Annotated in this window: 57 protein-coding genes and 2 tRNA genes (2 of these 59 cut by a window edge); 39 read left to right on the top strand and 20 right to left on the bottom strand. The window is 65.9% G+C overall.

The window, feature by feature from the left end; genetic code table 11:
* Window positions 1-229 carry the final stretch of a UxaA family hydrolase gene (locus AXW83_RS07950; RefSeq protein WP_066612128.1) on the top strand. The gene continues 1301 nt to the left of window position 1, outside the view, so the window shows 229 of its 1530 coding nt (coding positions 1302-1530); the start codon falls outside the window, past its left edge; it ends in the stop codon at window positions 227-229.
* 91 nt (window positions 230-320) lie between these two features.
* Window positions 321-713, top strand: a complete 393-nt coding sequence (locus AXW83_RS07945) for a hypothetical protein (protein WP_066612127.1) — start codon at window positions 321-323, stop codon at window positions 711-713.
* A gap of 165 nt (window positions 714-878) precedes the next feature.
* On the opposite strand, the gene AXW83_RS07940 is transcribed toward AXW83_RS07945, so the two are convergent.
* Entirely contained in the window at window positions 879-2063 is a 1185-nt protein-coding gene (locus AXW83_RS07940) for an aminotransferase (RefSeq protein WP_066612125.1), read from the bottom strand.
* A gap of 106 nt (window positions 2064-2169) precedes the next feature.
* Between AXW83_RS07940 and AXW83_RS07935 the strand changes: the two genes are divergently transcribed.
* Window positions 2170-2925, top strand: a complete 756-nt coding sequence (locus AXW83_RS07935; protein ID WP_066612123.1) for an SIR2 family NAD-dependent protein deacylase — start codon at window positions 2170-2172, stop codon at window positions 2923-2925.
* A 335-nt stretch (window positions 2926-3260) separates the two neighbouring features.
* On the opposite strand, the gene AXW83_RS07930 is transcribed toward AXW83_RS07935, so the two are convergent.
* On the bottom strand, window positions 3261-3893 hold the full coding sequence (locus AXW83_RS07930; protein ID WP_066612122.1) for a LysE family translocator: 633 nt from the start codon (window positions 3891-3893) through the stop codon (window positions 3261-3263).
* Window positions 3894-4088: 195 nt separating this feature from the next.
* On the opposite strand from AXW83_RS07930, the gene AXW83_RS07925 reads away from it, so the two are divergent.
* Entirely contained in the window at window positions 4089-4703 is a 615-nt protein-coding gene (locus tag AXW83_RS07925; RefSeq protein WP_066612120.1) for a cold-shock protein, read from the top strand.
* Window positions 4704-5104: 401 nt separating this feature from the next.
* Here the strand turns inward: AXW83_RS07925 and AXW83_RS07920 are convergent, their stop codons facing one another.
* Window positions 5105-5455 carry a HesB/IscA family protein gene (locus AXW83_RS07920; RefSeq protein WP_066612118.1) on the bottom strand — a complete coding sequence of 117 codons (351 nt, stop codon included), beginning with the start codon at window positions 5453-5455 and terminating at the stop codon, window positions 5105-5107.
* 98 nt (window positions 5456-5553) lie between these two features.
* On the opposite strand from AXW83_RS07920, the gene AXW83_RS07915 reads away from it, so the two are divergent.
* The 16 genes from AXW83_RS07915 (at window position 5554) to AXW83_RS07840 (ending at window position 22989) form a co-directional block, all read left to right on the top strand.
* Window positions 5554-6825 carry a deoxyguanosinetriphosphate triphosphohydrolase gene (locus tag AXW83_RS07915; protein ID WP_082767011.1) on the top strand — a complete coding sequence of 424 codons (1272 nt, stop codon included), beginning with the start codon at window positions 5554-5556 and terminating at the stop codon, window positions 6823-6825.
* Between the two features lie 46 nt (window positions 6826-6871).
* Window positions 6872-8635, top strand: a complete 1764-nt coding sequence (gene argS, locus AXW83_RS07910; protein WP_066620093.1) for an arginine--tRNA ligase — start codon at window positions 6872-6874, stop codon at window positions 8633-8635.
* Between the two features lie 102 nt (window positions 8636-8737).
* On the top strand, window positions 8738-10402 hold the full coding sequence (locus AXW83_RS07905; protein ID WP_066612116.1) for an SPOR domain-containing protein: 1665 nt from the start codon (window positions 8738-8740) through the stop codon (window positions 10400-10402).
* A 200-nt stretch (window positions 10403-10602) separates the two neighbouring features.
* Window positions 10603-11694, top strand: a complete 1092-nt coding sequence (locus tag AXW83_RS07900) for a TRAP transporter substrate-binding protein (RefSeq protein WP_066612114.1) — start codon at window positions 10603-10605, stop codon at window positions 11692-11694.
* 208 nt (window positions 11695-11902) lie between these two features.
* Entirely contained in the window at window positions 11903-12913 is a 1011-nt protein-coding gene (nagZ, locus tag AXW83_RS07895) for a beta-N-acetylhexosaminidase (RefSeq protein ID WP_066612113.1), read from the top strand.
* Window positions 12914-12959: 46 nt separating this feature from the next.
* Window positions 12960-13772: a segregation and condensation protein A gene (locus AXW83_RS07890; protein WP_066612112.1), complete on the top strand. Its 813-nt coding sequence runs from the start codon at window positions 12960-12962 to the stop codon at window positions 13770-13772.
* The gene (gene scpB, locus AXW83_RS07885) at window positions 13769-14485 is read left to right on the top strand and encodes an SMC-Scp complex subunit ScpB (protein ID WP_082767009.1); all 717 of its coding nucleotides are present in this window, start codon (window positions 13769-13771) and stop codon (window positions 14483-14485) included. Before AXW83_RS07890 ends, scpB begins: the two co-directional genes overlap by 4 nt.
* 231 nt (window positions 14486-14716) lie before the next feature.
* Complete coding sequence (locus tag AXW83_RS07880; RefSeq protein ID WP_066612110.1) at window positions 14717-15757, top strand: ABC transporter ATP-binding protein; 1041 nt, start codon at window positions 14717-14719, stop codon at window positions 15755-15757.
* Window positions 15758-15825: 68 nt separating this feature from the next.
* The gene (locus AXW83_RS07875) at window positions 15826-16068 is read left to right on the top strand and encodes a twin-arginine translocase TatA/TatE family subunit (RefSeq protein ID WP_066612108.1); all 243 of its coding nucleotides are present in this window, start codon (window positions 15826-15828) and stop codon (window positions 16066-16068) included.
* 52 nt (window positions 16069-16120) lie between these two features.
* Complete coding sequence (gene tatB, locus AXW83_RS07870) at window positions 16121-16669, top strand: Sec-independent protein translocase protein TatB (protein ID WP_066612106.1); 549 nt, start codon at window positions 16121-16123, stop codon at window positions 16667-16669.
* Window positions 16666-17490 (top strand): twin-arginine translocase subunit TatC, encoded by an 825-nt coding sequence (gene tatC, locus AXW83_RS07865; RefSeq protein WP_066612104.1) that lies wholly within the window; start codon window positions 16666-16668, stop codon window positions 17488-17490. Before tatB ends, tatC begins: the two co-directional genes overlap by 4 nt.
* 151 nt (window positions 17491-17641) lie before the next feature.
* Window positions 17642-17926, top strand: coding sequence for a GIY-YIG nuclease family protein (locus tag AXW83_RS07860; protein ID WP_066612103.1), 285 nt, complete (start codon window positions 17642-17644; stop codon window positions 17924-17926).
* Between the two features lie 224 nt (window positions 17927-18150).
* Entirely contained in the window at window positions 18151-19662 is a 1512-nt protein-coding gene (gene serS / locus AXW83_RS28235) for a serine--tRNA ligase (protein ID WP_066612102.1), read from the top strand.
* 220 nt (window positions 19663-19882) lie between these two features.
* Window positions 19883-20644, top strand: a complete 762-nt coding sequence (surE, locus tag AXW83_RS07850; protein WP_066612101.1) for a 5'/3'-nucleotidase SurE — start codon at window positions 19883-19885, stop codon at window positions 20642-20644.
* A gap of 187 nt (window positions 20645-20831) precedes the next feature.
* Window positions 20832-21491 carry a protein-L-isoaspartate O-methyltransferase family protein gene (locus AXW83_RS07845; protein WP_066612100.1) on the top strand — a complete coding sequence of 220 codons (660 nt, stop codon included), beginning with the start codon at window positions 20832-20834 and terminating at the stop codon, window positions 21489-21491.
* 217 nt (window positions 21492-21708) lie between these two features.
* Window positions 21709-22989, top strand: a complete 1281-nt coding sequence (locus AXW83_RS07840) for a LysM peptidoglycan-binding domain-containing M23 family metallopeptidase (protein ID WP_066612098.1) — start codon at window positions 21709-21711, stop codon at window positions 22987-22989.
* 244 nt (window positions 22990-23233) lie between these two features.
* On the opposite strand, the gene AXW83_RS07835 is transcribed toward AXW83_RS07840, so the two are convergent.
* Entirely contained in the window at window positions 23234-24112 is an 879-nt protein-coding gene (locus AXW83_RS07835; protein ID WP_066612095.1) for an ATP-binding protein, read from the bottom strand.
* 323 nt (window positions 24113-24435) lie between these two features.
* Here AXW83_RS07835 and yajC point away from each other — a divergent pair, with 323 nt between their 5' ends.
* From yajC to AXW83_RS07810, 5 genes are all read left to right on the top strand, one after another.
* A complete protein-coding gene (yajC, locus tag AXW83_RS07830; RefSeq protein WP_066620090.1) occupies window positions 24436-24705 on the top strand; it encodes a preprotein translocase subunit YajC in 270 nt (89 codons plus the stop codon).
* A 55-nt stretch (window positions 24706-24760) separates the two neighbouring features.
* Entirely contained in the window at window positions 24761-26371 is a 1611-nt protein-coding gene (gene secD / locus AXW83_RS07825; protein ID WP_066612093.1) for a protein translocase subunit SecD, read from the top strand.
* Between the two features lie 30 nt (window positions 26372-26401).
* Window positions 26402-27352, top strand: coding sequence for a protein translocase subunit SecF (gene secF, locus AXW83_RS07820; RefSeq protein ID WP_066612089.1), 951 nt, complete (start codon window positions 26402-26404; stop codon window positions 27350-27352).
* Window positions 27353-27360: 8 nt separating this feature from the next.
* Window positions 27361-27738 carry an Mth938-like domain-containing protein gene (locus AXW83_RS07815; RefSeq protein WP_066612088.1) on the top strand — a complete coding sequence of 126 codons (378 nt, stop codon included), beginning with the start codon at window positions 27361-27363 and terminating at the stop codon, window positions 27736-27738.
* A 105-nt stretch (window positions 27739-27843) separates the two neighbouring features.
* The gene (locus AXW83_RS07810; protein ID WP_156639869.1) at window positions 27844-28731 is read left to right on the top strand and encodes a phytoene/squalene synthase family protein; all 888 of its coding nucleotides are present in this window, start codon (window positions 27844-27846) and stop codon (window positions 28729-28731) included.
* Between the two features lie 161 nt (window positions 28732-28892).
* Here AXW83_RS07810 and trmFO read toward each other — a convergent pair whose 3' ends face one another.
* Window positions 28893-30299, bottom strand: a complete 1407-nt coding sequence (trmFO, locus tag AXW83_RS07805; protein WP_066612084.1) for a methylenetetrahydrofolate--tRNA-(uracil(54)-C(5))-methyltransferase (FADH(2)-oxidizing) TrmFO — start codon at window positions 30297-30299, stop codon at window positions 28893-28895.
* A gap of 196 nt (window positions 30300-30495) precedes the next feature.
* Entirely contained in the window at window positions 30496-30651 is a 156-nt protein-coding gene (locus AXW83_RS26465) for a DUF1127 domain-containing protein (protein WP_082767008.1), read from the bottom strand.
* A gap of 585 nt (window positions 30652-31236) precedes the next feature.
* On the opposite strand from AXW83_RS26465, the gene AXW83_RS07800 reads away from it, so the two are divergent.
* The 4 genes from AXW83_RS07800 to AXW83_RS07785 all read left to right on the top strand — a co-directional run bounded on the left by AXW83_RS07800 (window position 31237) and on the right by AXW83_RS07785 (window position 36024).
* Window positions 31237-32454 carry an ABC transporter substrate-binding protein gene (locus tag AXW83_RS07800; protein ID WP_066620088.1) on the top strand — a complete coding sequence of 406 codons (1218 nt, stop codon included), beginning with the start codon at window positions 31237-31239 and terminating at the stop codon, window positions 32452-32454.
* A gap of 159 nt (window positions 32455-32613) precedes the next feature.
* Window positions 32614-34506 carry an ABC transporter permease gene (locus AXW83_RS07795; protein ID WP_066620085.1) on the top strand — a complete coding sequence of 631 codons (1893 nt, stop codon included), beginning with the start codon at window positions 32614-32616 and terminating at the stop codon, window positions 34504-34506.
* Window positions 34503-35312, top strand: coding sequence for an ABC transporter ATP-binding protein (locus AXW83_RS07790; protein ID WP_236841859.1), 810 nt, complete (start codon window positions 34503-34505; stop codon window positions 35310-35312). Before AXW83_RS07795 ends, AXW83_RS07790 begins: the two co-directional genes overlap by 4 nt.
* Before the next feature lies 1 nt (window position 35313).
* Complete coding sequence (locus AXW83_RS07785) at window positions 35314-36024, top strand: ABC transporter ATP-binding protein (RefSeq protein WP_066612081.1); 711 nt, start codon at window positions 35314-35316, stop codon at window positions 36022-36024.
* Between the two features lie 147 nt (window positions 36025-36171).
* On the opposite strand, the gene AXW83_RS07780 is transcribed toward AXW83_RS07785, so the two are convergent.
* The 4 genes from AXW83_RS07780 to AXW83_RS07765 all read right to left on the bottom strand — a co-directional run bounded on the left by AXW83_RS07780 (window position 36172) and on the right by AXW83_RS07765 (window position 39769).
* Window positions 36172-37029: a UPF0280 family protein gene (locus AXW83_RS07780; protein WP_066612078.1), complete on the bottom strand. Its 858-nt coding sequence runs from the start codon at window positions 37027-37029 to the stop codon at window positions 36172-36174.
* A 130-nt stretch (window positions 37030-37159) separates the two neighbouring features.
* Window positions 37160-38695 carry a 6-hydroxynicotinate reductase gene (locus AXW83_RS07775; protein ID WP_066612077.1) on the bottom strand — a complete coding sequence of 512 codons (1536 nt, stop codon included), beginning with the start codon at window positions 38693-38695 and terminating at the stop codon, window positions 37160-37162.
* Window positions 38696-38705: 10 nt separating this feature from the next.
* Window positions 38706-39020: a 2Fe-2S iron-sulfur cluster-binding protein gene (locus AXW83_RS07770; protein WP_066612074.1), complete on the bottom strand. Its 315-nt coding sequence runs from the start codon at window positions 39018-39020 to the stop codon at window positions 38706-38708.
* A 167-nt stretch (window positions 39021-39187) separates the two neighbouring features.
* Window positions 39188-39769, bottom strand: coding sequence for a MarR family winged helix-turn-helix transcriptional regulator (locus tag AXW83_RS07765; protein ID WP_236841858.1), 582 nt, complete (start codon window positions 39767-39769; stop codon window positions 39188-39190).
* A 73-nt stretch (window positions 39770-39842) separates the two neighbouring features.
* Between AXW83_RS07765 and AXW83_RS07760 the strand changes: the two genes are divergently transcribed.
* The 3 genes from AXW83_RS07760 (at window position 39843) to AXW83_RS07750 (ending at window position 42435) form a co-directional block, all read left to right on the top strand.
* Entirely contained in the window at window positions 39843-41039 is a 1197-nt protein-coding gene (locus AXW83_RS07760) for an amidohydrolase family protein (RefSeq protein ID WP_066612073.1), read from the top strand.
* 5 nt (window positions 41040-41044) lie between these two features.
* Window positions 41045-41632, top strand: a complete 588-nt coding sequence (locus AXW83_RS07755; protein ID WP_066612071.1) for an amino acid synthesis family protein — start codon at window positions 41045-41047, stop codon at window positions 41630-41632.
* A gap of 218 nt (window positions 41633-41850) precedes the next feature.
* On the top strand, window positions 41851-42435 hold the full coding sequence (locus AXW83_RS07750) for an amino acid synthesis family protein (RefSeq protein WP_066612069.1): 585 nt from the start codon (window positions 41851-41853) through the stop codon (window positions 42433-42435).
* A gap of 158 nt (window positions 42436-42593) precedes the next feature.
* On the opposite strand, the gene AXW83_RS07745 is transcribed toward AXW83_RS07750, so the two are convergent.
* The 4 genes from AXW83_RS07745 to AXW83_RS07730 all read right to left on the bottom strand — a co-directional run bounded on the left by AXW83_RS07745 (window position 42594) and on the right by AXW83_RS07730 (window position 46276).
* Complete coding sequence (locus AXW83_RS07745; protein WP_066612066.1) at window positions 42594-44015, bottom strand: M20 family metallopeptidase; 1422 nt, start codon at window positions 44013-44015, stop codon at window positions 42594-42596.
* Between the two features lie 137 nt (window positions 44016-44152).
* Complete coding sequence (locus AXW83_RS07740; RefSeq protein ID WP_066612064.1) at window positions 44153-44644, bottom strand: cupin domain-containing protein; 492 nt, start codon at window positions 44642-44644, stop codon at window positions 44153-44155.
* Between the two features lie 3 nt (window positions 44645-44647).
* Entirely contained in the window at window positions 44648-45505 is an 858-nt protein-coding gene (sseA, locus tag AXW83_RS07735) for a 3-mercaptopyruvate sulfurtransferase (protein ID WP_066612063.1), read from the bottom strand.
* 54 nt (window positions 45506-45559) lie between these two features.
* Entirely contained in the window at window positions 45560-46276 is a 717-nt protein-coding gene (locus tag AXW83_RS07730) for an alanyl-tRNA editing protein (RefSeq protein WP_066612062.1), read from the bottom strand.
* A gap of 219 nt (window positions 46277-46495) precedes the next feature.
* On the opposite strand from AXW83_RS07730, the gene AXW83_RS07725 reads away from it, so the two are divergent.
* Window positions 46496-47290, top strand: coding sequence for an SDR family NAD(P)-dependent oxidoreductase (locus tag AXW83_RS07725; RefSeq protein ID WP_066612061.1), 795 nt, complete (start codon window positions 46496-46498; stop codon window positions 47288-47290).
* 75 nt (window positions 47291-47365) lie between these two features.
* On the opposite strand, the gene AXW83_RS07720 is transcribed toward AXW83_RS07725, so the two are convergent.
* The 3 genes from AXW83_RS07720 to AXW83_RS07710 form a co-directional block, all read right to left on the bottom strand.
* Complete coding sequence (locus tag AXW83_RS07720; protein WP_066612059.1) at window positions 47366-48820, bottom strand: cryptochrome/photolyase family protein; 1455 nt, start codon at window positions 48818-48820, stop codon at window positions 47366-47368.
* A gap of 53 nt (window positions 48821-48873) precedes the next feature.
* Window positions 48874-49191: a hypothetical protein gene (locus AXW83_RS07715; protein WP_156639867.1), complete on the bottom strand. Its 318-nt coding sequence runs from the start codon at window positions 49189-49191 to the stop codon at window positions 48874-48876.
* Between the two features lie 73 nt (window positions 49192-49264).
* The gene (locus tag AXW83_RS07710; protein ID WP_066612055.1) at window positions 49265-49573 is read right to left on the bottom strand and encodes a hypothetical protein; all 309 of its coding nucleotides are present in this window, start codon (window positions 49571-49573) and stop codon (window positions 49265-49267) included.
* A gap of 173 nt (window positions 49574-49746) precedes the next feature.
* Here AXW83_RS07710 and AXW83_RS07705 point away from each other — a divergent pair, with 173 nt between their 5' ends.
* The gene (locus AXW83_RS07705; protein ID WP_156639865.1) at window positions 49747-50154 is read left to right on the top strand and encodes a hypothetical protein; all 408 of its coding nucleotides are present in this window, start codon (window positions 49747-49749) and stop codon (window positions 50152-50154) included.
* Window positions 50155-50203: 49 nt separating this feature from the next.
* Here AXW83_RS07705 and AXW83_RS07700 read toward each other — a convergent pair.
* Window positions 50204-50278 (bottom strand) — tRNA-Asn (locus AXW83_RS07700).
* Between the two features lie 191 nt (window positions 50279-50469).
* On the opposite strand from AXW83_RS07700, the gene AXW83_RS07695 reads away from it, so the two are divergent.
* The 4 genes from AXW83_RS07695 (at window position 50470) to AXW83_RS28140 (ending at window position 53801) form a co-directional block, all read left to right on the top strand.
* Window positions 50470-50543, top strand: a tRNA-Cys gene (locus AXW83_RS07695).
* A gap of 205 nt (window positions 50544-50748) precedes the next feature.
* Entirely contained in the window at window positions 50749-51390 is a 642-nt protein-coding gene (locus AXW83_RS07690; RefSeq protein ID WP_066612050.1) for a protein-L-isoaspartate O-methyltransferase family protein, read from the top strand.
* 233 nt (window positions 51391-51623) lie between these two features.
* Window positions 51624-52958, top strand: coding sequence for a TolC family outer membrane protein (locus tag AXW83_RS07685; protein ID WP_236841857.1), 1335 nt, complete (start codon window positions 51624-51626; stop codon window positions 52956-52958).
* Between the two features lie 255 nt (window positions 52959-53213).
* Window positions 53214-53801, top strand: coding sequence for a PopZ family protein (locus AXW83_RS28140; RefSeq protein WP_082767005.1), 588 nt, complete (start codon window positions 53214-53216; stop codon window positions 53799-53801).
* A gap of 10 nt (window positions 53802-53811) precedes the next feature.
* Here AXW83_RS28140 and AXW83_RS07675 read toward each other — a convergent pair whose 3' ends face one another.
* Together AXW83_RS07675 and AXW83_RS07670 are read right to left on the bottom strand one after the other, a co-directional pair.
* On the bottom strand, window positions 53812-54039 hold the full coding sequence (locus AXW83_RS07675) for a hypothetical protein (protein ID WP_066612046.1): 228 nt from the start codon (window positions 54037-54039) through the stop codon (window positions 53812-53814).
* Window positions 54040-54083: 44 nt separating this feature from the next.
* Entirely contained in the window at window positions 54084-54569 is a 486-nt protein-coding gene (locus AXW83_RS07670) for a pyridoxamine 5'-phosphate oxidase family protein (protein WP_066612044.1), read from the bottom strand.
* A gap of 293 nt (window positions 54570-54862) precedes the next feature.
* Here AXW83_RS07670 and AXW83_RS07665 point away from each other — a divergent pair, with 293 nt between their 5' ends.
* Window positions 54863-55083, top strand: partial view of a valine--tRNA ligase gene (locus tag AXW83_RS07665; RefSeq protein ID WP_066612043.1) — the 5' end (the start) only. The gene runs 2599 nt beyond the window's last position; the window shows 221 of its 2820 coding nt (coding positions 1-221); it begins with the start codon at window positions 54863-54865; its stop codon lies beyond the right edge, outside the window.

The following is a 55083-nucleotide window of genomic DNA, read 5'->3' as shown; positions in this document are numbered from 1 at the left end:
GCCGACGCCCTCGGTCAAGCTCGCCACCAACACCCCGATGTATCTGAAGCAGACCGACGATATGGACATCAATTGCGGCGATGTCCTCGACGGCGTGACGCTGGAGGACAAGGGCAAGGAGATTTTCGACTATCTGCTGCGCGTGGCCTCGGGCGAGCATTCGAAATCCGAGGCGATGGGCTATGGCGATGCCGAGTTCGTGCCCTGGCAGATCGGCGCGACGATGTGAGGACGGTCGCCGCGAAAGCGGCTCTGCCGGCGCCAAGGGGCGGCGGTCGGCCGCTCCGGCCGTTCTTCCCCAGGCACTTCACAGGTTTTCAATGCGCAATTTTCTCATGGTGGCGCTGCCGCGCACCGTTCTCGGACTTCTCTTCCTCGTCAGTGCCATCGATGGCTTCTGGTGGCTGGCGACAGGCGCTCACCTGATCCACCCCCCGACCAGCGAGCGGGGCCTCGTCTTCGAGGCGGCGCTGCAGAATTCCGGCTTCTTCTGGCCGCTGCTGAAGACCGTCAATCTCGCCGGGGCGCTGAGCCTTCTGCTGAACATCGTGCCGGCTTTCGGGCTGGCGCTGATCGCGCCGGTGATGACGGTGATCGTGGCGTTCCATTTCGCGATCAACCCGCAGGGCATCCCGGTCGCAGTCATCCTGATCGTCACCGGTGGGTTGCTGGTCTGGGCCTATCGCGAGCGCTACGCGGCGATGTTTCGCTGAGAGTTCCCACTTTCTCGCGGAAGCGGCGTCATTCCGGACAAGCCGCGTAGCGGCGCCGATCCGGAATCCATCATAGAGCGCTGACGGTGCCTTATGATGGATTCCGGGTCTCCGCTTCGCTCCGCCCGGAATGACGGCGGTGGTTCGAATGAAAGTTTCCGAGAGTCAGATGGCGAACCCGCGCAGCCTTTCGCCCAGCCCCGCGATCTTGTCGGCGGCGACATTGGCGATGGCGATGCGCAGATGGCGTTCCTGCCCGGGGCCGAAATAGGGGCCGGGCAGGGCGAGCACGCCGCGCTCCCCGACCAGCCTTTGCACGACATCGGCCGCCGACACATCCTCGAAGGGATGGGCGACATAGGCAAAATAGGCGCCGGCCGCGAGCACGCGCCAGCCGTTAAGCGGCGCCATCGCCTCGCGAAACAAGGCGGCGCGGGCGTTGATCTCGGCGCGGTTGGCCTCGCGCCAGTCGCGGATGCCGTCGATGCCCCAGGTGATGGCGGCCTGGCCGGCGCGCACCGGGCTGATCTGGACGCAGTCGAGTACCTTTGCGATCTGCTCGACGATCTGCTCGCCGACCGTGATCGCCCCTAACCGCCAGCCCGGCACGGCATAGGCTTTCGAGAAGCTGTAGAGCCCAATGACGGAATCCTGCCAGCGGCTTGCGGCAAAGACTTCATGGGGCCTGGCAACGCCCTCGGGCAGGAAATCGCGATAGGTCTCGTCGAGCACCAGCCAGATCTTCCGCCTTGCGCAGAGCGCGGCGAAGGCCGCGATCGTCTCAGGCGGATAGACCGCGCCGGTCGGGTTGTTGGGTGTGACCAGCACGATGGCGCGGGTGCGCGCGTCGATCAGCGCCTCGGCCTGCGCGACGTCGGGGACGAAGCCGGCGGCGGGCTCGCAGGGCAGGGGCCGCGATGCGATGCCGAGCATGGTCAGCGTCATTTCGTGGTTGAAGTACCAGGGTGTCGGCAGCAGGACGTTGTCGCCGGCGCGGGCGAGCGCCATCATCGTCACCACATAGGCTTGGTTGCAGCCCGAGGTGATCAGGGTCTGAGCGGGTGCGATCGTCGTGCCGTAGATGCGCGAGATTTCGGCTGCATAGGCCTCGCGTAGCCGCATGTCGCCGGTGATTGCGCCATAGCGGGCGCTGTCGGGCATAGCGGCTGCCTCGCCGAGCCGCCGCAGGAGTTCGTCGGGCGGGGCGGAGCCCGGCACCGCCTGCGACAGGTCGATCAGCGGGCCGTGGCGGCCGTCATAGGCCCGCGCCCAGGCTTGCGCCTGCGGGATCGGCGGCGTGCCGGTGTCGAGGAGATCGGGATTCAGGGCGGCGTGCGACGGCTTGAGCATGGTCCGCAGCTTTGGGATCTGGCGCCGTGTCCGTCAATCGCTTGGACAGCCCGCCATTGCCGCCCCATATCTATAAGGCTGGGGCAGGCCGGAGCCGGACGAGCGGATGCAGGACGAGACCAACGACGCGATCGACGAGCTTCATGCGCTGCTCGACCGGGCTGCTGCGATCGTCGGATTCACCGGGGCGGGCATCTCGACGGAATCGGGCGTGCCGGATTTCCGTACGCCGGGTTCGCCCTGGATGGTCAACAAGCCGATCCCGTTCCAGGCCTTCACCGCCAGCCGCGAGGCGCGCATCGAGGCGTGGCGGCGGAAATTCGCGATGGACGATCATTATCGGGGCGCCGGCCCCAATCGCGGTCATCGCGCGCTGGCGCGATTGATCGCGCAGGGCCGCTCGCCCGGTCTCATAACCCAGAACATCGACGGGCTGCACCAGGCGTCTGGCATTCCCGACGACCGCATCGTCGAACTGCACGGAAACGGCACCTATGCGACCTGCCTGAATTGCGGGTGGCGCCACGAACTCGACGCGATCCGCCCGGCCTTCGAGGCGACGGGCGAGCCGCCCGCCTGCACGATGTGCGCCGGGCCGGTGAAATCGGCGACGATCTCGTTCGGGCAGGCGATGCCGCAGGCGCAGATGCACAAGGCGCATGCGCTGACCTTGCAGGCCGATCTCTTCCTCGTCGTCGGCTCCTCGCTGATGGTGTTCCCCGCCGCGACCTTCCCGCTGATCGCCAAGCGCAGCGGGGCGAAGCTCGTCATCGTCAACCGCGAGCCGACGGAGCTGGACCCAGTCGCCGATCTGGTGGTGCGGGCGGAGATTGGGGAGGTGCTGGGGCGGTTGGCGGAGTAGGGGCGTCGGTGGGCTGCAAAGGCCGGTGGCGACCTGGTGGTGATGTTCGTCGATACATAGGCTCTAAAGTGCGAGCGTTAATTTACGTGACCGCCCGTATAACAATCATAACAGCTAGAGACAGCAAGGTCGAAGCTGCCCACAGAAAGGTAGCTGCGGCCACAATGACCGTAACCAAATTGATGTGAACTTGATCCGTCAAACCAAACAGTGAGCACCACCACTGGAATATCCGCTTCGAGTTAGCCTTCATTTGTCATCTTTCGGGTGAGCAATTCTCCGATCTTACTATTAAGCAGCGTTGATTAAGAATCGTAGACCAATTGAAAATGCGATCACTCCCGCGATGACAACGCCAGCCTCACCGCCAGCGCGCCGAACACCGCGCCCATCAGCTTCTGCGGCCAGCGGGCCAGATGCGGGCGGCGGGCGAGCGCCTGGCCGAGGCGGCTTGCCGTCAGGATGACGATGCCGTTGGTGACGAGGCCGGTCGCGTTGAGAATGGTCGCTAGCACGATGACCTGGAGCGCTATGGAACCCGTCTCGGGCCGCAGGAACTGCGGCAGCAGCGCCAGCATGAACAGCGCCATCTTGGGATTGAGCAGGTTGGTCAGCAGGCCCTGGACGAAGATGCGGCGCATCGGCAGCCGGGCTGCGCCCGTCGTCGGCGAGAACAGCGGCGCTGCCGAGCGCAGTGTCGTCCAGGCCAGCCAAGCGAGATAGGCCGCGCCGGCCCAACGCAAGATCTCATAGGCCGCCGGGACCATGATGAAGAGCTGTGACAGGCCGAAGGCTGCGGCAAAGGCCTGGAGATAACTGCCGGCCGCAATGCCGGCATAGGTCATCAGCCCGGCCATGCGGCCCTGGCTCAGGCTGCGCGAGGCGATCAGCAGCATGTCGGGGCCGGGCGTGATCGTCAGCACGATGGAGGCTGCCGTGAACATGGCGAGCGTCGCAAGATCCGCCATAGAACTCTCCGTCAGCTATGGGCCTCGGCCTTGTGCAACAACCTTGTGCAGGTCCTCGACTGTGTCGCAAAGATGTCTGTCTCAGTTTTTCCGCCTCGCAGATGTGGATGAGGCTTGCCGGGCTGTATCGCGACTCGGCAGCGATGCTATCGTGACTTTCACGAATCAAGCCATTCGCGTGGGGGTGAGCGGCATATGTCCGATGAGTTCGGTGAGAGCGGGCGGCCACCGATGGGTCCGATCCAGTCGCTCAATCGCGAGATCCGCTTCGACGGCTCCGACGGGCTCGGCCATGAAGCCGGCGTCGAGGTCTCCGGCTATGTGAAGTGGTTCGACGTCAGCAAGGGCTACGGCTTCGTCGTGCCCGAGGATGGCGGCGCGGACGTGCTGGTGCATGTGACGATCCTGAAGCGCGATGGTTTCACCGCGATCGCCGAGGGCGCCCATATCGTGCTGGAGGCGATCGAGAAGACGCGCGGCCGGCAGGCGGTGCGCGTGCTCTCGATCGACACCAGCGCGGCGCGCCATCCCTCCGAACTGCCGATGGCGCGCACCAATGTCGCGGTGACGCCGACGAGCGGGCTCGAGCGCATGGTGGTGAAGTGGTTCAACCGCCTGCGCGGGTTCGGCTTCGTCTCGAAGGGCGAGGGCTCGCCCGATATCTTCGTCCATATGGAGACGTTGCGGCGCTACGGAATCGTCGAGTTGATCCCGGGCCAGACGGTGCTGGTGCGCTACGGGCCGGGGCCGAAGGGCCTGATGGCCGCCGAGATCAGGGTGGAAGAGGGCGGCGTCCCGAGTTCTCACTGAGGGCTTCCGCCGTCATGGTCGGGGCGCTGCACAGCAGCGAGCCCGGAACCCATACACACCGGTTTATGAAAAGAAGGCTCGGACGTTTCGTTTCGTCCCGGGAGCCTGGCGCGATGAATTGAACAATTTCAGTGTCTTCTCATATCTTTCACCCAACGGACCGTCATTCCGGACAAGCCGCTTTAGCGGCGCCGATCCGGAATCCATGCCGGAACGCTGGTCTTGAGAGGGTCAGGCATGGATTCAGGGTCTCCGCTGCGCTGCGCCCGGAATGACGACCCTCGGACGACAAACACGAAGCCGTTGAAATCACTCAGTCATTTCGGGCCGGGTTCTGAGAGCATTGTGGTTATGGGTTCCGGGCTCTTCGCTTTGCGAAGCCCCGGAATGACAGCTCCTCGTCACACCGCAAACGACGTCCCGCAGCCGCAGGAACTCGTCGCGTTGGGATTGGTGATCCTGAACGATTGGCCGACGAGGTCGTCGACGAAGTCGATCGTGCAGCCTTCGAGCAGATCGAGCGAGGTCTCGTCGATCAGGACGGTGGCGCCGTCGCGCTCGATCACGAGGTCGCCGGGCGCCTGTTCATGGTCGACGTCAAAGATGTACTGGAAGCCGGAACAGCCGCCGCCGGCGACGCTGACGCGCAGCATCGAGCCGGGCGCCTCCTTCTCCATCACCGAGAGAATGCGGCTGGCGGCCTTATCCGTAACGGCGACGCCGCGCGGATTGGCCTGGATGTCGAGCGACATGGTGATGTCTCCTGAGAGATGCAGCTTGCACCCGTGTTGTGCGTAAAGGTAATTGCGCGGCATCGCCTTCACAAGCCGGGCGAGGCGACGGGTCTGCCATGCCGCATCCACAGAGCCCCGACAACTTTGGCCCCGACAACACTGGCCCCGACGACGGGGCCGGGCGCGAGCCGGGCGAGCGTTGGCGGGCGGCCTATGCCTGCCGTTCGTCGCAAAGTCGCGGCCGGCTGGTCGAGGAGCCGGGCTCGGCAACGCGCAACCAGTTCCAGCGCGACCGCGACCGGATCATCCATTCGACCGCCTTCCGCCGGCTCAAGCACAAGACTCAAGTGTTTGTCGCGCATGAGGGCGACCATTTCCGCACGCGGCTGACGCATACGATCGAGGTGGCGCAGATCGCGCGCTCGCTGGCGCGGGCATTGGGGCTCGACGAGGATCTGGCCGAGGCGCTGGCGCTGGCGCACGACCTCGGACACACGCCCTTCGGCCATACCGGCGAGGATGCGCTCGACGACTGCATGGCGGGCTTCGGCGGCTTCGACCACAACGCCCAGACGCTGCGGATCGTAACGCGGCTGGAGCGGCGCTATGCCGGTTTCGACGGGCTGAATCTGAGCTGGGAGACGCTGGAGGGGCTGGTCAAGCATAACGGGCCGCTGATCGGCGCCGACGGCAGGCCGACCGCGCGCTATGCCAAGGCCGGCATCTCGGCGGCCATTCTCGAATACAATGCCAGGCAGGATCTCCGGCTCGACAGCCATGCTTCGGCCGAGGCGCAGGCTGCGGCGCTCGCCGACGACATCGCCTACAATGCGCACGATATCGATGACGGGTTGCGCGCCGGTCTGTTCGAGTTGGCGGACCTGCGCGCCGTGCCGTTCCTGTCGGGCCTCATCGATGAGATCGAGTGGCTGCATCCGGGGCTGGAGGCGGCGCGCGGCGCCAACGAACTGGTGCGGCGGGTGATCACTTGCTTCGTCGAGGACGTGATCGCCCAGTCGCAGGCGCGGATCGCGGCGCTGGCGCCGGCCGATGCCGACGCGATCCGGCGCGCCGGCCATCCCGTCATCGCCTTTTCGGAGGCGATCGAGACCGCCGACCGGGAGATCAAGGCGTTCCTTTATCCCAACATGTATCGCCACCCCCGGATCGCGCCGATCCGCGCGCAGGCGGCCGAGGTGGTGCGCGAGCTGTTCGGGCGCTTTCTGGCCGATCCCGCCGCGATGCCCGGCGAATGGGCTACCGGCTGCGAGGGGCTCGAGCTGCCGCGGCTGGCGCGCCGGATCGCCGACTACATCGCCGGGATGACCGATGGATATGCGCAAGGCGAGCACCGCCGGTTGTTTGACGAGACCCCGTCGCTGCGATAGGGCCGGGCTCCTCCCGCCCGCAACGTCGACCGCCAGAATGACCGCTATGAACCTGTTCGAGAGCTATTCCGCCCGCCTGAACGCGGCTCTGGCGCGTCTTGCCACGCGCGGCGCTTTGCCGGCGAGGCTCGATCTCGGGCGCGTCGTGGTCGAGCCGACGCGTGATCCCGCCCATGGCGACCTCGCCACCAATGCGGCGATGGTCCTGGCCAAGGAGGCCGGCACCAATCCGCGCGCGCTGGCCGAGCTGATCTGCGCCGAGCTTGCCGGTGAGGCGGATATCGTCAGGACCGCGATCGCGGGGCCGGGCTTCATCAACCTGACGCTGAAGCCCGAGGTCTTCACGGCGATCCTGAAATCGGCGGTCGAGGCCGGGCCGGACTACGGCAAGGGCGCGTTCAAGCCGGCGCCTAAGATCAATGTCGAATATGTCTCGGCCAATCCGACCGGGCCCATGCATGTCGGCCATGGCCGCGGCGCGGTGTTCGGCGACTCGCTCGCCAATCTGCTCGCCTTCGCCGGCCAGGCCGTGACGCGCGAATACTACATCAACGATGCCGGTGCACAGGTCGACGTGCTCGCGCGCTCGGCCTTCCTGCGTTATCGCGAGGCGCTGGGCGAGACGATCACGATCCCCGAGGGCCTCTATCCCGGCGATTATCTCGTCTCCGTCGGGCAGACGCTCGCGAAGACGCATGGCGACGCGCTGCTGGGCAAGCCGGAGGCCGAGTGGCTGCCGCTCGTGCGCCATGTCGCCATCGACGGGATGATGGCGATGATCCGCGACGATCTCGCGGCGCTCGGCGTCGAGCACGACATCTTCTTCTCGGAGCGGTCGCTGCAGGTCGTCGACGGCAACAAGGATGCCGTGCGCGCCACGATCGAGGATTTGCGCGCCCGCGACCTGATCTATGAGGGCCGGCTGCCACCGCCCAAGGGCCAGAAAGACGAGGATTGGGAGGATCGCGAGCAGACGCTGTTCCGCGCCACCGCCTTCGGCGACGATGTCGACCGGCCGCTGCTGAAGTCAGACGGCAGCTATACCTATTTCGCCAACGACATCGCCTATCATCGCTCCAAGTTCGCGCGCGGTTTCAGCCAGATGATCGATGTCTGGGGCGCCGACCATGGCGGCTACGTCAAGCGGATGCAGGCAGCGGTGAAGGCGGTCACGGCGGGCGAGGGCGGGCTCGATGTCAAGCTCTGCCAGATGGTCAAGCTGCTGCGGAACGGCGAACCGGTGAAGATGTCGAAGCGGTCGGGCGATTTCGTCACGCTGCGCGAGGTCATCGACGAGGTCGGCCGCGATGCCGTGCGCTTCATGATGATCTTCCGCAAGAACGACGCGACGCTCGACTTCGATCTCGCCAAGGTCGTCGAGCAGTCGAAGGACAACCCGGTCTTTTACGTTCAATACGCGCATGCGCGTTGCTCCTCGATCTTCCGGCAGGCGCGCGAGGCCTTCCCCAGCGTCGATCTCAGCCCGGCGAGCCTGGCCCAGGCGGATCTCGCGCGGCTGACCGACGAAGCGGAGATCGGCATCGTCAAGATGATCGCCGCCTATCCGAGGATGATCGAAGGAGCGGCCGCCGCTCATGAGCCGCATCGCGTGGCCTTTTTCGTGCATGAGCTGGCGAGCGCTTTCCATTCCTTATGGAACAAGGGCAAAGACTCGCCGCAATTACGGTTCGTTAATCAAACTGATCGAGAGTCGACCTTGGCAAGATTGGCGTTCGTGCATTCCGTGCGCAGCGTGCTTGCCTCCGGTCTGGCTGTCGCCGGAGTTGCGGCGCCGGAAGAGATGCGCTGACGGCCACGTTTAGGCTGGCAGTGCGCACGAGGTCAGATTGACCGCGCGAGGCATTCGGCGTTCCTTATCGTCGGGTCTGTCCGTGCTGGAATGGATCATGCCATGAGTGAGCCAGCTAGAAACCGTTTCGCCCTCGACCTCGACGATCTCGAGCGTCAGTTGCGTGGCGCCGCGCAGGCGCCGAGGCCCGGCCAGTCCGTCGATCCTCTCGCGGAGCTGACGCGCATCGTCGGCCAGGACGATCCGCTCAAGGACCTGTTCAACGGCCGGGCCCAGCCCGCCCCAGCGCAGGTCGCCCCTGCCGCGTGGCAGCAGCCGGTGCGCCACGAGCCCACCTTCGAAGCGGCGTCGGAGTATGAGCCGGCCGCCGTGGCGAAGGCGGCTCCGCCTGCCGAGCTGCGCGGCGCGCTCGACGAGTTCGAGGCGCTGCTGCGGCGGACCGACGATCCCCGCCCGGCGATTGCGCCAGCGGCCTTCGTGCCGGCAAAGGCGGATGCCTATGCCGGTCAGGACGAGGCTGATTTCGACCTGCCTGAGCCGCTGCCCTATAGCCGCCCGGCACCGGCGGCCGCTGATTTTCCCGTGCCGCGCGATCTGGATCAGGATGGCGGCCATTATGGCTATGCGTCTCACGGCCAGGATCACGAGGCCTTCATCCAGTCGGATGCGATGGATGACCAATACGAGCCGGAGCCTGAGCCCCGGCGCTCGCGCAAGGGCCTGTGGACGGTTGCCGCTTTGCTGGGCGTCGGCGTGATCGGCGCGGGTGCGGCGATGACCTTCCGGGGCTCGGAGAAGACCATCGACGGCCAGCCGCCGGTGATCAGCGCCAATACCGGACCGACCAAGGTGCAGCCGGCCAATCCCGGCGGTGCCGAGATCCCCAATCAGAACAAGCAGATCTACGATCGCGCTGGCGACACGCCCGCCGCCGCCACGAAGGTCGTCAGCCGCGAAGAGCAGCCCGTCGACGTCCAGCAGGCGGCACGCGCCATGGCGCCGCGCGTCGTGCTGCCTGGACCGAGTTCGGCCACGCCCGAAACCAGCACCAGCAGCAACCCGCTGGCGCAGGCCCCGGCCGCTCCCGAGCGGGTCGCTGCCGCCGCCGATCCCGTATTGACGCCGGTTCCGCAGGTGCCGGGCCTCGGCGAGCCGCGCCGCGTCCGGACGGTCTCGATCAAGCCCGACGGTACGCCCGCGCCGGCCACTGCCGCCTATGCCAATGGCTCGGCTGCGCCGGTGACGGGCTCGGCGCCGACGCGGCCGGTCGGCAGCCTGCCGACCGCAAGCGCAACGGCTCCGGCATCCGTGCCGCCGATCCCGACTGCAGGCACGAATCCGCCGCCGCGTCCGCGCGCCGCCGCTACACCGGCGACGACGCCCGAGTCGGCCAAGGTGCAGGAGCGGGTCGCCGCGCCCGCCGCCGCGACGACGCCGGCCCCCCCGTTGCGCATCGCCAATGCGGCGCCTGCCCCTGCCGTGTCGCCAGTCGCTTCCACCGGCGCGATCCGCAGCGGCACCGGCGACTTCGCGGTCCAACTCGCCGCTCCCGGCAGCGAGGCTGAGGCGCGGGCAACCTACTCGGCCCTGCAGCGGAAATATCCCGATCAGCTCGGGTCCCAGAACCCGATCGTCCGCAAGACGGATCTCGCCGGCGGCAAGACCGTCTATCGCTTGCGCGTCGGTCCCTATTCGCGCGACGACGCGACGACGATGTGCACTGCGCTCCAAGCCGCCGGCGGCCAGTGCTTCATCGCCAAGAACTGAGCAGATGAGCTGAATTCGCCTTTCCCAGGTCGACCCTTCAACCCCCGTCAGCACAGCTGGCGGGGGTATTTTATTTGTCGCGCACTGCGTGCATGACGGTCACACGCCGATGGGCTTCTTGCCGGTTCGTCGCCCCGGTAGCTTTGCCGGATGGTCGGTGGAGCAATTCCGACGGCATCATAAAAAATTCGAGGAAACCCATGGATCGCCGCAACTTCGTCAAGGCCGCCAGTGTCGGCGCCGGTGCCACCGCCATTGCCTCGCCCGCGCTCGCCCAGTCGCAGCCCAAGATCAACTGGCGCCTGACCTCGAGCTACCCCAAGAGCCTGGACACGCTGTTTGGCCTGTCGACGCAGGTTTCCAAGCGCGTCGCCGAGGCGACCGACGGCAATTTCCAGATCCAGATCTTCGCGCCCGGCGAGATCGTGCCCGGACTGCAGGCGCTCGACGCGGTGCAGAACGGCACGGTCGAATGCAGCCACACGCTGTCGAGCTTCTATATCGGCAAGGACCCGGCCTTTGCCTTCGAGACCTCGCTGCCCTTCGGCTTCAACACGCGACAGCAGAACGCCTGGCTCTATTCCGGCGGCGGGCTCGAATTGTGCCGCGCCTTTATGCGGAAATTCAACGTCCACACCATTCCGTCCGGCAACACCGGCGCGCAGATGGGCGGGTGGTACCGCAAGGAGATCAAGTCGCTGGACGATCTCAAGGGCCTGAAGATGCGCATTGCCGGTATGGGCGGGCAGATCATGGCCCGTCTCGGCGTCGTGCCGCAGCAGATCGCCGGTGGCGACATCTATCCGGCGCTGGAGCGCGGCACGCTCGACGCGGTCGAGTTCTCCGGCCCGCTCGACGACGAGAAGCTCGGCTTCCAGAAGGTCGCGAAATACTACTACTACCCCGGTTTCTGGGAGGGGAACGCCAATGTCAGCTTCCTCGTGAACCTCGAGAAGTGGGACGCATTGCCGGCCTCCTACAAGGCGATCGTCGAGGCGGCCTGCGCCGAGGCGAACGCGCTCTGCGTCGCGAAATACGACCACGGCAATCCTGACGCGCTGCTTCGTCTCGCCGGGTCCGGTGCCGAGCTCAGGCCGTTCCCGCAGGAGGTGATGCTGGCGGCCTTCAAGGAGGCCTTTGCGCTCTATGGCGAGCTCGCGGCCAGCAACCCGGCCTTCAAGACCTTCTACGATTCGTTCCTTCCCTACTGGAAGAAGGAGAATCTCTGGTTCCGCGTCGCCGAGCTGCCGTTCGATGCCTTCAATGCGCAGATGTCGGCGCAGATGCGCTGAGGTCTCTAACCTCCTCCATTGAGCGCGCCGTCATTCCGGACGCAGCGAAGCGGAGATCCGGAATCCATCGTAAGGCACTGAACTTGCAAATGGATTCCAGATCGGCGCCGCTTCGCGGCTTGGCCGGAACGACGGCGTTGCTCCTGAGATTTTCGACAAAAAGAGGACTGTGCTTGACCCCGCACGCCGCGCTTCCTACCCCATCACCATGACCTCGCGCGCCTTCATCGCCGGCTGCCTCGGCACGAGCCTGACACCCGACGAGCGCGCCTTCTTTCGCGAGGCCCGGCCCTGGGGCTTCATCCTGTTCAAGCGTAATACCCAGAGCCCCGCGCAGATCTTGGCCCTGACTTCGGAGATGCGCGATTGCGTAGGCTGGCACGCGCCGATCCTGATCGACCAGGAGGGCGGGCGGGTGCAGCGGATGGGGCCGCCGCACTGGCCAGCCTATGCGAAGGCGCGTGCGTTCCTCGGGATCAACGATCCCGTGCAGCAGCGCGAAATCGTTCGGCTTTCCGCCCGACTGATGGCGCATGACCTGAAAGGCGTCGGCATCGATGTTGACTGCGTGCCAGTGCTCGACGTGCCAGTGGCCGGCAGCCATGACGTGATCGGCGACCGGGCTTATGCCCATGATCCCGACATGGTGGCGCGGCTCGGGCGCGCCGCCGCCGAGGGACTGCTGGCGGGCGGCGTGTTGCCGGTGATCAAGCACATGCCGGGCCATGGCCGGGCGAAGGCCGACAGCCATCACAACCTGCCGATCGTCGAGGCGACGCTCGATGAATTGCGCGCCCATGATTTCCGGCCGTTCCGGCATCTCGCCGACATGCCGATGGCGATGACGGCGCATGTCGTCTTCGCCGCGCTCGATCCGGAGAAGCCGGCGACGATTTCGCGCAAGATCGTGACGGAGATCATGCGCGGCGAACTCGGATTCGACGGCCTCATCATGACCGACGACATCTCGATGAAGGCGCTGTCGGGCGGTTTCGCGCAGAAGTCGCGCGCCGCCATCCGGGCCGGCGTCGACGTCGTGCTGCATTGCCACGGCATCATGGACGAGATGGTGGCGGTCGCAGGGGCCGTGCCGGAAATGCGCGGTGCGCGCGCCCGGCGCGCGGCGATGGCGCTGGCGCGTATCCGCCACGAGCCGGAGCCATTGGATGTGGACGAGGCGCGCACACAGGTCAATGCTGCCCTTGCTTTGGGCGCCTGAACCGTCGAACCTGTCGGTGGGGTTGCGACGAGGGGGCGGGCCGTCCATGGCCGCTGAACTGCCATTCGAGGACGAGAAGCCCGGGCGCGAGGGCGAGCCTTCGCTCGTCGTCGATGTCGATGGCTATGAGGGGCCGCTCGACCTGCTGCTCGATCTGGCGCGCCGGCAGAAGGTCGATCTGCACCGGATCTCGATTCTGGCTCTGGCCGAGCAGTATCTCGTCTTCGTCGAACAGGCGCGGGCGCTGAGGCTCGAACTCGCGGCCGACTATTTGGTGATGGCGGCGTGGCTGGCCTATCTGAAATCGCGGCTGCTGCTTCCCGAGCCGCCCAAGGGTGAGGAGCCGAGCGCGGCCGATCTTGCGACCGCGCTGGCGCTGAGGCTGCGCCGGCTGGAGGCGATCCGGGCGGCGGCGCGGCGGCTCGCCTCGCGCGAGCGGCTGGGTCAAGACGTCTTTGCGCGCGGCGCGCCCGAGGCGATCGTTGCTGGGGCCCGGCCGATCTGGGAGGCGGAACTCTACGATCTGCTGGCGGCCTATGCGCAGCAGCGGCAGAAGCGGGTGCAGGGCCATATCTCGGTCGGCCATCGCGTGGTCTGGTCGCTGGTCGAGGCGCGCGATGCGCTAAAGCGGCTGGTGGGAGAGGCTGGCGACTGGACCGCGATCGACCCTTATCTGCAGCGCTATATGAATTCGCACGGTCTGCCGGCACGCGAGATGAGCGCGACGGTGCGGGCCTCGGCGTTGTCTGCGATGCTTGAGATGGTGCGGGAAGGGGTGCTCGACCTGCGCCAGGACGAGGCGTTTTCGCCGCTCTATCTGCGCCGCCGCTCGGCCCGGCCGCCGGTGCTGCCGCTATGATCGGAGAGCAGGCGGCGGTGTTGTCCGAGGAAAGCGAGGACGAGGATGGCGGCGAGGTTGATGCCTTTGCCCTGGCCCTGCGGATCGTCGAGGCGCTGCTGTTTGCCTCTGCCGCACCGCTGAGCGCCGAGGAAGTGGGGCGTTCGATTCCTGCCGGCATCGATGTGGTGCAGGTGCTGGCCAAGCTGGCCGAGCATTATGCCGAACGCGGCGTGACCCTTCGTCAGGTCGCAGGCGGTTATGCCTTCCGGACCGCGCCCGACCTCGGATATCTGCTGGCGGCGGAGGCGCAGCCTCCGCGCAAATTGTCGCGGGCGGCGCTCGAGGTGCTGGCGATCATCGCCTATCACCAGCCGGTGACGCGGGCCGAGATCGAGGAGATTCGCGGCGTCGCCACGGCGCGCGGCACGCTCGACATCCTGCTGGAAGCGGGCTGGGTGCGGCTGCGTGGACGCAGGCGTTCGCCGGGACGGCCTGTCACCTACGGCACGACGCCGGGCTTCCTTGACCATTTCGGGCTCGACCGCATCGACGACCTGCCCGGCCTCGACGAGTTGAAGGGCTCCGGCTTCATCGAGGGGCGGCTCAGCCGCGACCTCACCGTGCCGGTGCCCGACGACGATCCAGACCTCCGCGCCGACGAGGACCCGCTCGGCGATCTCTTCACCCCGCTTGACGATGGCGATGGTGGGCCGCATGGGGCGGACGGGTAGGCGGGTTCCATTGCGCGCCGTCATTCCGGACAAGCGGCGCAGCCGCGCCGATCCGGAATCCATCATAGAGCACTGTCTCGCTTTACGATGGATTCCGGGTCTGCGCTGCGCTTCGCCCGGAATGACGGCGCGTGTGCGGCAGGCAGTTCGGAGTAGATAGTGGCTCGCAGCGAGAGCGTCGCGCGGTGGTTGAGTTGGGGGCGGCGGGGGACCGCCGGCGCCGCGATTCCGATGGCGCTCGGTTTCGATGGCGTCACCCAGCGCTTCGGAGACGTGACCGCGCTCAGCGAGGTGTCGCTGTCGATCGAGCCCGGCGAGATCGTCGCGCTGCTGGGCCAATCGGGCTGCGGCAAGACGACGCTGCTGCGGCTCGCGGCCGGGGTCGAGCGGCCGAGCGCGGGGAGGGTGCTGCTGGAGGGGCAGGATGTCTCTTCGCCCGACAACTTCGTCGAACCGGAGCATCGCGGCATCGGGCTGGTCTTCCAGGATTATGCGCTGTTTCCGCACCTTACCGTGCGCGAGAATGTCCGCTTCGGACTGCGCGGCTATGACGAGGCCTCGGCCGAGGCGACGGCGATGCGGGCCATCGCCCGGGTCGGCCTGAGCGACCTGGCCTCCTCCTACCCACACATGCTGTCTGGCGGCGAGCAGCAGCGGGTGGCGCTGGCGCGCGCGGTCGCGCCGCGGCCCGGCGTGCTGCTGATGGACGAACCCTTCTCCAATCTCGACCGGCGCCTGCGCGACGTGGTGCGCGATGAGACGGCGGCGCTGCTGCAGGAGACCGGCGCCACCTCGATCATCGTGACGCATGATCCCGAGGATGCGATGCGAATCGCCGACCGGATCGTGCTGATGCGGGCCGGCAGTATCGTGCAGGTCGGGTCGGGCGAGACACTGTACCGCCGGCCCGCCAGCCTCTTCGCCGCCCGGTTCTTCTGCGACTTCACCGAGATCGCGGGTCTCGTCCTGCGCGGTGCGGTCGATACGCCGGTCGGGCGGTTCGCTGCGCCTGGTTTGGCAGAGGGTGCGCCTGCGATCGTCTGCGTCAGGCCCCATGCGATCAGGCTCGTGCCGAAGGGGTTCTGCCTGCCGGGCCGGGTGTTGACGCGCCGCTTCCTCGGCGAAAGCGACCATGTCCTGCTCGCCGTCTCGGGGCTCGACAAGCCACTGGCCGCTCGCGTTTCTCTGCCCGGCGCGGCCGGCGAGGGTGATGAGGTCGGCATCGACATTAGCTCGGACGAAGTTCTTGTGTTCCCTGCGGGGGACACATAGGTTCCGCCACAAGCAAGAGGCGAGGGTCCGATGGCCTTCGTCGCACGGCATTTTCGGAGGAGTTCGCCATGGGTGGCGTCAGTATCTGGCACTGGATCGTCGTCGGCGTCATCGTGATGCTGCTGTTCGGGCGCGGCAAGGTTTCCGAGCTGATGGGCGACGTGGCCAAGGGCATCAAGTCCTTCAAGAAGGGCATGGCCGACGATGACGAGACGGCCGCCAAGCCGGCTGCCCCTGTCGATCCCAAGGTGATCGAGCAGACGCAGGCAAGCAACGCAGCCGCTGTGGCCAAGGCCGAGCACAAGGCCTGAGGGCGCGCCGGGCGCCGGGGTTCCGGCGCGCGGTCGAGGGGACTGACCGTCGATGTTCGACATCGCCTGGAGCGAATTCATGCTGATCGGGGCGGTCGCGCTCGTCGTGATCGGCCCCAAGGACCTGCCCAAGGCCATGCGGACCGTCGGCCAGGCGGTCGGCAAGATCCGGCGCATGGCGAGCGAATTCCAGGGCCAGTTCAACGATGCGATGCGTGAAGCCGAGCTGCACGACCTGAAGAAGCAGGTCGAGGAGGTCGGAGGGTCGGTGTCCAGCGCGATGAATACCGACTACAAGCCGATCGAGATGCCCAAGGATGATTTCGGCATCACCGATCCGCCGGTTTCGACCACTCTTGACGACGCTGCGCTGAAGGAAGCCGAGGCGAAGCTCGCTGCGCTGCCGGGGCCTGAGCCGCTGCCCGAGATCGTGTTCGACCCCGCGCCGGTAGCCGCACCTGCTGTGGACGAGAAGCCCAAGCGCAAGCGCGTCGCCAAGGTCGAGGCCGTGCCTACCGCTGACGAGCTGCCCGAGCCGGTCAAACCCGTGCGCAAGCGCAAGGCGAAAGTTAGCGAACCCGACGATGGGAGCGCGACATGAGCGTCGCCAACCCTCGCGAGGGCGAGGACGAGATCGAAGCCTCGCGCGCACCGCTGCTCGACCATCTGATCGAGTTGCGCTCGCGGCTGATCAAGTCCCTGATCGCCTTTCTGCTGATGTTCTTCATCTGCTTTGCCTTCGCAACGCAGATCTACAACATCCTGGTGCAGCCCTATGTCTGGGCGGCGGGGCCGGGCGCCAATGTCCAGCTGATCTACACCGCGCCGCTGGAATACCTGTTCACGCAGATCAAGATCGCGGCGTTCGGGGCGGGGTTCTTCGCCTTCCCGGTGATCGCGACGCAGGTCTACAAGTTCGTCGCGCCGGGGCTCTACAAGAACGAGCGCTCGGCCTTCGCACCCTATCTCGCGGCGACGCCGATCTTCTTCCTGGCGGGCGCGGCGATGGTGTTCTTCTTCGCCATGCCGGTGCTGATGAAGTTCTCGATCGGCATGCAGCAGGCGGCGACGGACGGGCAGGCGGGCATCGCGCTGCTGCCAAAGGTCAGCGAATACCTATCGCTGATCATGACGCTGATCTTCGCCTTCGGCATCTCCTTCCAGCTGCCGGTGATCCTGACGCTGCTGGGGCAGGCCGGCATCATCGATTCGGCCTTCCTCAAGGACAAGCGCCGCTACGCCATCGTCTTCGTCTTCGTGATCGCGGCCGTCCTGACCCCGCCCGACGTGATCTCGCAACTGATGCTCGCCGTGCCGATGCTGCTGCTCTACGAGCTCTCGGTGTTCTCGGTGCGCTATGTCGAGAAGAAGCGGGCCGCGAAGAAGGCGGCGGAGGATGCGGCTGAAAAGGCGGCAGAGTAGCAATTCCGTCTTTACGCTACCGCTACGTCATCCCGGACAAGCCGCAATGCGGCGCAGCTCCGGGATCCATCGTAAAGCTGGACAGCACTTTTTGATCGATTCCGGCGCTTGTCGGCGCTATGGCCGGATGTCAGGGAGCGGGGCGACAGCGATGTGGCTCTACATCATGGCGAGCGGCTGGAACGGAACGCTCTATGTCGGCGTGACCAACAGTCTGAGCCGCAGGATCGATCAACATCGAGAGGGGCGGGGATCGGAGTTTGTCCGGAATTATGGCGTCGTCCATCTCGTATACGCGGAGAAATTCGAAAGCGTTCGTGATGCGATCGAGCAAGAAAAACGCGTCAAGCGCTGGCGTCGGGACCGCAAGATTGCCCTGATCGAATCGGGCAATCCGAATTGGCGAGACTTGTACGATACGGTCCACCTCGATTGACGCTCGTACTGATCCTGGCCTTGGGAAAGCGAAATCCAAGGACCCCTTACTAGCCTCGTCGAACTCTACGATGGATCCCGGAGCTGCGCCGCTTTGCGGCTTGTCCGGGATGACGTCGAGGGTTGGGCCACGGGCGTTGCTGAACGAAGGCAGTTCCATCGCTCGCGCTCCCGGTCTAGAGCATCTGGCGCTGCGCTCCGCAGCGGCGGCATGGCCTGACGACGATGTACGACATCAAATGGATTCGCGAGAACGCCGCGGCGTTCGATACGGGGCTCGGGCGCAGGGGGGTCACGGACACCTCGTCGTCCGAGTTGCTGGCGCTCGACGACACCCGCCGTGCTGCCATCGCCAAGGCCCAGAGCTCGCAGGAGCGTCGCAATGGCCTCTCGAAGGAGATCGGCAAGGCGATGGGGGCGAAGGATGCCGCCCTCGCCGAGAGCCTGAAGGCCGAGGTCGCGGCGCTGAAGGCGCTGCAGCCCGAGCTGGAAGCGCAGGAGAAGGCGGCCAAGGAGGCGCTCGACCAGCGGCTGGCCGCGATTCCCAACATTCCCCATGACGATGTGCCCGACGGCGCCGACGAGCATGGCAATGTCGTGCTGCACACCCATGGCGAAGCGCCTGAGAAGTCCGGCGGGCGGCTGTTCGGGGCCAATCTGCTGAAAGAACATTTCGAGCTCGGCGAAGCGCTCGGCCAGATGGATTTCGAGACGGCGGCGAAGCTGTCGGGTTCGCGCTTCGTGGTGCTGAATTCGGGCGTGGCGCGACTGAGCCGGGCGATCGGGCAGTTCATGCTCGATATGCATACGGAGGAGCACGGCTATACCGAGGTCAACCCGCCGCTGATGGTGCGGGATGACGCGATGTTCGGTACGGCGCAGTTGCCGAAGTTTCGGGATGATCAGTTTGGTACTCGGCGCCCGGTCCCGCCAACATTGGCATTCAAGCAATTCTTCAGTGAGCTTGCGGCAGATCCAAGCCTTTTCGTCTTAAAGGGGTCAGATGGCAGTCCGGTCGTTTGGGACGCCGTAGAGCCAACGCGTCTGCCAGCTCTTATCTCTGATTTTCTGTTGGACAATGTTGGTGCGATCGAAGAGCTTCACAATCGGGAGCTAGCACGCGAATTCGGTCTTTGGCTCATCCCCACGGCCGAAGTCCCCCTCACAAACCTCGTCCGCGAATCTATCCTCGCCGAGGAAGAGTTCCCGCGCCGCTACACCGCGCTGACGCCGTGCTTCCGGGCCGAGGCCGGCTCGGCGGGGCGCGATACGCGTGGGATGCTGCGGCAGCACCAGTTCGAGAAGGTCGAGCTGGTCTCGATCACGGCGCCTGACAAGTCGCGCGAGGAGCATGAGCGGATGCTCGTCTGCGCCGAGGCCGTGCTGAAGAAGCTCGACCTGCATTATCGCGTGATGACGTTGTGCACGGGCGACATGGGTTTCGCCTCGCAGAAGACTTACGACATCGAGGTCTGGCTGCCGGGGCAGAAGACCTATCGCGAGATCTCGTCCTGCTCTGTCTGCGGCGATTTCCAGGCGCGGCGGATGGATGCGCGCTACCGGCCCAAGGAGGGCGGCGCGCCGCGTTTCGTCCATACGCTGAACGGCTCGGGCACGGCGGTCGGCCGGGCGCTGATCGCGGTGATGGAGAACTATCAAAACCCCGACGGCTCGATCACGGTGCCCGATGTGCTGGTGCCGTACATGCGCGGGGTCAAGCGGGTCGAGAAGGCGTGATGCCGTCAGGCGAGGCAAGGCACTTCTTCCCTTCTCCCCTTGCGGGAGAAGGTGGCGCGCAGCGCCGGATGAGGGGTCGCGCCGTCCTTTTCCGTCATCGCGTCGCGTCGGTATTGGAGAGCGCAGTGCGACCCCTCACCCCGACCCTCTCCCGCAAGGGGAGAGGGGGCGCGTCGCGGCCCGCCGCCCCGTTTCGCTTCATCATGAAAGCCTGCTGAACATGCGCATTCTCGTCACCAATGATGACGGCATCCATGCCGAGGGGCTTTCCGTGCTGGAGGCGATCGCCGCGCAGTTGTCCGACGACGTCTGGGTGGTTGCGCCCGAGACCGACCAGTCGGGCGTGGCGCATTCGCTGTCGCTGTCGAACCCGCTGCGGCTGCGCCAGATTGGCGAGAGGCGCTTTGCCGTGGCCGGCACGCCGACCGATTGCGTGATCATGGCGGCGCGCTCGATTCTGATCGACCAGCGGCCCGATCTCGTGCTGTCTGGCGTCAATCGCGGGCAGAACGTCGCCGAGGACGTGACCTATTCCGGCACCATCGCGGCCGCGATGGAGGGCACGCTGCTGGGTATCCCCTCGATCGCGATCAGCCAGGCCTATGGGCCGCAGGGCCGCGACCATATCCACTGGGACTGCACGCGCCACCATGCGCCCGGCGTCATCAAGCGGCTGCTGGCGGAAGGAATCCCGAACGACATCCTGTTCAACCTGAATTTCCCCAATGTGCCTCCCGCCGAAGTCGCGGGCGTGGCGGTGACGGTGCAGGGCCGGCGCGACCAGGAACTGATGAAGCTGGAGCCGCGCCAGGACGGGCGGGGCAATCCGTATTTCTGGATCGCCTTCCAGCGCAGCAAGTCGGAGCCCGCCAACGGCACCGATCTGCGCGCGCTGTCGGAGAAGAAGATTTCGGTGACGCCGCTCGAACTCGACCGGACGCATGAGCCGACGCTGACGAAGTTCGCGCGGGTCTTCGCTTGAGCCCGATGCAGTCCACTCCCGCCGTCATTCCGGACAAGCCGCGCAGCGGCGCCGATCCGGAATCCATCATGGAGCGCCGTCAGTGCTCCATGATGGATTCCGGGTCTCCGCTTCGCTGCGCCCGGAATGACGGCGCGCGGCGGCCTGACGGCTGCGAGCCCTAAGGCATGGCGCGGGTGGAGTTGCCATGACCGACGAAACGGCCTCCAGCGCGGGCGAGCGGACCGTCGCCTTCCTTTTGTCGCTGCGGGCTCAGGGAGTGCGCGATCTCACCGTGCTGCGGGCCATGGAGAAGGTGGCGCGCGAGCGTTTCGCGCCGTCGCGCTTTGCAGATCTGGCGCGGCAGGACGTCTCCGTGCCGCTGCCCTGCGGCCAGACCATGACGGCGCCACACACCGTGGCGAGCCTGCTCTCGGCGCTCGACCTGCAGCCTTCGATGCGCGTGCTCGAAGTCGGCACCGGCTCGGGTTATGTCGCGGCGCTGCTGTCGGCGATGGGCGCGGAGGTGGTTTCGCTCGAACGCTACCGGACGCTGGCGCTGGCGGCGCATGAACGGCTCGCCGGAAACGGCTTTGCCGCGGTCGACCTGCGCCATGCCGACGGGTTCCAGCCCGACAGGACGCTCGGCCGCTTCGACCGCATCCTCGTCAACGGCGTTGCCCACGCGATTCCCGAAGCGCTGCTGACGCGGCTGGCGCCCGCAGGAAAGCTAGTCGGGGCGCTGCGCGTCGAGGGTGCGGCGCGGCGTGTGCTGGTGACGCGCATTGAGGACGGCGCGTTCGACCATGCGACGGGGCCTGCCGTGCGCCTGCCGCCGCTGATGCCGGGGCTGGCACAGGCACTGTGAGCGTCCTGAAGATGTCGGCAAAAAAATGAAGGGCAGGGCGTCGCGCGAAACGCTTTCGTAACCTGAACGGGGCATTAATCGTCCCCATCGAGTTGCGTTGTTCGCGGGTGTTCTGTTCATGCGTAGCCAAGTCGGATTGGTCACCTCCACTGTCGTCTTTCGCCTGTCGACGGCATGTGTTCTAGCGCTCAGCGTCAGCGCGTGTTCCTCGGACACGATGCGTTTCAGCGACGCCCCTTTCACAAGCCCCTTCAAGAGCGCGCAGGCTCCGGCCGGCGGCCGCGACCCGGCGACGACCGGCTCGCTCGGCCGCGGTGGCGACGCGCCGTCCGCGAGCTATTCGGCTCCGGCCCCTGCGGTCGCGTCCGTTAGGTCGCAGCCGCTGCCGCCGCCGCAATCGTCCATGGCGATGCGTGCTCCGGCTCCCGCTCCCGCATCTGCTCCCAACGCCGGTTCGGCATCTGGCTGGTCAGCTCAGGGCGGAACGCCTGTCGTCGTCGCCCAGGGCGAGACGCTCGACGTGATTTCCTCACGCTACGGCGTGCCGCGCTCGGCGCTGATGTCGGCGAACGGGCTCTCGGGCTCGACGCTCGCGCCGGGCTCGACCGTGATCATCCCGGTCTACAACGCCACGGCAAGCGCCGCCCGGGCTCCTGCTGCCGCGCCTGCTCCAAGGGAGATGGTCCGCAGCGCTCCGGTCCCGGCCGAGCCACGGAACGTGCTGGCAAGACCGGCTGTCACGCGCCCCGCTCCTGTCGCCGTTGCGACACCGGCTGCCCGGATCGCGGCACCTCCCGCGATCGATCCCAAGGTCGCCGCTGCTGCCGACGCCAGGGCCAAGGCTGCCGCCGATGCCCAGGCGATGCGCGACTCGCGCGCCAAATTCGCCGCTGAAGCCAAGGCCAAGGCGGAGGCCAGGAAGACGGCCGCTGCCGCGGCGCCAGCTCCCGCGCCAGCCAAGCCTGTCGTCGCCGAGGCAAAGAAGCCTGCGCCCGAGAAGGTCAAGCCGGTGGTCGTCGCCAGTGCGCCCGCCGAAACCCAGGTCAGCGCCGTGCCCAAATCCGAGCCGGTTGCCGAGCCCAAGACGACGGCGAGCATTCCCAAGCAGGAAGAAGCCTCCGCTGGCGACAAGGCCGATTTCCGCTGGCCGGCCCGTGGCCGCGTCATTCAGGGCTTCAGCGGCAAGGGCGGCAATGAGGGCATCAACATCGCGGTTCCCGAAGGCACGCCGATCAAGGCGGCCGAGGGCGGCACCGTCGCCTATGCCGGCAACGAGCTGAAGGGCTATGGAAACCTCGTGCTGATCCGCCACCCCAACGGGTACGTCTCGGCCTATGCCCATAACGGCGATCTCAAGGTCAAGCGCGGCGACACCGTCAAGCGCGGTCAGGTCGTGGCCCAGTCGGGCCAGACCGGCAACGTCCAGTCGCCGCAGTTGCACTTCGAACTGCGCAAGGGTTCTTCGCCGGTGGATCCGACGCCCTATCTCAACAACTGAGTTTGCTTTCGATCGGGACTCGCGAGACCCCCACCGATCGAAAACCAGAAGCGGGACGGTCCCAGGACAGGCCGTCCCGCTGTTTTTTACCCTGCTCCCCGCGGGGGAGAAGGCGTCTGCGGAGCAGACGGATGAGGGAAGGGTCGCGAAAGCGGCCCTTTTCTTGTTGCGGATAAGGCGCTTCCCTCATCCGTCACGGCTTCGCCGTGCCACCTTCTGCCCCGAGGGGGAGAAGGGAAAAGCGCTACCCTTCCAGCCGCTTGCCCAGCCGTCCGGCGAGATACTGGATGTACTGCCAGGCGGTGCGGCCCGAGCGCGAGCCGCGGGTCGTCGCCCATTCGAGCGCCTCGTGGCGCAGCGTGTCGGGGGCGATCTCAAGGCCGAAATGGCCGACATAGCCGTCGATCATCGCGAGATATTCGTCCTGGCTGCATTTGTGGAAGCCGAGCCAGAGGCCGAAGCGGTCCGATAGCGAGACCTTCTCCTCGACCGCCTCGCCGGGATTGATCGCGGTCGAGCGCTCATTCTCCATCATCGCGCGCGGCAGCAAATGGCGGCGATTCGAGGTGGCGTAGAACACGACGTTGTCGGGCCTGCCCTCGACACCGCCGTCGAGCGCCGCCTTCAGCGATTTGTAGGAGGTGTCCTGCCCGTCGAAGGAGAGATCGTCGCAGAAGACGATGGCACGGTGCGGATCGGGCCGCAGCAGCCCCATCAGGACCGGCAGGCTCTCGATGTCCTCGCGGTGGATCTCGATCAGCTTCAGGGGCAGCACATGGCCGGCGAGGCGCCGGTTGGTGTCGGCATGGACCGACTTGACCAGCGACGACTTGCCCATGCCGCGCGCGCCCCAGAGCAGGACGTTGTTGGCCGGCAGGCCCTTGGCGAAGCGCTCGGTGTTCTCGGCCAGCGTGTCGCGGACACGGTCGACGCCGCGCAGCAAGGAGAGCTCGACCCGGTTCACCTTGGCGACCGGGCTCAGCTCGATGGCGGCCGGATGCCAGACGAAGGCGTCGGCCTGCGCCAGCGCTGCCGGCTTGCGCGCGGGCGGCGCGATGCGCTCCAGCGCGTTCGCGATTCTCAGAAGGGTCGCGAGCGTCTGATCTGGGACGGTGTCGGTCATGGGTTACGCCTAAGCAGGGAACGAGGCCGCAACCGTACCCGACGGTACGGTTGCGCGAACAGCTAAACCCTGCCGCTTCCGCGAACGCAAGGCCATTGCGCGAATGGCGGCAAGCCCATAGGTGAGGGGCGAGCTTGATCGTTCCGGCGCGTTCGATTGATTTCACGGCGTCGCTGGCTATAGTCCGCGCGATTTTCCGGCCTGACCATGCGTTTGCCGCGCCAGCGGCGGTGGCCTTCTCGCCACCGACATCAAGGAGCCTTTTCGTGATCACCCCTGCTTTCGCTCAAGGCCTCGGCGCCGGAGGCTCGACCGACGTCCTGATGTCGCTGGTCCCGTTCGTGCTGATTTTCGTGATCATGTGGTTCCTGATCATCCGTCCGCAGCAGAAGCGGGTGAAGACGCATCAGGAGATGATCAAGAACGTGCGCCGTGGCGACACCGTGATCACGGCCGGCGGCATCATCGCCAAGGTCACCAAGGTGATCGACGACGGCGAACTCGAGGCCGAGATCGCCGAAGGCGTGAAGGTCAAATTCGTCAAGGGCATGATCACGGACGTCCGCACCAAGGGCGAGCCGGTCAAGAGCTGAACGGCGTCCGGCCCCCTTAGGGGCCGGCGCGCGACAACAAGGCAGTTCACGCAAGATGCTTCGTTTCCAGGCCCGCAAGGTCATCGCGGTTCTCCTCCTGCTGTTCTTCGGCTGCGGGCTCGCTCTGCCGAACCTGCTTTCGCCTGAGACGCGTACCGCGATCGAGCGCGGCGCACCGTCATGGATCCCGCGCTTCCTGCTTCCGACGCGGGCGGTGGTGCTCGGGCTCGATCTGCAGGGCGGCTCGCATGTGCTGCTGGAGATCGACCGAGCGGACCTCGTCCGCAGCCAGGTGACGCAGTTGCGCGACGATCTGCGTCGGATTCTGCGCGACGAGCGCGTCAGCTTCCAGGGCGGCATTGGACTCACCGCGCGCGGTGTGCAGGTGCGCGTGCCAGAGGCCGCCGACAGGGCGAAGCTCCTGCCGAAGCTGCGCGAACTGGCCCAGCAGGTCGGGACGCTCGGCGCTTTCGGGCCTTCGGGCAACAATACGATCGACGTCAGCGAGCAGCCGGACGGTCTAGTGCAGATGTCGCTGACCGAGGCCGGTGCAAACGAGCGGGTGCGCCGCGCCGTCGAGCAGGCGATGGAGGTGCTGCGCCGCCGCGTCGATGCGCTCGGCACGACGGAGCCGAACATCCAGCGCCAGGGCCTCGACCGCATTCTGGTGCAGGTACCGGGCCTGCAGGATCCGCAGCGGCTGAAGGATATTCTCGGCCAGACCGCCAAGCTCCAGTTCCGCATGGTCGCCGAGAACCAGAGCGGCGATGTCGACATGCTGCCGTCCAACGATGCCGCCGGACAGCTCGTGCCGGTCGAGCGCCGGGTGATCGTCGAAGGCGAGGATCTGGTCGACGCTCAGCCGGCCTTCGATTCGCGCACCAGCCAGCCGATCGTGAATTTCCGCTTCAATATCCGCGGTGCCCAGCGCTTTGGCCAGGCGACCACCGAGAACCTCGGCCGTCCGCTGGCGATCGTGCTCGACAACAAGGTGATCTCATCTCCCGTCATCCAGTCGCCGATCACGGGCGGCTCGGGCCAGATTTCGGGCAATTTCACCGTCGAGGCGGTCAACAACCTCGCCATCCTGCTGCGGGCGGGCGCGCTGCCGGCCAAGATGACCATCGTCGAGGAGCGCACCGTCGGCCCCGGCCTCGGCGCCGATTCGATCCAGGCCGGCAAGATGGCGACGCTGATCGCGACCGTGCTCGTGATCATCTACATGATCCTGACCTATGGCGTGTTCGGCCTGATCGCGTCGATCGCGCTGCTGGTCCATGTCTGCCTGATCTTCGGGCTTATGTCGGTGCTCGGCGCGACGATGACGCTGCCCGGCATCGCCGGCATCGTGCTGACCATCGGCACGGCGGTCGATTCCAACGTGCTGATCTATGAGCGCATGCGCGAGGAATCCCATCAGGGCCGGAGCCTCGTCTCGGCGCTGGAGGCTGGATTCCAGCGCGCCTTCGCCACCATTATCGATTCCAACGTCACCATGCTGATCGCGGCGGTGGCGTTGTTCTCGCTGGGTTCGGGTCCGGTGCGAGGCTTTGCGGTCGTGTTCATCCTCGGCATCCTCACGACCGTCATCACGGCCGTGACACTGACGCGGATGCTGATTGCCTTGTGGTATCGCTGGGCCAAGCCCAAAGCCCTGCCGTTCTGACGCAAGCCATCTGCTCAAGGAGATCAGCTCATGCGCCTGCTTCGCATCGTTCCCGACGACACCCGCTTCAAGATCGTCCGCTTCCGGCGCTTCAGCTATCCGTTCTCGGCAGCCTATTCGGTGCTGGTGATCGCGCTGTTCCTGACCGTCGGCCTGAATTTCGGCATCGATTTCAAGGGCGGCACGCTGATCGAGATGCAGGCCAAGGCCGGCCGGCCGGACATCGCGCAGGTGCGCGCGACCGCCCATGGGCTCGGCTTCGGCGAGGCCGAGGTCCAGGAGTTCGGCTCGGGCGGCGAGATTTCGATGCGCTTCGCGTTGCAGCCGGGCGGCGAGGCGGCCCAGCAGGGCGTCGTGGTGAAGGCCCGCGAGGCGTTCTCCGGGACCTATGATTTCCGCCGCGTCGAGACGGTCGGTCCGCGCGTGTCCGGCGAACTTGTGCAGGCCGGTACGCTGGGCGTCGTGCTCGCCGTGATGGGCGTGCTGATCTATCTCTGGTTCCGCTTCGAGATGCAGCTCGCGATCGGCGCGATCCTCGGCACGCTGCACGACATCGTGCTGACCGTCGGCTTCTTCCTGATCACCCAGCTCGAATTCAACCTGACCTCGATCGCGGCGATTCTGACCATCGTCGGCTATTCGCTGAACGAGACGGTGGTGGTGTTTGACCGCACACGCGAATTGCTGCGGCGCTACAAGACCATGCCGATCCCGGACCTGCTCGACCTCTCGGTCAACTCGACCCTGTCGCGCACCGCGATCACCTCGACGACGACCGTGCTCGCGCTGATCGCGCTGGTCTTCTTTGGCGGCACCGCGATCGAGGGCTTTGCGTTGGTGATGCTGTTTGGCGTCGTGGTCTGCACCTATTCGGCAATGTTCGTCTCGACGCCCGTCCTGCTTTATCTCGACGTCCGTGCCGGTCGGCCCGACCACGCCGAGGAGAAGCTGCCGGCGGGTGCGAAGCCGAAGGCCGGTTGAAGCCGGGCATGTCCCGCTTCGAGGGTTTCGTCCCCGGCCGCTATCAGCTCGATGCGTTTGGCGCGGGTGGATTTCGCTTCGCGGATATGAGCCATCGGGGCTCGATCCTGGCGACGCCGGCCGGGATACGGCAATGGCCGGTGGGGCGCTTTACCGAGATCACGATGGAAAGCCTTCAGCCCGTGCTGGATGAGGCCGACAGCGTCGATTTTCTGTTGATCGGCACCGGAAACGACATCGCCTTCCTGCCATCCGCGTGGCGCGAGCATTTTCGCGGATCTGGCATCACGCTCGAAGGCATGGCGACGGGGCCCGCGGCGCGGACCTATAATGTCCTGGTCGGCGAGGACCGGCGGGTGGCGGCGGCGCTGATCGCGGTGGATTGACGCTGCCTCCGACGTCAGGCGGACGTAGCCATGGACCATGCGCTTGTCCTACACTGCGATCGAACGAGGCAGAACGACTGGTGCTGATCGGGCAGGGTGACGCCGATGACGACACAAACCGACGACCGCCGGCAAACCGCGCACCATGCGCTTCCCGACGCTTACGCCCATTGCACCGCGCTGGTGCGCGAGCACGACCATGACCGCTATATCGCGGCGTTGTATGCGCCCGAATCGCAGCGGCCGGCCTTGTTTGCGCTCTATGCCTTCAGCCACGAGATCGCCCGCGTACGCTCGGCCGTCAGCGAGCCGCTGCCCGGTGAGGTGCGTATGCAGTGGTGGCGCGACCTGCTCGAGGGCGAGGAGAAGGGGCAGGCGCAGTCGCATCCCGTCGCGGCCGCCCTGCTCGATGCGGTCGCGCGCTACCGCCTGCCGATCGCACCGCTGACCGGGCTGATCGAGGCGCGCATTTTCGATCTCTATGACGATCCGATGCCGTCGCTGCGCGATCTCGAAGGCTATGCCGGCGAGACGTCGAGCGCGCTGATCCGGCTTGCCTCGATCGTGTTGGCCAATGGCCGTGATCCTGGTGGTGCGGCGGCCTGCGGCCATGCCGGCGTGGCCTATGCGCTGTGCGGACTGATGCGCGCCTTTCCGTGGCACGCGGCGGCGGGGCAGGTCTATCTGCCCGCGGATATCCTCTCGCGCAACGGCGTCACGCGCGACGACATCGTCAGCGGGCGTGGCGGACCGGGCGTGCTCTATTCTCTGAAGGAGCTGCGTGAGATCGCGCGCAAGCATCTGAAAAAACTGCGCGATCTGCGCGAGACCGTGCCCTCGGCCGTGGCACCTGCCTTCCTGCCGTCGGCGCTGGTCGAGCCTTACCTCAAGCGCATGGAGCGCGGCGGCTACGATCCCTACCGCACGATCATCACGATGCCGGCTTGGCAGCGGCAATGGGCGGTTTGGCGGGCGGCGAAGGTCGCAGGGTAGTTCTTCGTCGTCATTCCGGGACAGGCCGAAGGCCTGAGCCCGGAACCCATAGCCACCGCCCTGACCCGAGAATCCGTTGCGGTGGGCGCCTGTTTTGTACCCGTTCGAGCTTGTGGGTTCCGGGCTCTTCGCTGCGCGAAGCCCCGGAATGACGGGCGGGGTTACTCCGCTGCCTGCGCCGTGACGCCTTCGGCCCATGTCTCCATCTCGACCTTCGCGCGGGCCGTCAGCGCGTGCTTGCGGGCGACGCTCTTGGCCGGACCTTTCAGCTTCTTGCCGTCGGGACCATGCGTCGCCTGGCCCTCGATATGCGGGAACAGGCCGAAATTGATGTTCATCGGCTGGAACGAGCGCGGACCCTCGTCGATGGTGACGATGTGGCCGCCGGTGATGTGGTTGACCAACGCGCCCAACGCCGTCGTCGCGGGCGGCAGGTCGAGTGGCCGGCCTAGTCGCTCGGCCGCCGCCATGCGGCCCGCCAGCAGGCCGATCGCGGCGCTTTCGACATAGCCCTCGCAGCCGGTGATCTGGCCGGCGAAGCGCAGGCGCGGATCGGCCTTCAGGCGCAGTCGCTCGTCGAGCAGTTTTGGCGAGTTCAGATATGTGTTGCGGTGGATACCGCCGAGCCGCGCGAATTCGGCATTCTGGAGGCCCGGAATCATCCGGAAGATCGCGGCTTGCTCGCCATATTTCAGCTTGGTCTGGAAGCCGGTCATGTTGAACAGGGTGCCGAGCGCATTGTCCTGCCTGAGCTGCACCACGGCATAGGCCTTGACGGTCGGGTTGTGCTTGTTGGTCAGGCCGACCGGCTTCATCGGCCCCCAGCGCAGGGTTTCGCGGCCGCGTTCCGCCATGACCTCGATCGGCAGGCAGCCGTCGAAATAGGGCGTGCCCTCCCATTCCTTGAACTCGGTCTTCTCGGCTGCCAGCAGCGCGTCGATGAAGGCCTCGTACTGATCGCGGTCGAGCGGGCAGTTGATGTAATCGGCCCCTGTGCCGCCGGGCCCGACCTTGTCGTAGCGTGACTGGAACCAGGCCTGCTCCATGTCGACAGAATCGAAATGCACGATCGGCGCTATCGCGTCGAAGAAGGCGAGCGAATCCTCGCCGGTCAGGGACTGGATGCCCTGCGCCAGCGCGGGCGAAGTGAGAGGGCCTGTCGCGATGATGACGTTGTCCCACAGTTCTGGCGGAAGCCCGGCGATCTCGGCCCTGTCGATCGTAATCAGCGGATGCGATTCGAGAGCTGCCGTGACGCCTTGCGAAAACCCGTCTCGATCGACGGCGAGCGCGCCGCCGGCCGGCACCTGATGGGCGTCGCCCTTCGCGATGATCAGCGAATCGAGCCGACGCATCTCCCAGTGGAGCTGGCCGACAGCGTTGCTGAGCGAATCGTCGGAGCGGAAGGAGTTGGAGCAGACCAGCTCGGCCAGGCCGTCCGTCTGGTGCGCCTCGGTTTTGCGGACGGGCCGCATCTCGTGCAGGACGACCGGCACGCCGGCCTGTGCTGCCTGCCAGGCGGCTTCGGAGCCCGCGAGACCGCCGCCGATGATATGAATGGGTTCCATGCCTGCGATGTGTCCGCCGGCGGGTCCAACGTCAAGAGAATGATCGTCTTTGCATGATATGGCCTGACGGTTTCGCCGTTCGGTATCATGCAAGCCCAAAACGCAAAATGCCCGCTCGAAAGCGGGCATTCGCTCTTCGACCAGGTTCGAGGGGAGGACACGAACCCGGGAGAACTACTATTTGAAGCCGAGAGGCTCAGACGATGGCGTGCGTACGCGCGACGAAGGGGATTTCCGAGCGCGACAGGCCCAGATCATCCAGCTCGCGATCGGTCAGACGCGACAGCTCGCGGACGGTCTCACGATAGCGAAGGTAAGAGCGGATCTTGGCAGCAATCATGGTGACGAACATGGTGAAGTTTCCTGAGTGATTTCGAGGGCTTAAACCCCGACAGCGATGAATTCGTTGTGCACTGCATATATGGGAGCCGGCGTGCCTGAAACAGAGGCGTCTCATCAGTTCCGTTATGCTTACGATGCATGTCAGATTAATAAATTGGTGATCTTCCTGGTGGGGCTTGCGCTGAGCGCCTGAGCCAAGGGCCTCAGACCCCATAAATACGTCTAATATTTGGGCAATCTTACTCGCAAACGTTAATAAAGGGTCGGTGTGCCTTTCGTGTGAGCATGTTGCAGGTGCTCTCTCATGCTTGCGCGAGGCTTGCCTGATTGATTTGCCGCAGGCCGTCGCGTTTCGTAGGCGAAGTGCGCAGATGGTTGCGATGGAAAGGTACGCAACGGCGCTGGAGCGTTGGTCCGGAATGCGCCTGCGGCTTGGGCAGCGCTTGCCGATTCTTAGGCGTTGACAAGCATTTTGGGGCTCTTCAAGTTCATAGGTATACAAATGAATTTGCCGGCTGACCGAACCTCTCCGGCGTGCGACACAGGTCGAGGCGCCCTGGAGCATTTCGCGACAGGCCAGACAAGGGGAATGGCGATGACGATCGACCGTCGGAGTTTTCTTGCCGGTGTTTCCGCCGGCGCTACCCTGATCGGCGCGCCCTCACTGGTGCGGGCGCAGGGCGCGGGCCCGATCAAAGTCGGCGAGATCAACAGCTATACCGCCCAGCCCGCCTTCCTGAAGCCCTATCGCCAGGGTTGGGAATTGGCGCTCGAGCAGATCAATGCGGCGGGAGGCGCGCTCGGACGCAAGATCGAGACGGTTTTCCGGGACGATGGCGGCAAGCCCGAGGATGCGGTGCGCCATGCCGGCGACCTGATCAACGCCGAGAAGGTCGACCTGCTCTCCGGCGGCTTCCTATCCAATGTCGGCCTGGCGATCGCCGATTTCGCTTTGCAGAACAAGAAGCTCTATGTCGCCTCGGAGCCGCTCTCCGACGCCGTGGTCTGGGCCAAGGGCAACCGCTACACCTTCCGTCTGCGGCCCTCGACCTACATGCAGGCGGCGATGCTGGTCGAGGAGGCCGCCAAGCTTCCGGCGAAGAAATGGGCGCTCGTTGCGCCGAACTACGAATACGGCCAGTCCGGCGTGAAGTGGTTCAAGGAACTGCTCAAGAAGGCCAAGCCCGACGTGGAATTCGTCGCCGAGCAATTTCCGGCGTTGGGACGCATCGATGCGGGCGCGACGGTGCAGGCGCTCGAAGCCGCCAAGCCCGATGCGATCTTCAACGTCACCTTCGGCGCCGACCTCTCGAATTTCGTGCGCCAGGGCAATACGCGCGGACTGTTCGAGGGCAGGGCTGTCGTCTCGATGCTGACCGGCGAGCCGGAATATCTCGATCCGCTCGGCGCCGAGGCTCCCGTCGGCTGGATCGTCACCGGCTATCCGCAAGCCGAGATCAAGACGCCCGAGCACGTGAAGTTCCGCGACGCCTATATGGCGAAATACAACGACTACCCGCGGCTCGGCTCGGTCGTCGGATTCGACACGATGAACTCGATCGCGGCCGGTCTTGTCAAAGCGGGTTCGACGGAAACGGAAAAGCTCGTCGATGCGTTCAAAGGCCTGAAGTTCCCTTCCGCCTTCGGCTCGGCCGAGTACCGCGCCATCGACCACCAGTCGACCCTCGGCGCTTATGTCGGCAAGACCGCTGTGAAAGACGGGAAGGGCGTAATGGTCGACTGGCGCTACGCCGACGGGGCGAAATATCTGCCCAGCGATGCCGAAGTGAAGACGCTGCGCCCCGCGGGGTGATGGCTCACGCCTTCACCTGACCCCGCTGTCATCCCGGACAAGCCGCGAAGCGGCGCAGATCCGGGATCCATGCCTGAACCGTTCCGGAATGGATCCCGGGTCTCCGCTGCGCTGCGCCCGGGATGACGGCGCAGTTCCGACTCGGGAATTGCCTGAATGATCGATCTCATTCTCACCCAGACGCTCAACGGCCTGGCCTCGGCCTCGTCGCTGTTCCTGGTGGCGTCGGGCCTGTCGATCATCTTCGGCGTGACGCGGATCGTGAACTTCGCGCATGGCTCGCTGTATATGCTGGGCGCCTATATCGCGTGGACTCTGGTCACGCGTTTCGGCCCTGCCGAGGCAGTGGGATTCTGGGGCGGCGTCGCGCTGGCGGCGGTGATGGTCGGCCTTATCGGCATCCTGATCGAGGTCACGGTCCTGCGCCGGATCTATCAGGCGCCGGAGCTGTTCCAGCTTCTCGCCACCTTCGGCGTCGTGCTGATGCTGCAGGATCTGACGCTGGCGATCTGGGGGGCGGAAGACAAGCTCGGGCCGCGTGCGCCCGGCTTCAAGAGCTTCGTGATCGTCTTCGGCAACCGCTTCCCGACATATGAACTCTTTCTGATCGCGGTCGGTCCCGCCGTGCTTCTGGCCCTGTGGCTGTTGTTTCAGAAGACGCGCTGGGGCGTGCTGGTGCGGGCTGCGACGCAGGACCGTGAAATGGTCGGCGCGCTCGGCGTCAACCAGCGGATGCTGTTCACCTCGGTCTTCTTCTTCGGCTCTGTGCTGGCGGGTCTGGGCGGCGCGCTCCAGCTGCCGCGCGAGGCGGTCAACCTGCACATGGACCTGTCGATGATCTCCGAGGCCTTCGTGGTCGTGGTCGTCGGCGGGCTCGGCAGCGTCACGGGGGCCTATCTCGCCGCGGTGCTGATCGGCATCCTGCATGCCTTCGGCATTCTGATTTTTCCCAAGATCACGCTGGTGCTGGTGTTCCTGGTGATGGCGGTGGTGCTGGTCGTGAAGCCCTATGGGCTGATGGGCAAGGCTCCGGTCGGGCATGCGCGCGGCCATGGCCCGGCCGAGCCTCTGCTGCTGCCGGCCGACAATGCGACGAAGCTCGCCGGGATAATCGGCCTCGCCCTGCTGGCGCTGGCTCCACTGGTCGCGCCCGACCACATCCTGCTGACGCTGACGGAGCTCGTGATCTTCGCGCTGTTCGCGGCGTCTTTGCACTTTATGATGGGGCCGGGCGGCATGGCCTCCTTCGGCCACGCCGCCTATTTCGGGCTTGGCGCCTATGGCGCGGCGCTTGCCGTCAAATGGCTCGGCGCGCCGATGGAGCCGGCGCTGATCTTCGCGCCGTTCCTGGCGGGCATTGCCGGCGTCGTCTTCGGCTGGTTCTGCGTGCGGCTGTCTGGTGTCTATCTCGCCATGCTGACGCTCGCCTTCGCGCAGATCGCCTGGGCGACGGCTTTCCAGTGGGTCGAGCTCACGGGCGGCGACAACGGAATTCTCGGCGTCTGGCCCTCGGCCTGGGCAGCATCGAAGTTCAGCTTCTATTATCTGACGCTGGTGATCTGCGCGGTCTCGATCCTGGCGCTGCGGCTGACGATTTTCTCGCCGCTGGGCTACGCGTTGCGCGCTGCGCGCGACAATCCGCTGCGCTCGGAGGCGATCGGCATCGACGTGATGCGGATCCAGTGGATCGCGTTTGCGGTAGCGGCCTTCGCGGCGGGGATCGCGGGCGCGCTCTTCGCCTTCTTCAAGGGCTCGGTGTTCCCGACCTATATGGCAATCCCGCGCTCGGTCGATGCGCTGCTGATGGTGCTGCTCGGCGGTGTCCAGACCGTGTCTGGCCCCATCGTCGGCGCCTTCGCCTATGCGGGGCTGAGCGAACAATTGATGAAGGCGACGATGTACTGGCGTTTCGGGCTGGGGCTGTCGATCGTGCTGCTGGTTATCCTGTTCCCCCGCGGGCTGGTCGGCACGACGCAGATGCTGCGCGAGCGCTGGTCGGTGCGCCGGGAACCTGTCGTCCCCTCTGGTCTCGCAACGGAGACCGGCCGATGAGCGCGGCGATGTCGCAGTCCCAGGTCGCCGCCGCGGTCGAAACCTCTTCTCCCGTGCTCGTGGTGCGCGATCTGCAAAAATCCTTCGGCGGCGTGCGCGCCGTCGACGGCGTGTCCTTCTCGGTCCAGGCCGGCACGATGCTGGCCTTGATCGGGCCCAATGGCGCAGGCAAGACCACCTGCTTCAATATGCTCAACGGTCAGCTCCGGCCCGATGGCGGCGAGGTCGTGCTGGCGGGGCGGGCGATCACCGGCATGAAGCCGCGTGCAGTCTGGCGCATGGGCGTCGGCCGGACCTTCCAGATCACCGCGACCTTCACCTCGATGACGGTGCGCGAGAACATCCAGATTGCGCTGATCTCGCACGCAGGCGAAATCTTCAGCCCGTTCGGACGTGCGCGCGACAAGCACAGGGAAGCCGCCAACGCGTTGCTCGTGCAGGTCGGCATGGTCGAGCAGGCCGAGCGCGCCTGCGGCGTGCTGGCCTATGGCGATCTGAAGCGTGTCGAGCTTGCGGTCGCGCTCGCCAACCAGCCCAGGCTCCTGCTGATGGATGAGCCGACCGCCGGCATGGCGCCGCGCGAGCGCATCGAACTGATGGCGCTGACGGCCGACATCGCAGCGGCCAAGGGGATCGCGGTGCTGTTCACCGAGCACGACATGGACGTCGTCTTCACCCATTCCGACAGCGTCATCGTACTCGATCGCGGCCGGCTGATTGCCCATGGCACGTCCGACGAGGTTCGACACGACCCCAATGTGCGGGCCGTCTATCTGGGGTCCGGCGCGACCTCCGGCGGGCATTGAGATGGGCGCGATGCTCGAAATCTCCGGGCTCGATGCCTATTACGGTCGCGCCCATATCCTCCAGGGCCTCGGCTTCTCGATGGATCGCGGGCAGGTTCTGGCGCTGATGGGCCGCAACGGCGCCGGCAAATCGACGACGATGAAGGCGATCATGGGCCTCGTGCCGCCATCTGCCGGGACGGTAACATTCGAGGGCAAAAGCCTGCAGGGACGCGAGCCCTTCGAGATCGCGCGGCTCGGCATCGGCTATGTGCCGGAGGACCGGCGGGTGTTTTCCGAGCTCTCGGTGATGGAGAACCTGTCCGTCGGCCAGCGCCCGCCACGTGCGGGCGCACCGCACTGGACGCCCGAGCGGCTGTTTGCTCTCTTTCCTAATCTCGGGCGAATGCGCGACCGGCCGGGCGGGGCGATGTCGGGCGGCGAGCAGCAGATGCTGACGATCGCGCGCACGCTGATGGGCAATCCGAGCCTGGTCCTGCTCGACGAGCCGTCCGAGGGGCTGGCGCCGGTGATCGTCGAGGAGATGGCCAAAACGATTCTGGCGTTGAAAGCCGAGGGGCTCTCAGTGCTGATCTCGGAGCAGAACCTGCACTTTGCCGGGACTGTCGCCGACCGAGCCGCGATCATCGAAAAAGGCATGATCCGGTTCACGGGGAGCATGGACGAGCTGAAGGCCAACGAGGCGGTCAGGACGCAGTATCTGTCGGTATAGGCGCGTTTCCTCTTCAAAACCTCGGCGGTCATCCCGGACAAGCGGCGCAGCCGCGCCGATCCGGGATCCATTCCTGAGGCTATCCGAGAGAGGCTCCGGCATGGATCCCGGGTCTCCGCTTCGCTGCGCCCGGGATGACGTCGAGGTTTAACCGGCGAAGATCCGCGCGGCCGCGCCACCTGCGCTGCGCCACTCATCCGCCAGCGCCAGCAGCGCGCCTTCGATCAGCCCTTCGGAGCGGAGCGCCTCGGCCATCCTGACGCCGCTGTCGAGCGCCGCCGCGACGGCGTCCGGGGCAAGCGGCCTGACATCGACCGTCACTGCGAGGTGCGCGAGATCGCTGTCGGGATCGAGATCGCGGGCCGGCCGGCGGGTGATGGCCGGGTCGTCGACCGTCACGGCATTGGCGATGATGCTGGCGGCGGCGTCCGCCTCCGCCGCCGAGCGGGCCAGCACCGTCACCGCATCGGCGATGCCGAGCGAGAAGGAGCGCCCGCGCCAGCCGCTGGTGGCTACTCCGCGCACGGGACTTCTCGCGTCCAAGCGCAGAAATCCTTCCGGACGGGCACGCGTCAGCGAGGGCACGACGCCGATGTCGAGTACCTGCCCCCCCGAGAGGTGAAGCGCGATGTCGCCGCCATTGTTGACATAGGCGCGGTCGAGTCCGGGCGCGGCCGCGACCATCGCCGCCAGAACCGTATCGGCGACGGCTCCGGCGACGGCCGCCATCGGCGTGATGTAGTGCCCGCGATGCGGCCAGCAGGCGCGGGCCATACGCTGTGCGGTAAAGCCCGTCAGGGATGGAGGCTGATCGGTCAGCGGTTGGCGTAGCAGCGTGAGTTCGCTGGCGAGTTGGGCGAGCAAGCCGTCGAAGGCGGCTTCGGCGGCGGCATAGGCATGCTTGATCTGCACGGGGGATCCGAACGCAGCAATGATGAGATCGCTCGGGCCTTCCTGCAGATGCAGGCGATTGCCGGAAAGGCGAGCGGTGCGATGACCACCCACGAGATGTGTCCGGCTTCTCAGCCCTCATCCTGAGGAGTGCCGAAGGCACGTCTCGAAGGATGCTCCAGAGCGGGCTGGAGTATCCTTCGAGACGCCGCTTCGCGGCTCCTCAGGATGAGGGCTGAGGGGATCATGCGTCGATGTTTCGCCGCAGCGGCCATGGGTTTTCCGCTCCCCCCCGTTCGATCCGGGCCTGACCGCCATGGATGCTCAAGACCTCCTCCATCGAAACGATTTCGCCGGCATGGCCGCCGGAGGCGAGATACAGCTCTCGCGACAGAGTGAACTCGATCGGCGCGACGATCGCCGGCGTCGGCACATAGCCAAAGGCGTTCTTCGGCATGCGCAGCACATCGACCATCACGGTGATGCCGCCGCCCGGCCAGACATAGACCGGCGCGCCGCCCATGGTGACCCTGGTCGTTCCCGACTGCACGGAGCGCGTCAGCAGCACCGGGTTTTCGGTGACGCCGGCCCGCAGCGACCCGCCGGCACCGGCCATGAAGGTCACGGTGCAGAGCGACGGCTCGCAATTCTCGCCGATGCGGTCGACGACCTGGCGGACGGCTGCAGGCATCTGCGCCTCCACCGGCAGCAGGTTCTCGTCGAGCACGAAGAAGGCCGCGTCCTCGCCGGTGGTCGAGGTCATCAGCAGGCGCATGCCTGGCCAGGCCACAGCAGGATCGACCTTCTGGATGATCGAGAGCGGCTCGGTAATGTCGGTCCCGCCCCAGCCAAGGCCGGGCTGCGCGACCTGGAAATAGCGGCCGGGCGTGGATTTCCGGCCGCGCACACGGATGCCGGCGGGGCGCATGTCGAGCACGCGTCCGGCCTGGTGCTCGGTCAGCACGCCGGTGATGTGGTCGTCGACGACGATGACCTCGTCGACATGGCCAAGCCATTGCCGGGCAAAAATGCCGATCGTGGCCGAGCCGCAGCCGACGCGCATGCGCGTCTCGGGTTTGCCGTCGACGATCGGGGCCTTGCCGGCTTGAACGATCACGCCATGGCCGCCGTCGATCGTCAGTTCAACCGGATCGCGGTTGCTGAGCCTCAGCATGGTGTCGCAGGTGGTGTGGCCCTCCTTCTTGGAGCCGCCGGTGAGATGGCGCACGCCGCCGAGGGAGAGCATCTGCGAGCCGTATTCGGCGGTCGTGACATGGCCGACCTGTTCGCCATTGACGCGCACGGCTGCGGTCTCGGGACCGAGATGGCGGTCGGTGTCGATCTTCACCTTGACGCCGCAATAGGAGAAAATGCCCTCGGTGACGACCGTGACCGTATCGACGCCATCATGCTGCGAGGAGACGATAAAGGGCGCCGGCTTGTAGTCGGGATAGGTCGTGCCCGAGCCGATGCCGGTGACGAAGGTCCGGTCCGCAGGCAGGATCGAGCCGTTCCAGTCCTGCGCATTTTCGGCGAAGGGCACGACCGGCTCTCCGACCTCGACGGCCTGGGCGAGCAGCACGACCGGGTCGGTGCGGACCAGCAGGCCGTTGTCGTTGGCGTAGCGCGAGCAGGCGCCGGAACGGCCCGGCCTGATCCGACAAAGCACCGGGCAGGCGTCGCAGCGCACGATGCCCTCTTCGCCTTCCGAGGCACCGAATTTTCGGGAGCGCGCGGCGAGCGCGTCGTCGCGGGCGGGGAGAGATGCGAGCTCACTCATGGGCATCTCCTCAATTTGCGTCGGGTGCGAGAGCGACCGTCAGCCCATCCAGTTCGGCGGAAAACAGGATCTGGCATGAGAGCCGGGAGTTCGGGCGAACGTCGAAGGCCTCGTCGAGCCGGTCGATTTCCTCGTCGAGGGGCGGATGCAGCCGCTCGACCCAGTCGTCGGCAACATAGACATGGCATGTCGCGCAGGCGCAGGCGCCGCCGCACTCCGCCTTGATCGGCAGCCCCCAGTCGCGGATGATCTCCATCAGGCGCCAGCCTTCGAGCGCCTCAAGTTCGCGCTCCTGCCCATCGCGATCGACGACACGGACCATCATCGCGCGAGCCCGGCCATGAACATATCGTCGTGCATCATCGCTGGCCCGTCTTGTCCGGATATCTCGAAAGTCATACCCGCCCGCTGCTCGAGTGCTCGCTGAAGCACTCAACATTATTGTTAGTACACAAACAAGTTTGCAAGCGGATTTTGCAGGTCGGGTCCGATTCAGTCGAGCCGCGCGAGCAGGCCCACCAGACGCTCGGCCTCCTCGCGGGAAAGCGGCGCCAGCGTCGCGGCCGTGATGGCACGCGCTTTCTCGGTCAGAGCCGGAATGGCGGCGTGCCCCGCGGCGCTGAGGCGGACGCGCAGGCGGCGCTGATCGTCGGGGTCCGGCAGGCGCTCGACCAGGCCGCGCTCCTCGAGCCGGGCGATCACGCCCTTGATGGTGGCGGGGTCCATCGCGGTCATCCGGCCCAGCAAATTCTGCGAAATCTCTCCCCCGGCGCTCAATTTCGACATCGCGGCGAACTGCGTCGGCGTGGGCCCATCATCGCCCATGATACGCTGGAAAATCGCGATATGACGCTGCTGGGCACGGCGCATCAGGAAGCCGATCTGTTCGTCGAGGACGTAGCCGGACTCCGCGTCAGAGAGCGTCGCGGGGGCTTTGCGCGATCGTCCGGCCGCCTTGCTTCCAGGGGCCGCCGCCGATCCGGTCCGGCCGTTGTCGCCGCTCATCACCGTCCCCCGCTCAAGCCGCTTCGTTCCGCCGGGAAGGCTCTTGCCAGCCAGTTCGACGCCGTCCATGATCGTTATTACACATTCAATCCTTGCCTGTCTCCTGACCGGATATCGGCACCGACCGCAAGCGGAGGACAAGATGGCTCATGACGTCGCGGCGGGCCCGGCCAAGGGCAAGCTGGTCATCCGCAATCTGGGTCTCGTACTCTCGGGCGATCTCAATCAGCCCATCCTCGACGCGGACACGATCATCGCCATCGACGGCTGCATCAGCGCCATCGGCAGAGCGGCCGATCTCGACTGCGACCGGGCCGACAGCATCATCGATGCACAGGGCTCGCCGGTTGCACCTGGCCTGATCGACTCCCATTGCCATCCCGTCTTCGGCGACTGGACGCCGCGGCAAGGGCAGATGGGCTGGATCGATTCCTGCGTGAATGGCGGCGTCACCACCTTCGTCTCGGCCGGAGAGGTGCATCTGCCCGGGCGGCCCAAGGACCCGATCGGCGTCAAGGCGCTGGCCATCACAGCGCAGCGCACCTTCGCGAATTTCCGACCGACCGGCGCCAAGATCCATGCCGGGGCGCCGATCGCCGAGACCAGCATGGTCGAGGAGGACTATGCCGAGATGGCGCGAGCCGGCGTCAAGATGATCGGCGAGATCGGCCTCGGCACCGTCAACACCGGGCCGGAAGCGAAGAAGCATGTCGACTGGGCCCGCAAATACGGGCTGGAGACGATCATCCACACCGGCGGGCCGTCGATTGCCGGTTCGAGTCTGATCAGCGAGGACATCGTGCTGGAAGCCCAGCCCGACGTCATCAGCCACATCAATGGCGGCCACACCTCGATCCGCTTTTCCGGGATCTGCCGGCTGTGCGAACAGGCACGCGGTGCCATCGAGATCGTCCACAACGGCAATGAGCGCGCGGCGCTGGAGGCGGTGAAGACCGCGACGGAGCTCAACCTGACCTACAAGGTGATCCTCGGTACGGATGCGCCGGCGGGCTCCGGCGTGCAGCCGCTGGGCATCCTGCGCATGATCGCGTTCCTGTCGAGCCTGGGCGGCGTTCCCCCCGAGGTCGCCTTCTGCATGGCGACCGGCAACACCGCGCGCGTGCGCAAACTCGATGCCGGGTTCATCGCTGTCGGGATGCCGGCCGATCTCGTCTTCCTCGACAAGCCGCAGCATTCCGCCGGCGCGCACTTGCTCGATGCTGTGTCGCTCGGCGACATTCCCGGCATCGGCATGGTGGTCATCGACGGCATCGTTCGCACCGGCCGCTCGCGCAACACGCCGCCATCGCACACTGCACCAATCGTGATGGGGCATTGAACGCCATGACCGACCTCATCCAGATCCGTCGCGTGCAGACGACTGTGGAGGAAATTTTCCACGAATTCGGGCCGCTGCCTAGCCGTACGGAGCGTATCGCCTGCGTCTGCGCCGTGCTGACCAACCCCTATGCCGGCCGGTACGAGCCCGACATCATGCCGATGATGGAGGCGCTGAAGCCTGCGGGTCTCGACATGGCGACGCGCTGCCTGAACGCGCTTGGCGGCGATCCGAAAACCGTCGAGGGCTATGGTAAGGGCGCGATCGTGGGATCAGGCGGCGAGCTGGAGCATGGCGCGCTCTGGCATGTGCCGGGCGGCTACGCCATGCGCGAGATCCTGGGCAACGCCAAGGCGATCGTGCCCTCGACCAAGAAGGTCGCGGGGCCGGGAGCGCGCATCGACATCCCCGTCACCCACATCAACGCGTCCTATGTGCGCAGCCATTTCGGCGCGGTCGAGATCGGCGTCCCGGGCTCGCCCCAGGCCGACGAAATGGTGCTGGTGCTGGTGATGACGACGGGGGCACGCATCCATGAGCGCGTCGGCGGCCTGCGCGCCGCAGATATCAGTGTCTGGGACGGGCAGCGGTGACGGCCGTGTTTATCCTATCAGAATCACGAGCGAGGAACCCTCTCCCGGAGGGAGAGGGCAGGGTGAGGGGTCGGACGTTCTCCGCCTCGAGCACGACCCAACCGCAGTACCCTTCACATCGGCATTTGACTGGTCACACGTCCATCACCTCACCCCTGCCCCTCTCCTTACAGGAGAGGGGTTCCCCGCGCCTTGCCACCTAGCGCCGGAGCCTTCCCATGCCCGCGAACATCCGCAAGATTCTCACCCAAGTCGATGAAATCCATCTCGAAATGGGTAGGACCGTTAGCCCGCCGACGCGCCGTGCCGTCGCCTGCGCCGTGATCGCCAACCCTTTTGCGGGGCGGTATCAGGAGGATCTGTCGGAGCTGACCGAGATCGGCGTCGAGCTCGGCGATCTGTTGACGAAGCGTTGCCTTGCTGCACTGGGAATCGAGCCCGGACAGGCCGAGAGCTTCGGCAAGGCCGCGATTGTGGGTGAGGGCGGGGAGCTCGAACATGCCGCCGCGATCCTTCATCCCAAGATGGGCACGCCGGTGCGCGCGGCGCTCGGCAAGGGGCCGGCGCTGATTCCCTCGGCCAAGAAACGCGGCGGGCTCGGGACGCCGATCGACGTGCCGCTCGGCCACAAGGACGCAGCTTTCGTGCGCTCGCATTTCGATGCGGTCGAGGTCCGGGTGACGGACGCACCGCGCGCCGGCGAGATTCTGGTGGCGATCGCGGTCACGGATTCCGGCCGGCCGCTGCCGCGCATCGGCGGGCTGACTAAGGGCGAGATCAAGGGTGAGGACGGGCTGCGTTAGTCGCGGGCGTCTTTCCGGGGCACGCCGCAGGCGTGAGCCCGGAACCCATAAGCGCGGCTGTTTGAGAGCGAAACTCAACACGCTTCGCTCTTCCTTGGTGACCTGTGCTTATGGGTTCCGGGCTCTTCGCATTCGCGAAGCCCCGGAATGACAATGGATCACCCCCCCAGCGACATCGTCAGCGGCGGCTTGACCTCGGGGGGTAGCGGCGAGGTGTAGCCTTCCTTGCCCAGTCGCTTCCTGTGGTCGGCCTTGGCGGCGGCCATCAGCGCGGGGTCGGACAACACGGCCGCTCCCGTCGCGGCCATCGCCTTGGCGACATGGACCATGGCCTTGTGGGCGGCGGGCTGCTTGCCCTGCGAGACGATCTGCCAGGTGTGGAAGGGCGTGCCGATCGCAACTGTGGGCGCATGGGCCTGCACGGTCGGCACCGCCCAGGAGACGTCGCCGACATCGGTCGAGCCGATCGCCGGGTTGCGCTGGGCGTTGCGGGGCACCAGGAAATCGGCGAGCGGCGCGCCGCTGTCCTCCATGCCGATGGTGCGCCAGATCGAGGCGATCTCCTGCGGCGACAGCGTCTTGCGGATCTCCTCCGCGAAGGCCTTGTCGGCATCGTCGAAATGCGGCGCGCCGAGTTCGTCCATGATGCCGTGCATCGCTTCTTCGAGCGGCGTATTGGCGAGGAGGTCCGAGACCGCAGAGACGATCCGCATCTCCATCTTGGTTTCGGTCATCAGCGCCGCCCCTTCGGCGATTTTCTTCACGCGCTGCACGAGTTCAAGCATGCCGCGCAGGTCGCGGGCGCGGATCGAGTAGCGCACGCGTGCATGGGCCTGCACGACGTTGGGCGCGATGCCGCCAGTGTCGAGCAAAGCGTAGTGGACGCGCGCGTCGCTGGGCATGTGCTCGCGCATGTAGTTAACGCCGACATTCATCAGCTCGACCGCGTCGAGTGCGCTTCGGCCGAGATGCGGGCTTGCGGCGGCGTGCGCCGCGCGACCAGTGAAGACGAAATCGGCGCGGGTATTGGCCAAGGCGAGGGCCGGCGCGACCTCCCAGAAGCTCGAGGGATGCCAGGTGATCGCGACGTCTGCATCGTCGAACGCGCCGGCGCGGACCATGAAGGCTTTCGCGGCCCCGCCTTCCTCGGCCGGGCAGCCGTAATAGCGCACGCGGCCGGGAAGCTTGTTCTCGGCGAGCCAGTTCTTCATCGCAGTCGCGGCGAGCAGCGCGGCCGAGCCGAGCAGATTGTGGCCGCAGCCATGGCCGTGGCCGCCGGTCTCGATCTCTTTGTGGCTGGCGACGCCGGCTTCCTGCGAGAGGCCGGGCAGGGCGTCGTATTCGCCGAGAAACGCGATCACCGGACCGCCTTCGCCGGCCTCGCCCATCACTGCGGTCGGGATATCGGCGATGTTCTCGCTGGTGCGGAAGCCCTGATGCTTCAACTCGGCAAGATGTTCGGCGCAGGAGCGCTGTTCCGTGTAGCAGACCTCGGGCATTCCCCAGACGCGGTCGCTGAGCTCGATGAGCCGCTGCTTGCTCGCATCGACATGCCGCCAGAGATCGTTTCGGTTATCCATCGTCTTATCCGCCTTGCTGTGGTGGCGACATATGAGCGCTGCCCGCCGCCTGCGTCCAGCCGCGCGCGAGCATGGCCGATGCCAGCCGTCGCAACGTCATCACGTCGGCGGCATGGCTGTCTTGGACGGTTTTGTCATCAAGGGTGCTTGTGGATCGGATCGACCCAGTAGACTTCCTCCGGCTTCTCGACCGGGTCGACATCGGTGATGTTGACGACGACAGCCTCGTTGTCGGAGCGGACCAGCACGCATTCGAGCGGCTCATCGGGGCTGGCGTTGATCTCCTGATGCGGGACATAGGGCGGCACATAGATGAAATCGCCCGGTCCGGCCTCCGCCACGAATTCGAGCTTTTCGCCCCAGCGCATCCGGGCCCTGCCGCGCACGACATAGATCACGCTTTCGAGTTCGCCGTGATGGTGCACGCCGGTCTTGGCATCGGGCTGGATCGAGACCGTGCCGGCCCAGATCTTCTGGGCGCCGACGCGGGCGTGGTTGATCGCGGCCTGGCGAAACATGCCGGGCGTCTGGGCGGTGTTGGAGTCGAGCTTGTCGCCGGTGACGACGCGGACGCCGTCATGCTTCCAGCGTGGCTCGTGATCGTGGTGAGGGTGATCGTGGTCGGCCATGGCTCAGCCCTTCTTCGCTGGCCCGGTCGCGAGCGGCCGATCGCTGGCGCCCCATTCGGCCCAGGAGCCGTCATAGATCGCGCGCGCCGGCTTGCCGATGGTTTCCAGCGCCGCCGAAAGGATGGAGGCCGAGACGCCCGAGCCGCAGCTCGTGATCATCGGCCTGTCGAGATCGACGCCGGCCTCCGCGAAGGCGGTCGCGATCGCATCGGGTGATTTCAGCTGGCCATCCTGCATGATCGCCGGGAAAGGCAGGTTGAGCGAGCCCGGCATATGGCCCGAGCGGACGCCGGCGCGAGGTTCGGGCGCCTCGCCGCGAAAGCGGTCGGCCGGACGGGCATCGACGACCTGGATCCCGCCGCTCGCCAGCGCGCGCTCGACATCGCCGGCGTCCGCAACGGCGGAATGGTCGAGGCGGGCGGTGAAGGTCCTGGCGGCGCGGCTACGGGGCGGCCCCTCTTCCACGGCGCGGCCTTCCGCCTGCCATTTCGGAAAACCGCCTTCGAGAATGACGACGTCCCTGGCGCCGAAGGTCCTGAAGGTCCAGCGGACGCGCGGGGCCGAGAACAGGCCGAGCCCGTCATAGACGACGATGCGCATACCGTCGCCGATGCCCATGGCACCGACCGTCGCCGCAAAGACTTCCGGGCGGGGCAGCATGTGGGGCAGGTCTGAGGCGGTGTCCTTGACCGCGTCGATGTCGAAGCGCAGGGCGCCGGGAATGCGACGCGCGGCATAGTCGGCATGGGGATCGCGGGCATGGACCGGCAGGTACCAGGAGCCGTCGACCACGACGATATCGGGCGCGTTCAGGCGCTCGGCGAGCCATTCCGTCGAAACGAAGACGTTGTCCTTGGGCATGGTTTTTCGTTTCCTCAGGTCTTGCGCCGCTCTGCGGCGGCTGGAACGCCTCGGTCAGGCCAGTGCAATGCGGACGCGCCGGTTCTGCTTGCCCTTCTTCTCGATATCGGTGACCGCGACAAGGCCGATCTCGGCGGTGTTGCGGACATGGGTGCCGCCGCAGGGCTGAAGATCGATGTCGCCGATCGCCACGAGGCGAACGCGGCCGGAACCGCGCGGCGGCTGCACCCGCATCGTCTTGACGAGACCGGGATTGGCGTCGAGTTCGTCGTCGGTGATCCAGCTCTCGGTGACCTCGGCATTGCGAGCGATCAGCGCGTTGAGCTTGTCGCTGATCTCGATCTTGTCGAGGCCGCCTTCGGGAATGTCGAAATCGAGCCGACCGTCGCCGTCGCCGATCGAGCCACCGGTGACGGGGTAGGACAGGACGACGCTGAGCAGATGGAGCGCGGTGTGGATGCGCATGCGCTTCAGCCGCCTGTTCCAGTCGAGCATCGCCGTCACGGTGTCGCCGGGTTGCAGCAGCGGGGCGTCCTCGACCGGGACATGGATGATGCGGCTCTTGTCTTCGGGGTCGTAGATCGCGGTACCGATTGCGATCTCGCTGCCTTCGGCGAGGCGCAACACGCCGCCATCGCCGGGCTGGCCTCCGCCGGTGGCGTAGAAAACCGTTCGGTCGAGGACGATGCCGCCGCGGTCGTTGACGGCCTCGACGGTCGCCTGCGTTTCGGCGAGATAGGCATCCTGGCGGAAGAGCAGTTCGGTCGGCATCGTCGGGTCGCTTTTCGGATCGGCTGAGGTCGGCTTTGAATGTGCGGGCGGAGTTTGCACGGATCGGGGTTCTCGCGCCACAGCCGGTTTGACCGCGACTGTCGATCGGAATCGCTCGTGCCAGCCGGCCGGCGGGCGTTAGGCTTTCCGGAGCCGTCTTGCATTAGACTGGCGTCAGGAGTCGCGGCCCCGACGGCTGGACGAACCGCCGGAGCCGCGATGAGATTGCCGCGCATGAAGCCGCAGGACGGCGTCGCCTGGATCACAGGAGCCAGCTCGGGCATCGGGGAGGCCGTGGCTCTCGAACTGGCGCGACGCGGCTGGACGGTGGCGATCACAGCCCGCCGGCTCGACCAGCTCGAGGAGATCGCGAGACGCGCCGAGGGGCTGGCGGGTCGCGTCGTCGCCCATGCGGGCGACGTCACCGACCATGCCGCGCTGCAGGCGGTCGTCGATACCGTCGAAAGCGTCCACGGGCCGATCGCACTGGCTTTCCTCAATGCAGGTGTCGCCCCTTATGTCAGGGCCGGCACGCTCGACATCGCGGCGTTCGAACAGGCGTTTGCGGTCAATGCGCTGGGCGCTGCCAAGGGGATTGCGGTCGCTCTGGAGCGGATGAAGCCGCGCCGCCGTGGGCAGATCGCCGTCAATGCCTCGATCGCGGGCTATGGCGGGCTGCCGAAAGCCGCCGCCTACGGCGCCTCCAAGGCCGCCGCCATCCATATGTGCGAAGCGCTGCAGTTCGACTGCGAACACCTTGGCATCAGGCTGCAGGTGGTCAATCCCGGGTTCATCGATACGCCGCTGACCCGGAAGAACGATTTTCCGATGCCCTTCCTGATGTCGGTCGACGAGGCAGCGAAGCGGACCGTCGACGGCTTCGAGCAAGGCGGCTTCGAGATCGCGTTTCCGCGTCGGCTGTCCTGGATCCTGAAGGCGGCGAATCTGCTGCCCTATCCGGCCTATTTCCGGCTGGTGGCAAAGGCGACCGGCTGGAGCAACCGGAAAGATTAGCCGGCGAGGGACGTCGTTCCGGGCGCGGCGGCAGACCGGCGACGCACTGGCCGACGTCGCGCCAAGGCCCAAAACTCAAGCCGGCTTCAATGTCGCAAGTGCCGCCAGGGCTCTCTCCCGCCCGAGCTCGAGCGGGACGATCGGACGGGGATATGTATTTCCGAGCGTGATGCCAGTCTTGTCCAGTTGAGCGGCATTCGCCAGCCATGGCTGGTGGACCGTGTCGTCGTCCAGTCCGGCGATCTCCGGCACCCAGCGCCGGACATAGACGCCGTCGGGATCGAACTTCACGCCCTGCGAGACCGGATTGAAGATGCGGTAATAGGGCGCCGCATCGGCGCCGGAACCCGCGACCCATTGCCAGCTAGCAGCATTGTTTGCCGGATCGGCATCGACCAGGGTGTCCCAGAACCAGTCCTCGCCCCGGCGCCAGTCGATCAGCAGATGCTTAATCAGGAAAGAGGCGACGATCATCCGGACGCGGTTATGCATCCAGCCCGTCGTCCAGAGCTCCCGCAGGCCGGCATCGACCATGGGATATCCGGTCCGGCCGCGCTGCCAGGCTTGCAGCGCATGGTCGTCGTCACGCCAGGGAAAGGCGTCGAAGCGGCTGTTAAAGTTCACCTTCGCCAGATCGGGGTTATGAAACAGCAGATGATAGGAGAATTCGCGCCAGCCGAGTTCGGTGAGGAATTTCTCCGCATCGGCGGGCTGCCCGGCTGCCTGGCCCGATTCGCGCGCCAACTGCGTCGCGTGCCAGATCTGGCGCGGTCCGATCTCGCCGAAGCGCAGATGCGGCGAGAGCTTCGAGGTCGAGAGGTAGTCGGGCCGGTTTCGACCTTCGGCATACCCGCCGAGAGCGCCTTCCAGGAAGGTCGTCAGGCGCGACGTTGCCCCGGCCTCGCCCGGCGTCCATTCGGCGCGCAAACCGCCGGCCCAGTCCGGTTTCGTCGGCTCGAGGCCGAGCGCCTCGATGTCGATCATCATCGCCTCAAGTAACGCCGGCAGTTCGAGGGCCTCGATCCGCTTGGGTGCGGGTCTGGGGGCTGTCGGTTCGCCCCTGAGGCGAGCGGCCCGCCAATAAGGGGAAAACACCTTCACCGGCGTCCCCGCCTTCGTCGTCACGTCCCAGGGTTCGTTCAGGAGATTGGCGTTATGGCTTTCGACGCGAAGGCCCTTGCCCGTCAGCTTCTCTTTCAACGTCTTGTCGAGGGCGATGGCAGCGCCTTCGTAGCGACGATTCCAGGCGATGTGATCGACGCCTGTTTCGGCAGCGATGTGAGGAACAAGCTCGGCCGGGTCACCACGTACCACGAGAAGCTTGCCGCCTTTGGCGGTAATGTCGGCCTGGAGCGCCGCCAGTGACTGCGCCAGCCACCAGCATGAGGCCCCGCCACGCGCACGGCGCTCATCGCTTTCGTCGATGACATAAAGGCAAAGCACCCTGCCATGAGCCACGGCTGATGCCAGAGCTGGATTGTCGGTCAGGCGCAGATCGTCGCGAAACCAGCAGAGCGAGGCTTTTGTCATGTGCTCCAGCTAGGGCCCCGACTTGCTGCCGACCAGTCCTTCCGCCACTGCCATCAGCGGCGGGCTTTGGCGGTACGGTCGGGGAGGGCGTCGATCGCCTCGTCGGCATTTCGATCGTGACCGGTGACGCCTTCCTGAAGCACGCGCGTTGCGGCATCCGCCTTCGCTTCGGACGAGGTTGGGATCGCGGCTGTCTCGGGCGTCGCGCCAAGACCGATCGATTCGGGTTTGTGTCCGTCATTGCGTGCGCTCGCGGCAAAAGTCGCCAAGGCTTCAGGCTGTCCGGCCTTTTGATCCGTCTTCGTCATGGCATCCTCCCTTGCTTTCTTCACAAACCTGCCGGGGATCGGCCGGTTCCATCCGATCGCCAAGGAGCGTCAAGGAAAGGCCGCCGGACGGAACTGCCCGGCGGCCAAGTCGTTTCAGCGTCGCCGCTATCGGTGTTCAATAGCGATAGTAGGGCCGGTCGTAACCACGGCGACCCCAGGCCCGCGCATGGGGCGGCGGTCCGCCATAGCGACGGCCATAGCCGCGGCCCGGAGGTCCATAACGCCGAGGCGCCGCGTAATAGCGCGAGCGCCCGCGACGACCCTCGTACGCCATGCCGGACGACCGGCCGCCATATTGTGCCTGTTGTATGTCGGTCGGCATCGAGAGATCGGTAGCGCCAGCGACTGCAGGGGCAGCGATGGCGCCCGATGTTAAGGTCGCCGCGCCGATAGCGAAGGCGGCGGCGATGAGAAGCTTGCGCATATGGTTTCCTGACGGTTCACGATCGATGCCCGATCTGACACCGTGGCGGGACAACGGCGTGTGAACGGGAAAGTTCAGCGCCGTTCATCAGGAGACGAGATGAAGCGAACGGTTGTCAGTACGTCGCGTTCTTGCTCATCCTCGTGCGAGAACAACGAATCGATGGGGCGTCGATGAAAGCTGCGATGCGTCCATGGCTGTGGTCTGGCCTCGGCGTCATGGTGCAAGGCGCCGCGCAGGCAGCGACGCTGACGATGTCCTGCGCCTATGTCGATGGCACGCCGACCAACGGCACCCGCGACGTCTTCATCAATCAGATCGTCGTCAACACCGACAGGCCGATGATCACGCTCCGGGTCGCTCAGACGATCGGCACGAATGCGCCGATGGAATGGGTTTTCGACACCGTCAACGGCAATGCGCTCAGCGTGATCGACCAGCCCGATGGCAGCTTCTCGGCTTCGGGCGTGCGCTCCGGCAGCGTCACTGCCTTTGTCTACGCAAAGCAGTCGGGCGTGATGATCTGGAGTTATTCCTCGCGCTTCGGCGGGGAGGCGTACCGCTTCACCTGCCGCCCCTGAGGGCCAGGCATTAGGGCAGACACGCCGCATCGAAGCTGAAGGATAAGACTGGCTCCCGGAGCAGGATTCGAACCTGCGACCAATCGATTAACAGTCGATTGCTCTACCGCTGAGCTATCCGGGACCGGTGGCCGCGTATAGCGATGCGACCCGGGGGACGCAACCCCTCGTGTCGTCGCCATGTCGGGAAATCGTCATCTGCGCCATCGATCCGGCGTGCCCGCGCGGCGTTTCCGATGTCCGGGTTGCAGGCGGGCCCGGCATGTGGTTATAGGCGACCCCAATGGAGCGCGTCGCTTGCCAGCGCTCCCGGATGGCCTCGTGGCGGAGTGGTTACGCAGAGGACTGCAAATCCTTGCACCCCGGTTCGATTCCGGGCGAGGCCTCCAATAATTCCAATTTTAGAAACCGTGATCGTCGAGAGTTCGGGCTGCGGCGCCGCCGCGAGCCCTCGAAGTCTTGCGTTTTCCGGCTGGCTCGAACACAAGCAGGGTACGGGCGACGCTGTGGGGGCGCTGCGCCAACGTTGCCCGATCGGTGCCTGCCATCATGAGCCGGTACCGGGCCTGGGTGGCTGATAACGGGGATAGGACCATGGACCGCTTCGCCGAGCTTCGTCGCATGATGGTCGATTGTCAGCTGCGGACCTATGAGGTGACCGACCGTGCCGTGCTCGCGGCCGCCGATTCGGTGCCGCGCGAGGCGTTCGTCCCTGCATCCGCATCTCATCTGGCCTATCTCGACCAGTCCGTTCCGTTGCCCGGCACCGGCAGGGCTCTGATGGCGCCGATGGTGGTGGCGCGGATGATCCAGATGCTCGACCTGCAACCGGGAGAAAGCGCGCTCGATTACGCCGGCGGGACCGGTTACGGCGCGGGCCTGATGGCAGCGATGGGCGGCCAGGTTACGCTCTGGGAGCCGGATCCTGCAGCTTTTGCGCAAGCGGGCATCGCGTTGGAACAGGCCGGAATCGGCGGCGTCACGCTGAGCGCCGCAACGCCCAAGGACGAATCCTTCGATGTCGTGCTGGTCAGCGGCGCCTGCGAAACCGCGCCCGAGCGTCTTTTCGCTCTGGTGCGTCCAGGCGGACGGCTGATCGCGATCGAGGGGTTGGGTCGCTCGGCGCGGGTCAAGCTCTATCAGAAATCAGGTTCAACCATGTCGGGACGGCCGGTATTCGACGCCGCTGCGCCGGCGATCGAGGAGTTTCGCCGGGTTCCGGCATTCGAATTCTGAGGCGCGGGCCGATGGAAAGTGTCGCATTTTTGCGACTGCTGCTTGGAAATGGCCGGTTATGCCGTTGCAGCGTTTGGTGCGCGGGTGCGGGCCGGGTATTAGATAAAGAGGTATAGGCCTAGGCTGGGCTTTGCCTGGACGTAAAAACAGTCTGCAAGAGGCGTCCTTTGACACGATCGATATTCACTCGGAAAACCGCCTCGTTTGGGGCTCACGGCGTTCTCGCCGCACTCTTGCTGGCAGCCAGCGCGACATCTGCGCTGACCCAGACCATGGATGCGGCTCTGTCGCGGGCCTATAGCGCCAATCCGACCCTGAACGCCCAGCGCGCATCCGTGCGTGCCACCAATGAGAACGTACCGCAGGCGCTTTCGGGATATCGTCCGACGATCACGGCCTCGGCCGATATTGGTGCGAGCATCGTCGATTCGAACCTGCCCGGATTGGGCAATTCTACCTCGCGACTTGGCCCGCGCGGCGCGGGCGTCCAGGTCGACCAGAACATCTTCAACGGCGGCAAGACGCGCAGCTCGGTGAGCCAGGCCGAATCGCTGGTGCTGGGCGCGCGTGCCACGCTGCGCAACACCGAGCAGAACGTGCTGCTCGATGCCGCGACCTCCTATATGAACGTTCTGCGTGACACGGCGATCCTGACGCTGAACCGCAACAACGTCGAAGTTCTGGAAGAGCAGCTGCGCCAGACGCGCGATCGCTTCCAGGTCGGTGAAGTGACCCGTACCGACGTGGCGCAGGCCGAAGCGCGCCTGTCCTCGTCGCAGTCGCAGGCGATTCTCGCCGAATCCAATCTGAAGACCAGCATCGCCCGTTATCGTCAGAACGTCGGCGCGGAGCCTGCCCGGCTTGCTCCGGCCAAGCCGGTCGAGAACCTGCTGCCGAAGTCCCTTCCGGCGGCGCTGACCACGGCTCTGTCCGACCATCCTGCCATCATCGCCTCGTTGCACGGCGTCGATGCAGCCGAACTCCAGGTCAAGGTGACCGAGGCCGATCTTTATCCGGTGCTCGGCGTTCGCGGCATCGTGCAGCAGCGCTATGATACCCAGCAGTTCGGCGACAACCGTGCGAGCGCCAGCGTCGTCGGCACGCTGACGGTGCCGATCTACGAGGGCGGGGTCGTCTATTCGCGGACCCGGCAGGCCAAGGAAACAGCCGGTCAGCGCCGCATTGAGGTCGATTCGCAGCGCGATACCGTTCGTGCCGCCGTCGTGTCCGCCTGGGGCGGTCTGGAAGCCGCCAAAGCCCAGATCATCGCCGCCCAGGCTCAGGTTCAGGCAGCGGAGACCGCTCTTGCCGGTGTTCGCGAAGAGGCCAAGGTCGGCCAGCGCACCACACTGGACGTGCTGAACGCCCAGCAGGAACTGGTCAGCGCCCGTTCGACGCTGGTGACCGCACAGCGCGACCGGGTCGTGGCATCATATGCGACACTCTCCGCGGTCGGGCGGCTCTCGGCCGAAGGGCTGAGGCTGAGGACGGACGTCTATGACGCTCGCCGGCATTACGATCAGGTCAAGGGCCTGCTCTGGGGTACGCAGACGCCAGACGGCCGCTGAGCTGCGGTTGCCATTGACGATTTCAAAATCCCGGCGTCGCAGACGTCGGGATTTTTCATTTTTATTCGGCGATGCGTCATGGGGTTGCGATGGGCCCTGACAGCATTCGTTTCGGATGCATTCTCGCCACAGACGGGATTTCTCCTGTGGGCGGGTCCGCTGCCGCCTTGCTTGACACGGCCTGCGTGAAATACTTGGCGATGGAGCGACGTTGATTCTGTCGGCGCGCCCGGTGTCGAGTGGTCCGGACCCAAAATGAGCGCGCAGCCGAAGCCCAGCGAACCATCAATGGAGGAGATCCTCGCCTCCATTCGTCGGATCATCTCGGATGACGAGAAACCGGTGGTGGAAGAGCCTGCCGCCGCGCCAGCGCAGGATCCCGACCTCTCGGCGCTTCTCGCCGGCGCCGCCGCGGCGACCCAGCCAGAGGACGACGTGCTCGACCTCGGGGCAGAGGCGAACCTCGTCGAGCCTGCGCCGATCGATGCAAACGCGGATGTCGACTTTCTGGAAACCGAGGCGCCAGCGCCTGCGCCTCCGGAGCCGCCTGTTTTGCCGCCGCCCGAGCTGGTCGTCCCACCACCGCCGCAGGTTCAGGCACCTGCCGCCGTGCCATTCGACATGGCCTCGCTGTTGTCGGACCAGACCAGCTCTGCCGTGAACACCGCCTTTGGCCAGCTGGCTCATACCGTGCTGAGCAACAATGCCCGGACACTCGAGGATTTGGTAAAGGACATGCTCAGGCCGATGCTGAAAAGCTGGCTCGACGACAATTTGCCGACGATGGTTGAGCGTCTCGTGCGTGCCGAGATCGAGCGCGTGGCCCGCGGCGGCCGGCACTGAGAGGCCACTATCAGCGGCCCGGCGCGCGGCGTTCGTCGGCGGGGGCGGTCGAAAGCCTGTCGAAGGCACCTTCGTCTCTCAGCTTTTTATAGGCCAGACCTGCGAGCGCCAGCACCGCCGTCGGCGTTCCGAGGCGCGAGACCAACATTGCAATCCCGACGGCAACGGGGCGGGAGTACCGACCAGAGGCGGCTTCGGTGGCAAACCATGCGCCGAGCGCGTGAACGAGCAAATTCATAACGATCCATCCTTGTGGTCATGCATGACGAGAGTGGCGTCGGCCTAGAGTGCCACCTTGCGGTTTTGGCCAATGTCCGGTTTGGAGCCGGTGATCGCGGCGGCCGCCATCTTGATGGTCGTGACGATCTTGCCGGGGCTGTCCCAGAACTCCGCCATCGCCGGTCGCACGCGCAGAAGGCGTATGCTGGGATCATCCTTGCTATCCCAGAACGCCTCTGCGTCGGAATCCCACAACTCGGCGATTTTGGCGCGATCGTCGAGGACGTTGGCGGTGCCGGTGACAGACAGGTAGCGATAAGCACTGTTGTCGGCGAAGGTCAGACAGACATTGTCGTTGATCTCGACCTCTTCGTCCTTATGGCCCTGGGTGTCAGTCAGGAAATAGATCGCGTCCTCATCGCGAACTGGATGGGCGCTCATCGGGCGGGCGCGAAGCTGTTCCCCTGAACCGTCATGGGTGACGAACATGCACAGATCGATCTCCTCGATCATCTTCCAGGCAATGTCCTGATCTGTCTGGTGGGTCATCGGAAATCCTCCTGAACTGTTGCGGGCTCAACCAGCGGGATGGGCAACGGTTCCGTAGCAATTTCGCGGGCGACCGGGTCGCCTCCAGAGGTGCCGGAACGCTCTTGCCTGCCGGTGCGTATCTGCAGTGCGCATCGTAGGCGACATCGGTCTCCCGCTGGCCCGCCAAGCAAGCGCCTGTCGAAAGCGTTGACGTACAGGGGCTGCATGGGCTCTTAAGGCGGAAGACCGATTGGCCTTTGATTTTTGCGGCCGGGGCAGGGTCCCCGGCCGTTTTGCGTTCGAGCGAAGCGATGATGGACAAGACATTCGAGCCGGCGACCGTCGAGGCACGCGTCAGCGCCGCGTGGGAGAGGGCCGAGGCCTTCAAGGCCGGGCGCGGGGCTGCGCCCGGGGCCGAGCCCTATTGCATCGTGATCCCACCGCCCAACGTCACCGGTTCGCTGCATATGGGCCACGCGCTCAACAACACGCTGCAGGACGCATTGTGCCGCTTCGAGCGAATGCGCGGCAA

The organism is Bosea sp. PAMC 26642 (assembly GCF_001562255.1).
Classification (GTDB): domain Bacteria; phylum Pseudomonadota; class Alphaproteobacteria; order Rhizobiales; family Beijerinckiaceae; genus Allobosea.
Note: the sequence above shows the minus strand (reverse complement) of the source record. Positions and strands in the feature narration are given on the sequence as shown.

Excerpts from the sequence above, each read along its gene's own strand:
- AXW83_RS07755 (WP_066612071.1), top strand. The coding sequence starts at position 41,045 with ATGACCGACCTCATCCAGATCCGTCGCGTGCAGACGACTGTGGAGGAA.
- AXW83_RS07860 (WP_066612103.1), top strand. The coding sequence starts at position 17,642 with ATGTGGCTCTACATCATGGCGAGCGGCTGGAACGGAACGCTCTATGTC.
- AXW83_RS07875 (WP_066612108.1), top strand. The coding sequence starts at position 15,826 with ATGGGTGGCGTCAGTATCTGGCACTGGATCGTCGTCGGCGTCATCGTG.
- AXW83_RS07675 (WP_066612046.1), bottom strand. The coding sequence starts at position 54,039 with ATGAATTTGCTCGTTCACGCGCTCGGCGCATGGTTTGCCACCGAAGCC.
- AXW83_RS07810 (WP_156639869.1), top strand. The coding sequence starts at position 27,844 with ATGACGACACAAACCGACGACCGCCGGCAAACCGCGCACCATGCGCTT.
- AXW83_RS26465 (WP_082767008.1), bottom strand. The coding sequence starts at position 30,651 with ATGTTCGTCACCATGATTGCTGCCAAGATCCGCTCTTACCTTCGCTAT.
- secF (WP_066612089.1), top strand. The coding sequence starts at position 26,402 with ATGCGCCTGCTTCGCATCGTTCCCGACGACACCCGCTTCAAGATCGTC.
- AXW83_RS07815 (WP_066612088.1), top strand. The coding sequence starts at position 27,361 with ATGTCCCGCTTCGAGGGTTTCGTCCCCGGCCGCTATCAGCTCGATGCG.
- AXW83_RS07935 (WP_066612123.1), top strand. The coding sequence starts at position 2,170 with ATGCAGGACGAGACCAACGACGCGATCGACGAGCTTCATGCGCTGCTC.
- AXW83_RS07725 (WP_066612061.1), top strand. The coding sequence starts at position 46,496 with ATGAGATTGCCGCGCATGAAGCCGCAGGACGGCGTCGCCTGGATCACA.
- argS (WP_066620093.1), top strand. The coding sequence starts at position 6,872 with ATGAACCTGTTCGAGAGCTATTCCGCCCGCCTGAACGCGGCTCTGGCG.
- AXW83_RS07905 (WP_066612116.1), top strand. The coding sequence starts at position 8,738 with ATGAGTGAGCCAGCTAGAAACCGTTTCGCCCTCGACCTCGACGATCTC.
- scpB (WP_082767009.1), top strand. The coding sequence starts at position 13,769 with ATGATCGGAGAGCAGGCGGCGGTGTTGTCCGAGGAAAGCGAGGACGAG.
- nagZ (WP_066612113.1), top strand. The coding sequence starts at position 11,903 with ATGACCTCGCGCGCCTTCATCGCCGGCTGCCTCGGCACGAGCCTGACA.
- AXW83_RS07845 (WP_066612100.1), top strand. The coding sequence starts at position 20,832 with ATGACCGACGAAACGGCCTCCAGCGCGGGCGAGCGGACCGTCGCCTTC.
- AXW83_RS07710 (WP_066612055.1), bottom strand. The coding sequence starts at position 49,573 with ATGCGCAAGCTTCTCATCGCCGCCGCCTTCGCTATCGGCGCGGCGACC.
- AXW83_RS07750 (WP_066612069.1), top strand. The coding sequence starts at position 41,851 with ATGCCCGCGAACATCCGCAAGATTCTCACCCAAGTCGATGAAATCCAT.
- AXW83_RS07880 (WP_066612110.1), top strand. The coding sequence starts at position 14,717 with ATGGCGCTCGGTTTCGATGGCGTCACCCAGCGCTTCGGAGACGTGACC.
- AXW83_RS07925 (WP_066612120.1), top strand. The coding sequence starts at position 4,089 with ATGTCCGATGAGTTCGGTGAGAGCGGGCGGCCACCGATGGGTCCGATC.
- AXW83_RS07765 (WP_236841858.1), bottom strand. The coding sequence starts at position 39,769 with ATGGACGGCGTCGAACTGGCTGGCAAGAGCCTTCCCGGCGGAACGAAG.
- AXW83_RS07945 (WP_066612127.1), top strand. The coding sequence starts at position 321 with ATGCGCAATTTTCTCATGGTGGCGCTGCCGCGCACCGTTCTCGGACTT.
- AXW83_RS07740 (WP_066612064.1), bottom strand. The coding sequence starts at position 44,644 with ATGGCCGACCACGATCACCCTCACCACGATCACGAGCCACGCTGGAAG.
- AXW83_RS07940 (WP_066612125.1), bottom strand. The coding sequence starts at position 2,063 with ATGCTCAAGCCGTCGCACGCCGCCCTGAATCCCGATCTCCTCGACACC.
- AXW83_RS07760 (WP_066612073.1), top strand. The coding sequence starts at position 39,843 with ATGGCTCATGACGTCGCGGCGGGCCCGGCCAAGGGCAAGCTGGTCATC.
- AXW83_RS07920 (WP_066612118.1), bottom strand. The coding sequence starts at position 5,455 with ATGTCGCTCGACATCCAGGCCAATCCGCGCGGCGTCGCCGTTACGGAT.
- AXW83_RS07800 (WP_066620088.1), top strand. The coding sequence starts at position 31,237 with ATGACGATCGACCGTCGGAGTTTTCTTGCCGGTGTTTCCGCCGGCGCT.
- AXW83_RS07775 (WP_066612077.1), bottom strand. The coding sequence starts at position 38,695 with ATGAGTGAGCTCGCATCTCTCCCCGCCCGCGACGACGCGCTCGCCGCG.
- AXW83_RS07730 (WP_066612062.1), bottom strand. The coding sequence starts at position 46,276 with ATGCCGACCGAACTGCTCTTCCGCCAGGATGCCTATCTCGCCGAAACG.
- serS (WP_066612102.1), top strand. The coding sequence starts at position 18,151 with ATGTACGACATCAAATGGATTCGCGAGAACGCCGCGGCGTTCGATACG.
- AXW83_RS07890 (WP_066612112.1), top strand. The coding sequence starts at position 12,960 with ATGGCCGCTGAACTGCCATTCGAGGACGAGAAGCCCGGGCGCGAGGGC.
- tatC (WP_066612104.1), top strand. The coding sequence starts at position 16,666 with ATGAGCGTCGCCAACCCTCGCGAGGGCGAGGACGAGATCGAAGCCTCG.
- yajC (WP_066620090.1), top strand. The coding sequence starts at position 24,436 with ATGTCGCTGGTCCCGTTCGTGCTGATTTTCGTGATCATGTGGTTCCTG.
- AXW83_RS07670 (WP_066612044.1), bottom strand. The coding sequence starts at position 54,569 with ATGACCCACCAGACAGATCAGGACATTGCCTGGAAGATGATCGAGGAG.
- AXW83_RS07835 (WP_066612095.1), bottom strand. The coding sequence starts at position 24,112 with ATGACCGACACCGTCCCAGATCAGACGCTCGCGACCCTTCTGAGAATC.
- AXW83_RS07785 (WP_066612081.1), top strand. The coding sequence starts at position 35,314 with ATGGGCGCGATGCTCGAAATCTCCGGGCTCGATGCCTATTACGGTCGC.
- AXW83_RS07705 (WP_156639865.1), top strand. The coding sequence starts at position 49,747 with ATGAAAGCTGCGATGCGTCCATGGCTGTGGTCTGGCCTCGGCGTCATG.
- surE (WP_066612101.1), top strand. The coding sequence starts at position 19,883 with ATGCGCATTCTCGTCACCAATGATGACGGCATCCATGCCGAGGGGCTT.
- AXW83_RS07770 (WP_066612074.1), bottom strand. The coding sequence starts at position 39,020 with ATGATGGTCCGTGTCGTCGATCGCGATGGGCAGGAGCGCGAACTTGAG.
- AXW83_RS28140 (WP_082767005.1), top strand. The coding sequence starts at position 53,214 with ATGAGCGCGCAGCCGAAGCCCAGCGAACCATCAATGGAGGAGATCCTC.
- secD (WP_066612093.1), top strand. The coding sequence starts at position 24,761 with ATGCTTCGTTTCCAGGCCCGCAAGGTCATCGCGGTTCTCCTCCTGCTG.
- AXW83_RS07930 (WP_066612122.1), bottom strand. The coding sequence starts at position 3,893 with ATGGCGGATCTTGCGACGCTCGCCATGTTCACGGCAGCCTCCATCGTG.
- AXW83_RS07690 (WP_066612050.1), top strand. The coding sequence starts at position 50,749 with ATGGACCGCTTCGCCGAGCTTCGTCGCATGATGGTCGATTGTCAGCTG.
- trmFO (WP_066612084.1), bottom strand. The coding sequence starts at position 30,299 with ATGGAACCCATTCATATCATCGGCGGCGGTCTCGCGGGCTCCGAAGCC.
- tatB (WP_066612106.1), top strand. The coding sequence starts at position 16,121 with ATGTTCGACATCGCCTGGAGCGAATTCATGCTGATCGGGGCGGTCGCG.
- AXW83_RS07915 (WP_082767011.1), top strand. The coding sequence starts at position 5,554 with ATGCCGCATCCACAGAGCCCCGACAACTTTGGCCCCGACAACACTGGC.
- AXW83_RS07840 (WP_066612098.1), top strand. The coding sequence starts at position 21,709 with ATGCGTTTCAGCGACGCCCCTTTCACAAGCCCCTTCAAGAGCGCGCAG.
- AXW83_RS07720 (WP_066612059.1), bottom strand. The coding sequence starts at position 48,820 with ATGACAAAAGCCTCGCTCTGCTGGTTTCGCGACGATCTGCGCCTGACC.
- sseA (WP_066612063.1), bottom strand. The coding sequence starts at position 45,505 with ATGCCCAAGGACAACGTCTTCGTTTCGACGGAATGGCTCGCCGAGCGC.
- AXW83_RS07745 (WP_066612066.1), bottom strand. The coding sequence starts at position 44,015 with ATGGATAACCGAAACGATCTCTGGCGGCATGTCGATGCGAGCAAGCAG.
- AXW83_RS07790 (WP_236841859.1), top strand. The coding sequence starts at position 34,503 with ATGAGCGCGGCGATGTCGCAGTCCCAGGTCGCCGCCGCGGTCGAAACC.
- AXW83_RS07900 (WP_066612114.1), top strand. The coding sequence starts at position 10,603 with ATGGATCGCCGCAACTTCGTCAAGGCCGCCAGTGTCGGCGCCGGTGCC.